We start from the raw sequence: 51,895 nt of genomic DNA, 5'->3' as shown, positions 1-51,895 counted from the left end.
TATTCTAACGGTGTTATTGAGGGGATAAATCGAAAAATAAAATTATTAAATCGCATGAGTTATGGGTTCAAATATTTTACATATTTACGAACTCGAGTATTTTTAGTGCAAGAAAAATTATTTAAACAATCTTAATATGGGCTGAAAAGTCTATCAAATCAGTATGCTTATTGTCAAGGCACGCTCACGCTATAAACCTTGACAACTGCATATCGATTCGAAAAGAAACAATTAGCCCTATTAAGAAAAAACAACTTAATATTTGCTGGAATTTTTACTTACCAACATAATTTGACGAAGAGCCTAGATAAAAAAGCCAGCACGATTTTTTAGTTTTTTCCCAGTTTTTGTTATTTAAAGATCTTTTTCAGTCCTAATTTATTGTGTATCCTAAATTTTTCTGGACAGAACGATGTATGTTTTTTGGCTATGACGGAATTGATGTGTTTGATACGCCTCTATATCATAAATAAGGTGTATTTTGATAAGTACGACAAAATCTCTTAACTCGTGACTAGGAAAAGTAGTTAATGCACTACTTAATCAAAATGTGTTATTTATTTTGTTTGAATAGCCTGCCTAATCGTATCTATAATGTGTTGTGTGTCAATATGATAGTACTGTTTCAAATAGTCTAATTTTCCTACTTGTCCAAATTGCTCTTGTACTCCCAAACGGATAAGTTTAGTAGGACAATGTTGGGAAAGTGTTTCAGCCACGGCACTTCCTAACCCACCGATAACATTGTGGTTTTCACAAGTTATGACCAAGTTAGTTTTTTGTGCGCTTGTTATAATCGTCTGGGTATCTAGCGGTTTCAAACGGTAGCAATCAATGACTTCAACGGAAATATTATCCTTAGTCAGCTCATCTGCAACTTGTAAAAGTGTGCTTAAACAAATGCCGTTGGCTATGCATGTGACATCTGTACCTTGACGTAGTACTTTAGAGCCATTTTCAAATGTGTCTTGTTCTGTATAAATGACATCAGCTTGTTTTCGCATAATACGTAAATAGTGAACACCTTTTGTTTTGTAGGCTTTTTTTAACAAATAAGCTAATTGGTATTCATCTGCTACATCATAAATATGTGCATGTGGAACCAATCTCATTAACCCTGTGTCTTCAAAACACATGTGTGTACCACCATTATGTTCAGCACTTACCCCAGCGTCTGATCCAACAATAACCACATGTTGTTTGGCATAAGCTAATGATACAAAAATTTGGTCGAAAGCTCGGCGTGTTGCAAATTGTCCGAATGTGTGAACAAAGCACACACCTCCTGCTACAGAAATTCCTGCGGCTACTCCCATCATATTAGCTTCCATAATCCCTAAGTTAATGTATTGATGTGCAAGTGTTTGTTTCAAAGATTGTGTCGCAATGGCATTACTCAAGTCAGCTTCCAAGACGAAAACATTAGGGTCTGCTTTAGCTATTTGTTCGATAGTTTGAGCATACATTTTACGCATTTCCATTGTTTAATTCCTCCTCTAATTGTGAAATAGCAATTTGAATAGCTGCACTATCTTCTTTATTTGGACGAATGTGATGATTATCCTCTTTTTGTTCTAAATAAGGGACTCCTTGAGCTTTTATGGTATCTAAAATGATAGCTGTAGGTTTATCTTGAGAGTAAGCCTCTTGAATAGCTAGATCAATTTGATTAACATCATTTCCTTTAATTCTTAGAGAGTGAAACCCAAAGGATTGCATTTTTTGAACGAAGTCAAAAGGATTGCAAATAGTAGATGTTGTTCCGTCCAATTGTTTTTTATTCTCATCAATAAAGACGATTAAATTTTTTAATTGATGATGTGCAATGAATTGAAAAGCTTCCCAACATTGTCCCTCGTTCAATTCTCCGTCACCTACAATACAAAATATTTTATTAGGTAAGTGATTAACATGATGATAATAAGCGATACCTGAAGCAACTGAAATGCCTTGTCCAAGAGAACCAGTTGTCATATCAACACCAGGTGTTAAATGGCAATCTGGGTGTGAGGGGAGATGTGTTCCATTTTGATTTAGTGTGTCTAACATATCTAAAGGAAAAAATCCTTTTAAAGCCAGTGTCGCATAGAGTGCAGGGCCGGCATGCCCTTTAGATAAAATAAAGTAATCTCTATTTGGATGTTTAGGATTTTCAGGATAGATAGTCATGTGTTTTCCATATAATACTGCCAAGGTTTCTACGATAGACAGTGATCCACCAAAGTGGCCAAATCCTAAATGCATTAGTGTTTTTAATAGTTCTAAACGAATACGTTTTGCAAAATTTTCCATAATAATAGCCTTTCTAAAGGTAATTGATGTATATAATGAGTTAGCTTACATAAGTGTATGATTTATTAGGGGAATAGATAAAGTGCATTGTTTAGGGTGTCTACTAGATAAAAAGAAAGCAGGCAAAAGTGTTAATGAAAAAGCGAGAAAAAACTTTCTCGCTAAATGTGTTTATTTAGTAGAGTCTTTCTTTTTGAAAGATACGGCAAACATTAATGCTAGAACGGCTAAAACACCGATAATTACCGCACCAGAACCACCTAAATTAGCAAGTTTGCCTAAGAAAATACCAGAAACACCAAAGTCTGCATCAGAGAAAGTAGATCCTGCAAACCCTAAATCGCCTAAAACAGGCATTAATAAAATTGGTAAGAAACTGATAACTAATCCATTTGTGAATGAACCAAGGATAGCTCCTTTGACTCCACCTGTAGCATTGCCGTAAACTCCTGCAGTTGCACCTGTAAAGAAATGTGGCACAACACCCGGAAGTACGATAATCGTACCAGCTGCTCCCATAATAAGCATGCTGACAAGTCCACCGACAAAACTTGCAAAAAAGCCAATAATTACGGCATTAGGTGCAAATGGGAATACGATAGGACAATCTAAAGCAGGTTTAGCATTAGGTACTAGTTTTGTAGAGATACCTTTAAATGCAGGGACAATTTCAGCTAGAACTAAACGAACACCAGCTAAAATGACAAAGACACCTGCGGCAAATGTTCCTGCTTTAATCAAGGCAAACACCATGAAATGTTGACCATCACTTAATTGAGATTGAATATAATCTTTGCCTGCAGCAAACGCTACAATAACATATAATATTGCCATAGTTAATGTAATACTTACTGTACTGTCACGTAGGAACCCTAAGCCTTTTGGAAAATTAATTTCTTCAGTAGATACTTTCTTTTTGCCCTTAACAGCTTTTCCAACGAGCGCACTTAGTGCATAACCAACTGCACTAAAATGTCCCAAAGCAACATTGTCATTACCGGTAACATCTTTCATAAAAGGTTGCAAAATTGCTGGAGATAAGGACATGATAATACCTAGAGCAAGTCCTCCAATTAAAACAAGTAATCCGTCATGTAACCCTGATACAGATAAGATAACAGCAACCATACATGCCATATATAAAGTATGATGACCTGTTAGAAAAATATATTTAAATCGTGTAAAGCGTGCGATTAAAATATTAAAGACCATTCCCGCCATCATAATAAAAGCCGTGGCTGATCCATATTTTGATAAAGCAAGTGCAACAATTGCTTCATTATTTGGCACAACACCAGAAACATTAAATCCATGTTGGAACATTTGAGCAAATGGATTTAATGCACTGACAAGTACATCGGCACCAGCGCCAATGACTAGAAAACCAACAAATGTTTTTATAGTCCCTTTAATAATATCTGGGCATGACTTTTTTTGTAGCAATAAACCAATAAGGGCAACTAATCCTAATAAAATTGCTGGTGAACTGAAGAAATCTTTTAAAAATTCTACCATGATAAAACCTCCTATAATTTACCAAAGCGTTGCATTGTGTCTTGCACTTTAGTACGTAATTCGTCCATATCGATAATGCTATCCAAAACAACCACATCACCTAAGTGAGTACCCCCCTCAGCAATATCTTTTGCTAAGAAAAAGACATCGGCACTTTGAGGTGTTGCTGAACTTAAATCAGAATGCTCTACTTCTACATCGTGAATATTTAATTCTTGTAAAATTTGTTGAATATTCATTTCTACCATAAAACTTGTTCCTAATCCGGAACCACAAACAGCTAATATTTTCATTTGTTTTCCTCCTGAGTATGATTAATAATATGTAAGACATCTTGTGTTGTTTTAGCTTGTTTTAATTGCTCTAATTTATGTGTATCCGACAATATTTTAGTGAGTTCGGAAAGCGCATTTAAGTGTGTTGTATTGTCAATTGCAGCTAGTGTAATGAACACATCAACAGTATGTTCAGCCATGTTATCTAATTGAACAGGTGTGTGCAATTTTAAAAGTGACATACCGATTTTTTTGACACCGTCTTCAGGTCTAGCATGTGGAATGGCTACACCTTTACCAATATGGATATACGGACCAAATGTTTTGACACGCTCAATAATAGCTTCAGCGTATTGTGGTGTGATATGGCCGTATGTTTCTAAAGGAGCACATGAGAGTTGAATAGCTTCTTGCCAAGATAGCGTATCCGTTGAAAAGTGAATGTACTCTGGGCGGATTAAATCTTTTAACATAGGGTTTTCTTTCCTTTCTATATAAGCATGTTGACGAATATAGCAATCAAGATCTTGCTCAAGATGTGCATAATCTAAAATTGTTGCATGCTTTTCAACAAGTGCAATAATATCTTGGCTTGTTGGCAATTTAGATGTAGTGACATTAAAATCTTTATTGACCACATCAATCAAATAATTTTTTTCATGAATAGATAAAATAGGTTTAGTGACATATACTGGAATAGGTGCTTTCATAAAAATTGTAGAAAAAATCATGTGAACATGTGTTAAATCATAATGCTCCATGTGTGCACTAACAGACCATTGGAACGTTGGAAAAAGTTGTTCCAGTTGTGTTTTTAACATATTTGAAGCACTAATGCCATTTGGACAAATGACAAGAGCATGTAGTGTGCTTTGAGTGGGAAAATTTTGTTTCAATTTTCCTCCAAAAAACATTGTTAAAAAAGCAACTTCATCTGCTGAAAAAGATTTATTTAACTCATGCTCTAATGGGATTAGTGAGCGTTTAACCATATCAAATAGAAATGGATAATCACTTATAATGAGCTCTGTTAAACTATTGTGAATGGGAATATCAAATAGAATACGATAGTATGTAGGCAATAGATGCAAACAGAGTCCTTTATATAAGTCAAGTTGTTTGTCAAAATGTACAACCATGTGACGTTCAATATAATCAATCATATAATGAATATGATGATGCAATTTTTGTGTATGCTCTAGCGTATTTCCCTCTACAACAGCTAGTAAATGTGCCGTTAAATAATACACTTCCATAGTATGATGAATATTTAAACGGTCTGCAATTCGCCGAGTAGTGTGCAATAATTCATGCTTAGTTAAGACGTGTAGTTGTTTGTCTGAAAAGCTGAGTGTTGAAGAGTCACGAATTAAAATGAGTTGATAAAAAAAGGTTAATAACTCTAGCCTTGACGGAGGAACACGCCAATTATCTTCTTTTAGACAAGACTTAATGGACTGACTAATATCATCTAAAAACGGATCAATTTGCCATGACTTAACCAGATGATAGATAATTTTTTTGCCAATAGAGTAGCTCAATAAATGATTTAAACAGATCATGGCAACATAACGTTTATCCATTTCTGTCCCATTTAAGTGATAACCTTTTTTTCTTGTGTATCCGAATTGAACATGATGTTTTAAACACATATTACGTACGTGTTTCATGTCGGATAGTACGGTATTTTTACTCACTTGCATCAACCATTGAAAGTGAAAATTACTGATAGTTTCTTGACGAATGAAGGTATATAAGTAAATTGTATAGATACGCATATCTTCTTCAAATAAAATATTTTTTTCGTTGTAAAAATCATCCTGTAACAAAAAATTTTCAAGTTGTTTATCATAGACAAAGACTTGATTTTCGATTGAAATAGGTGCTAAATGTAGTGTATGTAAATAATCATTTAGTTGTTTCAATTTTAATTGAAATTGTCTTTGGCTGAGATGATGAATATCCAAAAATGAGTGTACGGTTATTGTAGGGTTTTCCAATATATGTTTGAGTAGTGTCATTAAACTATTATCTAACATTATTTTTCCTCCACGTTTTTATCATATAAGAATACTGTCTAAGATGCTATACTTTTTCAGCACAAAGTCATGTTTGGGATAGGTTATATGATTGTGCCGAAAAGCAATAGAAGTAGAATTATCAGGGATTTTTGATATTCTATATTAGTGAATGATAACATATTTTATAGAAATATTGGGGGCTTATCTAGTAGATAGTTGACAAGATGAAATGGAAAATTCACAGAGAAATAATGTGTAAAAAAGAGAAAACAAGGGATGCAGTGTGAAGTGTTCAAAAGAATAGTAGATGTAGTAAATACTAATACAAGAGTTAAGATGTTTTTAAAGTCATCTATTTAGGAAAGGAAATTTATAGGATGTATTCGTTATATCTGAAAATATAATAATTAGTATTTACGGCTATTTTATAACTTTGCATATTTAACGAATTTTTATATTGTTATTAGATTTTTTTATTCTATTAGTCAAAAGGAATATAATGCTTTAAAAATATCCCCATGAAATAAAGCTGCATGCAAGTGTATAAACGGCATGCAGCGTATTCATTTAGAGTGAATTTGTGATAAGATGAGAAACATAGTGATATAATTCCAAACGGCTAAATAGGGTGGCATCAGGAGTATGATGACCAGTTATGTGTTTATGGTAAGGATTTAGCCATATTGCTTTCCATTCGGCTGATTTTGCACCAATAATATCATTTTGATAAGAATCACCAATATAGTAGGTGTGTTGTTTATTTAAATGCATTTTTTGTTCTAATATCGAAAAAATTTGTTTATCAGGTTTCATGACATTAACATCTTGAGAAATGATAATGTGATTAGGATCTATCCAGCGTGTGAGTTGAAGTTGATGCACTTTTTTCCACTGATGTTCACTAGGTCCATTTGAAATAATGCCTAATGGAATGTTATGTTGCTGACAAAGGTTGAGTAAATGTATAATATGTTCGTCTAAATGTAAATTTCCTTGTTGTGTAGCATAGTCATCTTGAATTGCTAAAGCAAGTTCATTTGAAATGATGTAATCATAGTCTAACAATGCTTGCTTTAATCTATAAATGTGCATATCTTGTATAGTCATTTGATTATGCTGCGTAGCTTCAAAAACAGAGTCACTATAGGCTCTATAGCTCAAAAATAAAGAAACGAGTTGATGAGATGGAAAAGAGAGATATTTATATAGTGCATTTTTAAAAGGAATCATTTGATCATAAACTGTGTCGTCAATGTCTAAAATAATAGCTATATTATTGTGTGTCATAGATGCACCTCCTTTGTTACTCAACTAAAAACTAGGAAATTTTTGATACGCACTTATGGTACAACAGACTATTCTGTAATACGAAAGGGGATTTTCCTAGTTTTCGAGTATTATTCAATGTCTAGTTTTCTATCTTCATTAATTAAAATATTTTCAATTTTACGTGCTTTTCCAGTAGTATCATCAAGTTCAAGGAAGCAAGCAGAAAATAGTTTACGTCCTGAATCGGTGACTTCATGTCGGGCAGGTAGTTGATTTTTAAATTTAGTAATAATGGCTTCTTTTCTAAATCCTAACACACTGTCATAGGCACCAGTCATGCCTACATCACTCATAAATGCAGTGCCTTGTGGTAAGATTCTAGCGTCATTTGTTTGGACGTGCGTATGTGTCCCTATAACAGCAGAAACTAAGCCATCCATTGACCAAGCAAATGCTTGTTTTTCGCTGGTTGTTTCAGCGTGAAAGTCAATAAAAATATGTGGCGTGATGTTCCGACATTCTTTAATTAACTGTTCGCCTACGGTAAAAGGGTCATCTAAATTTGCCATAAAGACACGTCCTTGTAAGTTGATAACAGCTAATTTTTGATGATTAACGTTGATGATAGTAAAGCCTTGTCCAGCAACACCTTTTGGAAAGTTTGCAGGCCTAACTAGTTTAGGAGCTTGGTGGATAAAATTAAAGATATCTTTATTATCCCAAGTGTGATTTCCCATTGTGATGACATCAATGCCTAGTGCCAATAGTTCTTTGTATATTTTTTCTGTTATCCCTTTTCCATGTGCTGAATTTTCAGCATTAGCAATTGTGATTTGTGGTTTATATTTGCGTTTTAATTTAGGTAATAATTCCCGTACACTTTCTCTCCCAATGCCTCCCACAATATCACCGATAAATAATATTCTCACGATTTTGCCTACTCTTCCTATTTTTAAACCCTATATAACTTTTGCACCAATGACATGTTCCAAGTGTTTCAAAGCATAGTGATGACCAACATCATCAAAACTTGCTACAGCAAGTTTATGAACAACTATATCGTATCCTAAATTGTATCCTTCTATTGCAGTATGTAGGACACAAATATCTGTACACACACCACATAAATGAATTTCTGTAATGCTCCGTTCTCTCAAGCGACTGTCTAAATCTGTTCCTGCAAAAGAAGAATAGCGGCGTTTGTCCATTTTATAAATATTGACATCTTGTGCTAAAACGTCTAGTTCTCCGTAGAAGTGTCTACCTGTTGTCCCTACGATATTATGTGGAGGGAATAATTTGTTTTCAGGATGATACTTGTCCTGTTTTTCGTGTTTATCTGTTGCAAAAACGATAAAATCTTGATTTGCTTGAAATTCTTTTACTAATGAGGCAATAGCGTGCTCAATATTTTGTCCAACCGTACCACACGTTAAAGCTCCATTTGTAGCGATAAAATCATTTGTATAGTCAATAACAATTAGTGCTTTCATGCTAAATTCTCCAATATTTCTAAAACCATTTTTGCTGAATTTTCTCCAGCTGTGACAATAAATTCATCAAATGACACAGGAGCTTTACCATCTGCATTATCAGAAATTGCTCGAACAATAACAAAAGGCACATTCAAGATATGACATGTTTGAGCAATAGAGGCACCTTCCATTTCAGTACAGAGTGCTTTAGGGAAATGAGTTTGGATAGTGTGTATTTTTTCTTGACTATCAATAAACGAATCAGAAGATACAATTTCCCCAATGTTCGCACGTAAATGACAAGATTGAACAGCTTTATATGCCAATTGTACTAAAGTATCATCTGCTTCATAGTAAAGTGGCATTTGAGGGACTTGACCGATTGCATACCCAAAAGCAGTCACATTGACATCATGATATGCCACTTGGTTAGAAATGACAACATCTCCAATGGATAACTGTGCCAAACTACCAGCAGAACCCGTATTAATGACATAATCAACTTTATAATGTGTAATTAGTAAAGTTGTTGCAATAGTTGAATTGACTTTTCCAATACCGGATTGAACAAGAACAACGTCATGACCATTTAGTGGGCCTAAAACAAACGTTAAATGATGTTTTTTTTCTTCAATACGGTACATCATACGACTTAATAATAATTCCGTTTCTTGTGCCATAGCACCGATAATACCTATTTTCATATAATCTCCTTACTTTTTAAATGCGATAAATAAAATGAGGGCAAGTAATATTAATTCAACGATAATGCCTATCGTTAAAAAGCGATTGATGCTTCCTTTACGAGTAGGACGATTAGGTTGTTGAAGTGTTTCTAAGGTTTGAAAATCTTGTGGAGATAAACGGATAGTTTCATCTTCGTAAGATACGTTTTGCTCCTCTACATATTCTGGATGATTTTTCTTTAATCGTGAATTCACAAGACACCCCTATCAACTAGCAAGTCCCAATACAAAATAGCATACAACGTTTTAGCATCGCTAATCAAGCCTATTTTTATATATTCTTCAACATCTTTTCGACTCAATTCTAAAACTTCAACGAATTCATCCTCATCTAAAGTTAAATGGGATAGCGTTGTTGGAAATAAACCTTTTGCCAAAAACAATGTAATTTCTTCTGATAAATAGCCAGGACTCATTGACATTGTGATGACTTTTTCCCATTCTCTTGCTTCATAACGTGTTTCTTCAATCAATTCTCTTTGAGCAGCTGCCAAAGGAAGTTCTCCCTTTTTATCTAGCATGCCTGCTGGAATTTCAATCAACATTTTTTCAACACCTTTTCGGTATTGTTTGACTAAGACCAATTTATTTTCTGGAGTAATAGCAATGATAGCAACAGCACCATTATGTAAAATAACATCTCTAAGAGCTGTTTTTCCATTTGGCAAAGTGACATGATGCTGTTCGACTGAAAAAATACGCCCAGTATATTTTAATTCTTTGCGAATTGTTGGTTCATTTAAGCACATAATATACCTCCTTAAAGACATAGTTTTTATGTAGTTATAGTATACCATATTTTTGACAGATAACATTGTTTTTTGTTATGATTTTATTAGGTATATGATACTAATAGATAGGAATATTTTATGGAAGATTTAACACAGAAAGCGGAAAAAGGAACATTATTAAGTATTGTCGTGTATATTATACTAGCAAGTTCAAAAATTATGATAGGCACACTTTGCTATTCAATGGCACTTGTAGCAGATGGTTGGAACAATTTTACAGATATTTTGTCTTCCATTGCCATTTTTATTGGGATGCGTTCTTCACGCATTCCAGCAGATGCAGAGCACCAGTATGGACATTGGAAAATAGAGAGTATCGCTGGTTTGATAAGTGCGTTTATTATGTTCATTATAGGTGCTCAAGTATTGTTTTCTGCCGTCCATGCTCTGTTGCTTCCTAACAGTCAAGAATTTGATAGTATCTTGGTTTGGACAGGATTGCTCTCAAGTGGAGCATTGGCTTTGACGTGTTTGTACAATTATCGTCTAGCAAGAATAACACGTTCAGCAGGGTTACGTGCAACAGCACAGAATAATCGTAGTGATGCTCTAGCAAGTTTGGTGACAGGAGTATCTTTATTCATTACTAAAATGACACAACTTGTTTGGATAGATAGCTTAATGGCAATTATCGTATCGCTCATTATTTTGCAAACGGCATATTCTATTTTCAAAGATAATGCTTTCATTTTGTCTGACGGTTTTGATAATGCTAGCTTGCAAGATTATCGTCAAGTCATTTTAGCACATTCTGAAGTTTTAGATATTCGTGCTTTAAAAGCGCGTCACTATGGAGCAAATATTTATGTAGATGTAACAGTTGTTATGCCGGCGAATCTTACTGTTAAAGAGAGCCATAGCGTGACAGAAGATATTGAAAGGGAATTGCAACAAAACTATCATGTATCATTTATAGATATTCATGTAGAACCAGATGAATAGAATGGGGTGGCTCATTCTGTTTTTGTCTAATAAAGAAAAAATATTTCCAATTCATGATTATTTAAGATAAAATAATCTTTTATAATGCTTATTGCACAATATTTGCAACGTTTTTTACAACTCAGCATAATAGAAATACATTTCAAATAGGAGGTTATCTATGCCAGCAACACAAGAAAAAGCTGTATTAATTACACTTTTTGGTGGGACAGGAGATTTAGCACAACGCAAATTATATCCTGCTTTATTTAGACTATTTAAAAAAGGGTATTTACGTCAACATTTTGCCGTTATTGGAACTGCTCGTCGTGAGTGGAGCGATGCTTATTACCGTGAAATTGTGATGCAATCTATTGCTTCATTAAGTGATGACGAAACTGAAAAAGAAGAATTTTCAAGTCATTTTTATTACTTATCACATAATGTTCAAAATACACAAGAATATCAACAATTAAAAGAATTGGCCAGTGAATTAGACAAAAAATATCAAACACAGCAAAATCGAGTATTTTATTTAGCTATGGCACCACAATTTTTTGGAACAATTACAGAGCATTTAAAAACACAACATTTATTAACTGAACAAGGATTTAATCGTTTGATTATTGAAAAACCATTTGGGCATAATTTAGAGTCTGCTATTGAGTTGAATGATCAGTTAGCACAAACTTTTGAGGAAACGCAAATTTATCGTATTGATCATTACCTAGGTAAAGAAATGGTACAAAATATTAATGCTATCCGTTTTTCAAATATCTTTTTTGAGCCATTATGGAATAATAAGTTCGTAGATAATGTTCAAATCACATTATCTGAAGAAGTTGGTGTTGGAACAAGAGCAGGTTATTATGATACTAGTGGTGGTGCTTTACTTGATATGGTACAAAACCATATTTTCCAAATATTATCACTACTTATTATGGAACCCCCTGTACAAATGGACGGAAATGATGTAAGACAAGAAAAAATTAAAGCACTGCGTTCGTTACGTGCATATTCTCCAGAAGATGTTAAGCAAAACTTTGTACGTGCTCAATACACTCAAAGTGAGGAGTTATTAGGATACTTACAAGAAGATGGTGTTGTTGAGCATTCGCGTACAGAAACTTATGTTGCCGGGAAACTAATGGTTGATAATTTCCGTTGGGCAGGTGTGCCTTTCTATATTCGTACTGGAAAAAGATTAGCCAATAAAAATACTGTTATTCATATCCAATTCAGATCAGTAGATGTGAATTTATTCCATTCTCCAACGCAAGTGGATATTTTACCAGATGTGTTAACTATTCATATTCAACCTAGTCAAGGCATGTCCTTTAATATAAATGTGAAACAAATGGGACTATCTAATGATATTGAACGTAAACCATTATTACATTACGTTTCTCCTGAACAAGAAAAGGATATTCCGGAAGCGTATGAGCGATTAATTTTAGAATGTTTGAATGGGAATAATGCTAACTTTGCGCATCGTCAAGAAGTCGAATTGTCTTGGAAATTCATAGATTTAGTGCGTTCAGCTTGGGATAATGATACCAGTTCTGATTTACCAACATATCCAGCAGGTAGTCATGGACCAAAAGAGGGAGATGACTTATTAGCTCGTGATGGATTTTCATGGCATTCATGTGACACAATCTATTGTCCTAACGAATAAATTTTGAATGTGATGACGTATAAAGGCAAACCGTTAGTAAAATAATTCTAAAGATGTTTATATCTGTTTGTCAGCAGAATTAACAGGCTTTAAATCAGATACTTTCAAATCTGATTTAAAGCCTGTTTTTTGATAGGGGAACAATAAAGGTTTTATAGGATTAAAAAATTGAATACGTTAACCTCAATATATTATAGTGTTTATATTTTTGCACTATATGGTGAGTGCCTCCTCGAAAGATAATTCTTTTAAGGAGACACTTATTTGGTACAAGTAACAATTGGTGTTTTATGAAGCGTGGGAGTGAACTATTTTGAGAAACTTAAAATGTTTCATTTGTTATATCATCTACTAATGAGTAGTGGGTGCTTTGGCGTATAGATAAACTATTGAATAAAAGTAAAATACTGATGAAAGCAATGCTGCTAAATACTGTTGGAAAAATAGGATACTGATTAGCGTAATATGTTTCTATAATAGGTGCAGATAATGTTACAATGACTGATAATATTATGGCAACTAGTAAAGACAAGCTGCCTGTTTTTAAGTTTTCTATGGATAACATGGTTCTAATTTGTTTATTTGTCATACCGACCGAACGTAACATAGAGAATTCACGACGACGTAGGCGAATATTAGATGACATTGTATTGAATAATGTTGTTAAACAAATAATAGAAACTAAAGAGATAAATCCATAGGCTATAATTTGGAACATAATCATTAGGTTGACTAAAGATTGACGATGAAGAATGCTACTATAAATGTTAACATTTGGATACAGTGTTTTTATCTGTTCTGAAATGATTTTTGCATTCTCTTTATTGTTTATATTCACAACTAATGTGTTTGTGATATATAACTTACCTGAATCTTTTACTAACGTGTCAAATAGTTCTTGAGAAACAATAATCGTATCAGGATGTTCTAATCCAAAGGATAACTCATCGCCATTAATATTGTTTGCCAAATTTATATATTGTGTAACAAGGTGATGGCTGTTTTCTTCTGATGTATTTGAGTTTGATTGTGTTTCATTTTCAATAGGTTGCCAAGACATTAATGGTAATGTGTAATTTTTTAATAGGTTACTTGGTAAAGCAGGTGTAATTCTTTGTTGATTGAATCGTTTATATTGAGATGAAACTAGTATACCCTTTTGACGAAATTCATCTGGTGTGACATTCGCTTTTTTTAATACCTCTGTTTCTTTATCTTTGGATAAAAGTGCTAAATAGATTGAAGATATAGTGTCTTTGTATTGACCAAGTGGCTCACTTGGTTGTTCAGACAGTAAAAAATTATCTCTGTGACTTTGGATAGAATATACAGATGTTACTCCGTCAATTTGTGATACTTTTTCTGAATCTACGTGGTCTTCTGGATGATAGAGGACGACAAGATCTCCTTTACTATACATTGAATTTTGGAACCCTCCCATAGCTGTAGCTGATGAAAGTTGATTTTGCATAGCAACAACCATATTCGTAATAACGTTAAACGTTAATAGGCTAATAGTCAATGTGACAAATACAGTCCGTGAGCGTGAATGATTATGATGCGTATAACGATTAGCTAAAAACGCAGGAATACCGAATAGAGAATAGAAAACCCCTGATTTTTTATGTTTTTTTTGTTTAATCTTATTAGGTAGATAAGACTTAAATGGGACTTGTTTAATATTGTCAATTGGAGATCGTTTGGCAGCACGAATACTTGGAATTAGGGCTGACAATAGAATAATTAATGCTGAAAATACAACAATACCTACTAGAGCTGGAGCATAAAGAACAGTTCTGAAAATTATTTGGAATGGCGTATCAAAAGACTTAGCTAATTCAGTAAAAATATTTAAAGAAATGACTGAGCCGATATATCCAATTATCATACCTAAGATAATGGATATACTACCTATCCAAAAGGCTTCTAATAACATCATTTTAGTAATTTGAATCCGTGTTGTTCCAACGCTTGATAATGCACCTAATTGTTTAATACGTTCTCCCAATGATAAGGAAAACGATGAATGAATAATTGTAACCGTAATAACTAGTGTGATAATTAGAATAAGTGAAAGTGTTCCACTTATTATGTCAAACGAAAAAAACAGAGGGATGTTTTCTTTGTCATAAATAAAAAATAGACCTAGTAATGCATTGTTGGTATAGAAGTTAACAGTTTGTTTAGTTTGTGTAGAATAGTGTTTTAATACGTCAAAAATTGATGCGTTCAAGTCTTTCATTTGAGCGTACATAATAGCGTGATTACTATTAAAATCATTGTTTAAGATATAAGCAATAGGTGTTGGAGAGTATGAGGACAATCCAACGATTGTATATGTTTTAGATATGCCATTAGCATGTAATGTGATGTGTTTTCCTATTAGTTCATTGTCCGATGTTTCAACGTTTGAGGAAAGAACAACTTCGTTTTCGTTTTTAGGAAGATGTCCTCTATAAGTTGTGACAGGAATGGATAAAGAACTTTGTTCTGGGCGGTATGTTTGTACACTAAAGGTATGTTGTTGATCATCTGTTGCATCAATTGCTGGTATAGTTAATGTGTTAGATATGAAATTAGCTGATGCAAGATCATTTGCTGCAGTTTGCGTGATGAGTTGTGTAGCAAAATGCCAGTTTCCTCTAGTATGCGTCATACCATCGTACATGACTAGCCATGCACTTGATAAAAAGATAACAATGGCAGTAAGTAGTGCAACTACTGTTGTGATAGACAATCCGGTTAAAAAAGTTCTTTTTTTATTTTCTTTTAAATGAGCAAGTGTTAATTTGTTTAAAATACTCATACTCTAATCACCTCATCTTTCACAATTTTTCCGTCTTTTAATGTAATCACACGATTAGCTTGCATGGCAATGTCTAAATCATGCGTAATCATAATAATGGTTTGGTTATATTTTTGATTAGATAATTTTAGTAGGGAAATAATCTCTTTAGAATTGTCACTATCTAAATTTCCTGTAGGTTCATCAGCCAGAAAAATAGCAGGTTTGCTAATTAAAGCTCTCCCTATTGACACTCTTTGTTGCTGCCCACCTGATAGCTGATGTGGCAAATGTTTTTTTCGTGTTGTCAATTGTAGAGTATGTAAAATCTCATCTAAATAGTCTTGAGGAATCTTTTGAGCATCTAATTCAATTGGTAAAGTGATATTATCCACAACATTTAATACCGAAATTAAGTTGTAAAATTGATAAACTAATCCCACTTGTCTACGTCTGAAAATAGCTAGATTATCTGGAGATAAACTATAAATATCTGTTCCGTTGATAGTGACAGTTCCTTGAGTGGGATAATCTACGCCGCCTAATAAGTGAAGAAGTGTTGATTTTCCAGAACCACTTGAACCAACTATAGCAATAAAATCTCCTTCATTAACACTTAAATTAATATTGTCTAAGGCAACCACACGATTATCGCCTTGTCCATAAATTTTTGATAAATTTTTAACTTCTAAAATAGTCATATATATGCCTCCGTTCATTTATTTATTTTTAGTATAGTGCCTAAAAGTGACAATAAAGTGACAAAACTAAAAAAGTTTTAGCAGTATGTTGACATGAGTGCTAAAACGTGGTAGACTATGTTTAGCACTAAAGGATAAAGAGTGCTAAACATAGTCGTGGCGATGGGAAGAGGTGAAGAGATGTTAACCGATCGTCAGTTAAAAATATTACAACTTATTATTAGATTATATCATGAACAGCAAGAACCTATAGGCTCAAAAACGTTGTTACAAGAAACAGATTTACCGTTCAGTTCGGCAACTATTCGTAACGAAATGATGAGATTGGAAGAATTAGGATTTTTGGAAAAAATGCATTCTTCTTCAGGGCGTGTGCCGTCATCTTTAGGATATCGTTTTTATGTAGACAATATGCTTCCAGAGTTAGTACATAATGCGATTAAAAAACAAGATATTCAGGATATGCAGGCTGCTTTAAGGCATCGTTATCACGAAATTAGCGAAATTGTTGATATGTCTGCACGTATGTTGTCTAGTTTGACGAATTATACAACAATTGTTTTAGGTCCAGAGAAAAAACAAAGCAAATTAACAGGTTTTCGGTTAGTGTCTTTGAGCGACACACAAGTTATGGCGATTTTAGTAACAGATAAAGGATATGTTGAAAACCAAATTTTCAATGTATCGCAAACTTTACCGCAAGCCGATCTTGAAAAAATGGTTAATATTTTAAATGATGAACTAGTTGGCTTGACTCTTTCCGAAGTATTTGTCAAATTACAACAGGATATTCCAAATGTTATTCGACAACATATTTCTGCACGATTTGATATTCTCCCTATTTTATATGCGTTAATTCGTCGTATGGAGGCAGAAAATGTTGTTATAGCAGGCAAAAATAATTTAATAGATTATTTTCAAGAAGAAACCAATCGAGAAAATATTAAACAAGTGTATAATATCATTGAAAATACAGATGATTTATACGAATTGATGATGCCAACGCATAGTGGAATAGACATTAAATTTGGTTCGGAGTTAAAACATGCTTCATTGAAAGATTTAAGTTTTGTTACGACCACTTACCAAACTAAAAATGGAACAGGTGTAATTGCTTTGATTGGACCAACAAATATGCAATATTCACGTGTTGTTGGATTGATGAATGCAATGAGTGAGGAACTTACAGATTGTATTAATCAGTATTTTGAAGACTTATGACAAAAAATGTTAAGAAAAGAGGGTTTGATGTGACGCAAGAACAACAAGAGCATGAAACGTTTGTTGAAAACGATAAAGAGCATGTACAAGATACACAAGAAACATTGGAGCATGCTGAAGAACAAGAAAAAACAGAGCAAGAGTTAGAAATTGAACGTCTAAGTGCTGAAAATGATGCTCTAGCAGATAAGGCGTTGAGAGCACAAGCAGAATTACAAAATATTCAAAAAAGACAAGCTAAAGAGCGACAAGATTTATTAAAATACCGTTCTCAATCATTGGCTAATACATTGCTTCCAGTATTAGATAGCTTGGAACAAGCACTTACTGTTGAAGTTAGTGATGAACAAGGCATTGCACTGAAAAAAGGTATTGAAATGGCATATACAAACTTTGTTAGTGCTTTAGCTAGTGAAGGCATTGAAAAAATTGAATCATTAAATCAGCCGTTTGATCCAACTGTACATCAAGCGATTCAACAAATTCCTGCTCAAGACGGGCAAGAAGCAGATTATGTTGTGCAAGTTTTCCAAGACGGTTACAAACTACACGATAGAGTGATTCGACCAGCTATGGTTGTTATTTCTCAATAGAAACATTTATTTAACTATACATATTCATCGTAAAGACAAGGTGCGGGTGTTTACGACAAGAGATAGCACCAAATAAAAATAACAAAAAAAGAGGTAAAACATTATGGCAAAAATTATTGGTATTGACTTAGGAACAACAAACTCAGCAGTGGCAGTTTTAGAAGGAACTGAATCAAAAATTATTCCAAATCCAGAGGGAAATCGTACAACTCCATCTGTTGTGGCGTTTAAAAATGGCGAAATTCAAGTAGGTGAAGTGGCTAAGCGTCAAGCTGTAACTAACCCAAATACAGTTATTTCTATTAAATCAAAAATGGGTGAAGCAGGTTATAAAGTAAATGTGGAAGGTAAAGAGTATACTCCACAAGAAATTTCAGCGATGATTTTACAATATTTAAAAGGATATGCTGAAGATTACCTAGGCGAAAAAGTTGAAAAAGCAGTTATTACAGTGCCAGCTTATTTCAATGATGCACAACGTCAAGCAACAAAAGATGCTGGTAAGATTGCCGGTTTAGAAGTTGAGCGTATTGTTAATGAGCCAACAGCAGCAGCGTTAGCTTATGGATTAGACAAAACAGATAAAGATGAAAAAATCTTAGTATTTGACTTGGGTGGGGGAACATTTGACGTATCTATTCTTGAGTTAGGCGATGGTGTATTTGATGTTTTAGCAACTGCAGGGGACAATAAACTAGGTGGAGATGATTTCGACCAAAAAATTATTGATTTCTTAGTGGCTGAATTTAAAAAAGAAAACGGCATTGATTTATCTCAAGATAAAATGGCTTTACAACGTTTGAAAGATGCTGCTGAAAAAGCGAAAAAAGATTTATCAGGAGTAACGTCTACACAAATTAGTTTACCATTTATTACTGCTGGAGCAGCAGGTCCATTACACTTAGAACAAACATTAACACGTGCTAAGTTCGATGAATTGACACACGATTTAGTAGAACGTACAAAAGTACCAGTACGTCAAGCCTTAAAAGACGCAAATCTTTCAACAAGTGATATTGACGAAGTTATTTTAGTTGGTGGGTCAACACGTATTCCATCAGTTGTTGAAGCAGTGCGTAAAGAAACTGGCAAAGAACCTAATAAATCTGTTAACCCAGATGAAGTTGTTGCTATGGGTGCAGCAATCCAAGGTGGTGTTATTACTGGAGATGTAAAAGACGTTGTCTTATTGGACGTTACACCATTATCATTAGGGATTGAAACAATGGGTGGAGTATTTACAAAATTAATTGATCGTAATACAACTATTCCAACAAGTAAATCACAAGTGTTCTCAACAGCAGCAGATAATCAACCAGCCGTGGATATTCATGTTTTACAAGGTGAACGTCCAATGGCAGCAGATAATAAAACATTAGGTCGTTTCCAATTAACAGATATTCCACCAGCACGTCGCGGTGTTCCACAAATTGAAGTAACATTTGATATTGATAAAAATGGTATTGTAAGTGTTCGTGCTAAAGACTTAGGCACACAAAAAGAACAACAAATTACAATCAAATCAAATTCAGGTTTATCTGATGAAGAAATTGAACGTATGGTTAAAGATGCAGAAGCTAATGCAGAAGCAGATAAAGCACGTAAAGAAGAAGCAGATTTACGTAATGAAGTAGATCAACTATTGTTCCAAGTGGATAATACTTTAAGCGAACTAGATGGAAAAATTGAAGCAGAAGATGTGAAAAAAGCTGAAGATGCTAGAGATGCATTAAAAGCAGCTGTTGAAGCAAATGATTTAGAAGACATGAAAGTTAAACGTGATGCATTGAGTGAGGTTGTCCAAAATTTAACTGTTAAATTATATGAGCAAGCAGCAGCTCAAGCTCAAGCAGCTCAAGGTGAAACGACATCAGATTCAAGTGCAAGTGATGATAATATCGTTGATGGCGATTTTGAAGAAGTAAAATAATCATAGATAAGAACTGGAAAAAGGATAGAGTATATGTTGTTGCAGTATATCATAATTTTTTAAATATTATGTTACTAACATTGCACTTTTTCCAGTTTTTCTATGAGTGTTGTGAGATAAAGAAAAATAAGTTTTGAATAGTTTAAAACAGGAATAGTATTATAATTGCTATTATGATATTTAAGATAGGAGGTAACAATGGCAAAACGTGATTATTATGAAGTGCTTGGTATTTCAAAAACAGCAAGTGAGGACGAAATAAAAAAAGCCTATCGTAAATTATCAAAAAAATATCATCCAGACATTAATAAAGAAGATGGAGCCGATGAGAAATTTAAGGAAATTTCTGAAGCGTATGAAATGTTGAGTGATCCTCAAAAACGAGCAGCTTACGACCAATATGGACATGCTGCAAATGATCCAAACTTTGGTGCCGGTAGCAGTGGTTTTGGAGGATTTGGTGGATTTTCTGGTGGTTTCGAAGATATTTTTGAAAGTTTCTTTGGCGGTGCTGGTGGTTTTGGTGGTGCTGGACGCTCAAGAGCAAATATGCCAAGACAAGGCGAAAACTTGCAACAGCGTGTGCATTTAAGTTTTGAAGAAGCTATTTTCGGTAAAAAAGAAACAATTTCTTATCCAAGAGAATCCGAGTGTCATACTTGTCATGGGAGTGGAGCCAAAGAAGGTTCTCAACCAGTAACTTGTCATAAATGCCACGGTAGTGGGACAATTAATATTGAGCAAAATTCAATTTTTGGACGAGTGATGACGCAAGCAACTTGTGATGTTTGCCGTGGAACAGGAAAAGAAATTAAAGAAAAATGTACCACTTGTCATGGAAATGGGCGAATTAGAGAAACGCATAAAGTAAGTTTTACGGTACCAGAAGGTGTTGAAGAAGGGCAACAAATGCGTTTAACTGGACAAGGAGAAGCTGGATATAATGGTGGGCCGTATGGCGATTTGTATATCATTTTTACTGTAGGTCAAAGTAATCAATTTACACGGAATGGTTCAGAAATTTATTATGAACAGCCTATTTCATTTGTTCAAGCAGCTTTAGGAGATGAGGTAGAAGTGCCTACTGTACACGGAAAAGTCAAGTTAAAAATTCCTGCAGGAACACAAACAGGAACGACTTTACGCTTAAAAGGAAAAGGTGCTCCTCGATTGAGAAGTTCTGTTGTTGGAGATCAACACGTTAAAATACGTGTACAAACACCAAGAAACCTTTCAGAAAAACAAAAAGAATTATTAAGAGAATTTGCTCAACTATCTGGAGAAGAAACAGTAGAGGACGATGGAAATTTCTTTGATAAATTATTTAATCATAAAGATAAAAAGAAAAAATAATCCAGAAAAAACACGCAAAAAATTCAAATTTTTCAAAAGATGATAAATATATCAAAAGGCTTTAAATGCAGATTTTATAGTCCGATTTAGCACGTACAATAAATCGTGTTGGTGAACAAAAAGAGTTTGCCAATACGATTATTTTTATATAATTAAGTGAAGTAAATGTGTTTACCAACATAATGTGATGAACTTCCTGTGATTAAAAGTCTTTAAAGTTTATTTCGTTTTTTGTAGAATTACAACTAAAGACCTATATCAATCGTATGTAATTTGTTCTATACTAGTTATACCTTATAGAGAGGATAATAAGATGAATATTTTATAAAGAAGGTGATGAGGTGAAAATTGATTTTTTAGAAACAGCAGATAATCCTTTTGGGCTAACATTTACCTTTTGGCAGAACAACCATCAATTGCAGCGTTGCAAAGCCAAAGAAATCCCAGTTGTTATTCGATCTATTGATTACGAACAACCGGTTACTTTAATTATTGCACCGGTAAAAATAATTCAGTGGTGCTATCCACTATTGTTACTAGTGTCTTTTTTATTCGAAGATATACTTGAACCATTTATCATACAGCAACTAACATTTATGCCACAAAACACTATCCAAGTGGATTATCAAATAAGTTCAAGCAGAAGAGTTTCACTTTCCAATATTCCTGTGTTGGCAGACGTTTGCTATATACGAAAATTTGAGTTTGTGTTATGGGGAATAGTCATTGGAATGATTAATTTATTGATGATTTTCGCTAGCTTTACGTTATTGTTTAGTCAATTATGGTATGTTGGATTATTTCTATCTGTTTTAACAAGTGCAGTTCTGTATGTTTTTATTAAAAAAGGTAGACAATTGTACCAATATACCCAACGAGCATAGCGTATTCATAGTATGAAAGTATATGCATCTATTTTAAATTGATGTAACAATTGTTGCATGTAATTGTACTATGTCAATTTTTTTGTAAATTAGATATAAAAAATAAGGATTTAGTACGCAATAGTAATTTAGAGATATATTGTACTAATTGTGGAGTTTTTTGTTTAAATTGTAAAGTTATCAGTTTTAAAGAGGATTTGAAAAATAATCAGTACATATTATTAAAAGAGCAGTATCCGTAGATTTATCGCTTTAATGACTAGTGTGAAAGAATTAGAGAAAGGAATTTCTTATGAAATTGACAATTACTGATGTTCCGATAACATCTAAAATTAAAATTTATCAAAATGACTACTTATTAGAATGGTTTAGAGGTGGCGATATAAATAGGATTATCAAGCATGTGGATATAACGAAACCGATTAGAATTGAAGTGGAAAGTTCGCTAATAAAGCGAGTGTTTCATCCTGTTTTACTCCCATTAATGTATTTGATATTTGATTATAGTGAGGAGATAGCACCTTATCATAGTGTTTATCGTATAACCATGATGCCACAGGAAATTGTCGTTTTAAGATTAAATCGAAAAACTGCTAAATTTGATACAAAAGATAATTTAGTGTTGTTACAAAATGATTGCTACTTGAAAAAGTTAGATTTTTTGATGTGTATAGCACTATTTGCTGCGATAGATATGACAATAATCTATATATGTCATGCCATATTAGCCAATCAACACGTAAATTCTTGGGTAATAAAAGGTGTTTTGTTAGTTTTTTTACTCGTTTCTATAGGCACACAATATCAAGATTTAAAACAATTGTATCGTCTTTATCAATACGGTAAGGAGAATAAATAAGGACATCTAATTTGTCAAATGTATAGCCTGTTACATTTAAAATATAGAAGTAATATATAGGATGAGTATGTATTTGGAATTTTTCATTGATAAGCCTATTAATAAGATACCAATAGTTTGCAGAGTATAATAAAATTTGGGAGAACTGATAGTAAAAGTAGGTACATTACGGTCATGTTTTGTCAACATATTTTTGTTTTAGTGGATAGGACGATTTATATAGTTAAGTTAAAAATACATGTTTTCGTACATCGTTGTGTAAAAAGAGCAGGTTCAATACAAATAGATGTTTTTTTTAATATGTACAATACGAGTAGAGAGATATTTGAAAAAATGTAACAGTTAAGGGACTGGAAAACCACCAAGCATTGTTTGAAGTAATATTTTTAAAATTGCGAGGAATCAGCGTCTATAAACGAAGATTTCCCGCATTTTTTGATATTTGGAAACTTTTTCTAGTCCTTTAACGGCATTAGAAAAGGCTAATTTATAGTATTTCTAATTAAAAGAGTATGGTGAGAAAGTAGTCACACGAGTAGAATTGAGGTATAAATTCTGTTATACTAATGGACAAAATAGCATAAAAATGCTACTTTGATTAGTTAGTAGTAGAGAGTGAGGGGAAAGATGAACCATTTGTTAAATGGCATGAATACTAAGCAAAAAGAGGCAATTCAATGTACACAAGGTCCTCTCTTAATTATGGCTGGTGCAGGAAGTGGAAAAACACGTGTATTGACGCATCGTATTGCTTATCTTATTGAAGAAAAGAATGTTAATCCGTGGAATATTTTAGCTATTACTTTCACGAATAAGGCAGCACGTGAAATGAAAGAGCGTTTGGAAGGGCTGATAGGACAAATTAGCCGAGATATGTGGGTATCTACATTTCATTCAATGTGCGTACGTATTTTAAGACGTGAAGCAGAATTGATTGGATATTCAAGACAATTCAATATTATTGATACTGCTGAGCAGAAATTGTTAATGAAACGTATTTTAAAAGACTTGGATTATGATGCAAATAAGTTTAGTGATAAGATGATTTTAGGGGTTATTAGTGATGCGAAAAATCGTTTAGTCAGCGCTAAGATGATGAGAAAAAGTGCCGGTAATTATTTAGAAGAAGTATTGGCAAGTTGTTATGAAGAGTATGAAAAAAGATTACAAAAAAATCAATTATTTGATTTTGATGATTTAATAATGAAGACAGTTCAATTATTTAAACAACGTCCAGATGTTTTAGAACAGTATCAGCATAAATTTCAATATATCCATGTTGATGAGTACCAAGATACAAATAAAGCACAGTATGAACTCGTTCTACAGTTAAGTCATTATTTTAAAAATATTTGTGTTGTAGGAGATGCTGACCAAAGTATTTATGGTTGGCGTGGTGCCGATATGCAAAATATTTTGAATTTTGAAAAAGATTTTCCGACTGCACAGACGATTTTGTTAGAGCAAAATTATCGTTCTACACAACATATTTTACACGCCGCTAATAGTGTCATTATAAAGAATCAAGAGCGTATTCCTAAAAAATTATGGACAGACAATGAAAAAGGAGAACACATTATCTCTTATTGTGCATTTTCTGAAAAAGATGAAGCAAGTTTTGTTTCACAAACTATAAAACGATGCTTACAAGATGCACAATCAATGTATGGTTATCAAGATGTAGCTGTTTTATATCGGACTAATGCACAATCACGTGTCATTGAAGAATCTTTAGTGACTTATAATATTCCTTATAAAATCGTTGGTGGACTAAGATTTTATGATCGTAAAGAAATTAAAGATTTAGTGGCTTATTTGCGTTTAATTGCAAACCCTGATGATGATTTATGCTTTGAAAGAGTAGTCAATGAACCGAAACGGAATGTTGGGAAAGCAAGTATTGAAAAACTTCAGCAATTTGCGACAATGCATGATATATCTTTATTTAAAGCAGCTCAAAATGTATTAGCTACAGATGTATCGACTAAAGCACAAAAAGGGATATTATCTTTCGTACGTGTCATTGAAACATGTCAATCTTTAGTTGAAGAATTGAGTTTAACGCAACTCGTTGATAAAGTGATGCTACTTTCAGGGTACAGGGATGCATTGAATAATGAAAAAACTTTAGAGTCGCAAGCTAGACTACAAAATATTGAAGAGTTTAAATCGATTACGAAAACATTTGATGATGCTTATGAACCGGAGTTAACGGAAAGTCAATTACACTCTAATGTTGAAGACCAACATATAAGCCAAGAAAGTGATACCATAAATCAACTATTAGATAGCCTCTATTCAACAGAGTTATCAGTAGACTCTAAAAATGACGAGTCAATTCATCATAGTGGAGAAGACGTACCATTAGAGCAAACGTTTAATGAAAAATTTTTAGAAGAGGATATGATAAAATTACAGAAATTGGCGCAATTTTTATCAGATTTTTCGTTAGATGGCACTGTTCAAGAGGACAATCAGCAAGGTGTGACATTAATGACCTTACATGCAGCTAAAGGATTAGAGTTTCCACTCGTTTTTATTGTTGGATTAGAAGAAACTATTTTTCCAACGTCACGAAGTATTTCTGAAGGAGACTTGGAAGAGGAACGGCGATTGATGTATGTCGGTATTACAAGAGCAGAGAAAAAACTGTTCTTAACGCATGCCTCATCTCGCTTATTTTATGGCAAAAATCAACGCAATACCCCGTCACGTTTTTTAGATGAAATTGATGAGAATATTGTAGAGCGTACCGATTCGACTATGTATGGTAGAAAAAGTCATGTTGGACAAATACAGTATAGTAGTGCGTTTAATGTTCACAAAGAAAAAGTCTCCATTGTACAAAAGCAAGCGATTGTATCTAATCAAAAAGATGAACAAATTTCTTGGTCTGTAGGGCAACAAGTTAATCATAAAAAATGGGGAATAGGGCGAATTGTACGTATTAGTGGACAAGGAGAGGATACAATGTTAGATATTGCCTTTGATGGTCAAGGGATAAAAACATTGCTTGCCAGTTTCGCACCGATTACCAAAGCGTAAGTTAGGACTAGAAAAACAGATAGATATAGTAAAAACGCAAAATAAATGTGTTAAACTGTGCTGATTAAGAAGCTGGGAGTATGGACAAATATTGTGATATTGGAAATAAACAAGACAATGTGTTGATGTGATAACCAGTTTTGCAAACTGGTTATCACTGTTCTCCTTGTAACATAGGACTAGTATAGTTTAATGTGGATTATTACGCATTGTGTTGTGTTTAAGCTGATTGAATACATAAGTAATGTTGGAGAAGTTTTTTCTGGTTATAGTAAAAAATCATACCAATATGAATGGTGTTTCATGGGATTAAATGTTACTTAGGTAACATTTAATCCCAGATAAACAATTGGAAATTATATAAAAGCAAGTAGTATATACTAAAAATGACATTAGTATGTTTACTTTATAGCAAGTTTTATATTGTCATACGTGACAATGTCAATCAAAAATGATAAGAGCGAAAAGGTGAAGCATGGAAAATAAACAAAAGAAAATATCAAGGCAACGAAGAAAAGAGTTACTAAAACGTCTTGATAGTTATGTACGTCCAAATAGGCATAAATTATATATGATGTCTATATTATCATGGATTCAATTTTTAACGAGAATTATTTCATTTTATTATTTGGCAAAATTATTTGAGCAATTATACTTCAACCAATCAGTTGATTTATTTTGGTATAGCGTAGGGCTTCTAGTGCTAAATGCTATTGGATTTGTGTGCGCATGGTTAGGAAAAACATATCAAGGATATATTTCTCAATATGCCAGAAATCAGATGAAAGCAGAATTTTTTGAGGCGTTTACGCAACAAACACAAATGGAAGAAGCAACAACAAGCGATATTTTAACGATTGCTTCTAATGGGATAGATACTTTGGATACGTATTATGGAGTGTACATTAATCAAAAAATAAGAGCTTATTTAAATTGTGCAACGGTATTACTGATTGTCACATGGTTATTTCCTTTAGGAAGTGTCGTCTTTTTATTTAGTTTACCGTTAATTCCAGTATCTATTATTTTAGTACAAAAACGCTCAAAACAAATTATGCAACATTATTGGGCAACGTATATGGATGTGGGAAATTTATTTATAGACAATTTAAAAGGATTAAACACCTTGTATACATATCAAGCAGATGAACGTTACGAAAAAACGTTTAATGAAAAAGCGGAGAATTTTAGACAGTCCACTATGGAATTGTTATCTTTTCAGCTACAATCTGTTGGGTATATGGACGGTGTGATGTACATGGGTGTAGCCTTATCCGGAATGCTTGCAACAGTAGCGTTTGCTCAAGGCAATTTATCATTATTTGCACTTGTTTTCTTTGTATTTATTGCAAGTGAGTTTTTCATGCCGATACGTGAAGCAGGATATGGTATGCATTTAGTGATGATGAATACAAAAATGGCAGATCGTATTTTTACATTTTTAGATGCTATGGAACCCACAGAAAAAGACTATCAACAGGATATAGATAGTATGCCGATTCAAACTATCCAATTTAACAATATTAGCTATGGTTTTTCTCATCAAACATTAGTCGATCATGCAACTTTTACGGTGAAAAAAGGTGAATTGTTTTCAATTTGTGGGGTGAGTGGTCGTGGAAAATCAACACTAGCTAAAATGTTATTAAAACAACATTCCTTAATTGCAGGCGATATTTTGTTAAACGGACGTTCATTAGAACAGTGGAATAAACAGGCATTAATGAAACAAGTTGTCTATGTTTCACCGGATAATTATGTGTTTAATGATAGTATTTATCATAATTTGATATTAGCCTTACCAGGCGATAAACGCATCGATCCAGAAGAATTGATACAATGGTTAGATACGCAAGGCTTATTACCATTTATTAAAAAACTCCCTCAAGGACTTCATACTGTTATAGGAGAAAATGCACAATTGCTTTCTCCAGGGCAACGTCAACAGATTTTAATTGTTAGAGCGATGTTAGGGGATTTTTCAGTTTATATTTTTGATGAAATGACATCAAGTGTGGATAAAGATAATGAACAGATTTTATTTAATCTTATGGCACGTTTGGCTAAAGATAATATTGTTTTGTTTATTTCACACAAAATGAAGCAAATTATGCAAACAAAACAGGTTTTATTCATTGGGCATGATGCAGTGTACACAGGTACGCCAGAAGAATTGCTAAATACTCAAGATGAATTTAACACATTATGGCAGACACAATGTGAATTGGAGGCTATTTTAGATGAACATTAAACGCTATACATTACTAAAAAAACTTATTCACCTTATGGCACCACTTCATGTGAAGCTATATTTAGCTGTGAGTTGTGCAGTGTTAGGATTTTTAACAAGTGTCCTTATCCCATTTTTTATCGTGACACAAACGTTTCTTATATTATCACATCAAGCAATTGATTGGGCTATTTACATACCTTTGATGCTTAGTTTAGGTGTTTTACGAGGAATATTTAGATACGGCGAACATTATTTTGGGCATTATATTGCCTTTAGAGTGCTAGCCAATTTTAGAAATATGATCTTCCACAAATTAAGACGGTTAGCTCCTACAAAGTTGGACGATAAAAAGAGTGGAGTATTATTGAAAATGATTGGAGAAGATATTGAGGCAATCGAGGTCTTTTTTGCTCACACTCTACCACCTATTTCAACAGCTAGTATTGTCAGTGTTTTATTAGCAATCTATTACATGCATGTATCTGTTTGGGTAACTTTAGTTGCCTTGTTAACGTATGCGATTTTAGCGATTTACCTTCCAATACGTTTTGCTAAGGTATTACACCCTTTAATTAAACAGCAATCACAAATTAGGAAACAGTATATGGCAGCCTTTTTAGAAAGTTTGCGTGGTATGGCAGACTTGGTTCAGTTTAAAAAAGAGCAGGTACGCTTCAAACAGTTAGAAAAGAGCAGTCAACATGTTATAGAAAAAGAAAGACAAGTGTATCAAGGACAAGCACAACAAACAATGGTTACGTTTCTTGTGGTCGGTATATCTATTTTCGTTATGGCAATACTGGTAAGTTATTTATATCTTCAACACACTATTACGTTACAAACAGCAGTTGGGTGTACGATAGTGTTTAGTACATCGTTTGCACCGTATTTAGAATTAAGCCGATTACCATTCGGATTAAAAAAAGCACTTAAAGCGGCTGAAGATGTTTTTAATTTGTTAGACGAACCTGAGGAACAGACTAGTGGAGAAAAGAGCATTCAACATATTGGTGACATTTCTCTAGACAATATGAGTTTCACTTATCCTAAAACAGAGCAAGTTATTTTTAATCAGCAGACGATACATTTTCCAAAACATAAATTAATCGGTCTTGTTGGGGAGAGTGGGAGTGGAAAAAGTACATTAATGAAATTAATTATGAAATGGTATGCTACAACACAAGGGACTATTCATATTCACGATACAGATATTTCTCAGATTAATCGTCATGATTTGCAATCGAAAATAGCGTATATTCCACAAATACCACAACTTTTTTCACAGACTATCCGTGAAAATTTGACATTAGGAAAAGATATTCCAGATGACATTATTTTAAAAACTGCTGAAAAATGCTATATGAAAGAGCGAATTTTAGCAGCTCCTAAAGGTTTAGATACGTTAGTCAATAGTCAAAGTCATTTGTTTTCGTCTGGTGAAAAACAAAGATTGGAATTAATTAGAGCATTGTTATCCGGAGCAGAGTGCTATGTATTTGATGAACCGACAAGTTTTTTAGATTCATTAAATGAAGCCGCATTTTTAAATGTTGTGAAACAACACTGTAAAGGCAGCGTGTTTTTAATTTCGCATCGAGATAGTACCGTATCGTGTGCGGATATTGTGTATAAAGTTGAAAATCAACAATTAATAAAATTAAGAGAAAGAGGATAACTTATGAATTTACGTGTAAAAGATTTAATGACAACAGGTATGTATGCTGCATTATATTTTGTGCATGTTGCGATAGGGACATTGATAGCTGTTATTTTATTGCATAGCGGCAATATGTTATATGCTCCAGCCTTTAGTGCCTTAATTTCAGGAACAGTATATTTTATTTTAATAGATAAGGTTAAAAAATTTGGTGCAATTACGTTAGTTGGAATAACAATGGCACTGTTCTTCCTATTATCAGGGCATTTTGCACTATCTTTTTTACCATTTTTAATCTGTGGTATCGTTGCAGATTATATGGCAAAACTCGGGAAATATAAACAAAAATTGACGAACATGGTATCGTATATTATCTTTTCATTTGGAAATTTTGGACCTATTTTATTTATGTGGTTAGCAAAAGATGCTTATGTTCAACGTTTAGTAGAAAAAGGAAAAGATATGGCATATATTCAAAATGTTATGGTTGAATTTGATGTTTGGCATATTGCACTTTTAGTTGTATGTAGTGTCATTGGTGGGCTTATTGGACAATATATGCTAGAAAAGCATTTTAGAAAAGCAGGCTTATTATCATGATTTTAGATGTCCGCATGAAATTTTGTTTAATTTTTATTGCGAATTATTTATTGTTAAAGCGTGTTGAGGGGATTATGGAATGTGTGTTTATCGTATGTTTAGCCAGTTTATTTATATTGGCAAAAAAAATGAAAAAAGCAGTTATTTATACAGTAATGTTTATACTACTTTACAGCTTACATGATGTGATATTAGATCAAACACAAGGCTCTATTTACTCCTTTTTATCTATGTTGACGGTCGGGGGACGTATGATGTTACCTTGTATCATGGCAGGAGATTATTTATTTCACACCTCAAGAATAAGTCAGCTTATAAACGCTTTACGTATGTGGAGAGTTCCTGAACCGATTGTGTTGACTTTTGCCGTGATGTTTCGCTTTTTTCCAGTGATTAGGCAGGATATTCGGACAATTCAACAATCTTTAAAAGTGCGAGGCATATTTATGAGCCGAAAAGATATGCTATGCTCTCCCCTAAAATATGGAGAATATGTTCTCATTCCATTGGTAATGTCATCTAGTCGGACAGCCCAAGACTTGACCATTGCCACTATGACAAAATCTATTGCAGGAAAAGCAAAATCAATGTATCATCAGCCTAAATATACATGGTTTGATGGAGCAGTCTTTTTGAGTATGTGTGCATATATTTTAATAATAGAGTGGAGAAGTTAATGATTACGATTAAAGAACTAACATTTCAGTACAGTACAAATCAAGATATGACGTTTTCCATAAGTGATGTAGAAATAAAGCAAGGTGAATGCGTAGTACTTTGTGGGAAGAGTGGGAGTGGAAAAAGCACATTTTTGCGATTAATTAATGGGTTAATTCCTGAATACTACGAGGGAACATTGCAAGCACAAGCATGGATAAATCATCAGCCTCTAGGACACATTAGTATTGAGGATAGTACGTATTCAGTAGGATCGGTATTTCAAAATCCATCCACACAATTTTTTCATGATATTATTGAGGACGAACTTGTTTTTCCGTGTGAAAACCAAGGGTTGCCGGTAGATGTCATTCAGTGTAGGTTACATCAAATTGTCAAAAAATTTCAGTTAGATCATCTTCTTCATCATAGTTTGTATCATATTTCAGGTGGACAACGGCAAAAGGTAGCTATTGCTACGGCACTTATGCAACAACCTTATATGATTGTAATGGACGAACCTACAGCCAATTTAGATAAACATGGTGTAGATATTATTAAAGAAACTATTGAACAATTAAAACGAGCAGGTATTACGATTATTATTGCTGAACAACGTTTAGCTTATTTACGAGATGTTGCAGATAAATATTTATATTTTGAACGAGGCACATTAGTACAACAATGGGATAAGCAGACAATATTGACATTGTCTAATGATTTTTTTCATCACCAAGGACTACGCTCGCCACTTTTGGATAGTGTCTACGCTTGTCTTGATGAAAAAAAACACCTTTTTCAAGAAGTTCAACATAAGAAAGTGCCGTCTTTATGTTTAAAAGATATTCAATTAAAATATGGGCAAACAGTTATCAAACATTTTCCAGCTATTCAATTTCCACTTGGACAAATTATTGGAATAGTTGGGGCAAATGGGGTTGGCAAGACAACCTTAATTAAAGCTATAGCCGGACTGTTACACAGTAAAGGAACGTTTTTATGGAACGGAAAATCTTTATCTGAGCAGGAACGCTTGAAGCAGACAAGTTTTGTTTTGCAAGAGGTACGTATGCAACTATTTTCAGATACAGTGAATAAAGAAATTGAATTAGGTGCGGATAAGAATTTAGTTCGGCTACATAAAGAAACGGTCTGTCAAACGCTGGGATTGATGCATGTGTTAGATAAACACCCTATGACCTTATCAGGTGGGCAACAGCAACGTGTGATGATGGCAAATGCGTTATTATCACAGAAAAAAGTTTTTATTTTTGATGAAGTGACAAGTGGACTATGTTATGAAAATATGCAAAATGTGGCTAATTTGATTAAAACATTAAAAAAATCAGATAGCGTTGTTTTCCTAGTATCGCATGATGAGGAATTTTTATCGTATGCAGCCGATATGATCTTTGATATGGAACAAGAACATTGGGCAAAAATAGATGATGACAGGGTGTAAATCTATACAAAAATAAACATTTTCTAGACTGATATATTGACATTGCGAGAAACCTTCATTTATAAACGAAGATTTCTCGCAATTTTTTGGTGCATAGTAAACCGTGTTGGTGAACAAAAAGTTTGTTGACATGATTTTGATTTGTAAATTTCTCAAAATCAAAGGCACATACGATTTACAAATTTGACTGGGCACTCTGCGTTTTATGTGCTATACTTTCATTAAGTATTATTAGATTTTTTGAAAGAAAGAGATACCGATGTATATTTAATTTTAGTTATAAACCTGCTTTTTATTATTTATTTTACCAAGGAGTAAATGTTTATGAATAAGAAATTAAAAAAATATGTGATTAGTGGTTTAGTTGGTTTATCGTTTAGTGGAATTGTTATAATGGGAGAATAAATTTCTAATGAACTATAAAAAAATATTTATAACAACGTTTATTTTCTGCCTATTTAGTTTTTTAGGAGCACTTTTGTTTAATAAAGAGTTCATTTGGTATGTTAAAGTTCCGGCGATTTTTTTAGGTGTTACTGTAATGTATGGTTTGTTTGATAAAAAATGAAGGTAATTATCAATTTATTAGACTTTTGATTTGGTTAAACATGTTATTTTTTCTTATCTTGATGTATTTGTATTTACTTTATAATGAGAAAAATAAAAAAGGTAGATTTTATGTTAAAAAACAATTTCTCTGTATAATGTTTTATGTGGTGTATTTAGTTTTGTTGGAGATGTTTATAACATAGGCAGAGTTATTATGAAACTCGGATAATAGTAGATTTTACCTCCATTCATCTTATAGATGAATTTTTTTGCATGAAATCTTAGGTGAAAAATGGTAAAATGAGTAAGATTTTAAAGAGGATAAATCAGCAAGGAGTAAAATATGCCACAACAAATAAAGCAACGGATACATGAATTAAAAGAACTTTTACAAAACTATAATTATGCCTATTATGTATTGGATAATCCGAGTGTGCCTGATGAAACTTATGATCGTCTATACCGTGAATTAGAACAGTTGGAGCAAGACTATCCACATTATTTAACACTTGATTCCCCTACGCAAAAAGTAGGAGGTCAAGTATTAGAGAGTTTTACAAAAGTACAGCATGATAGTCCGATGTTAAGTTTAGGAAATGCTTTTTCTTATGAAGAATTACAAGAATTTGATAAACGCATGAAAGAACTCTGTCAAGAAGATATACGCTATACGTGTGAATTAAAAATTGATGGATTGGCAGTATCTTTAAAATATCAAGACGGTATTTTAGTGCAAGGAGCAACACGTGGAGATGGAATAACAGGAGAGGATATTACACATAATATTAAAACAATTTCCTCTATCCCATTAAGATTGCAGACACCTTTAACATTGGAAGCACGTGGAGAGTGCTTCATGCCTAAGCAGGCATTTTTAGATTTGAATGGACAAAGAGAAGAACAAGGAGAAGCTGTTTTTGCAAATCCTAGAAATGCAGCAGCTGGGAGTTTACGTCAGTTAGATAGTAAGATTGCAGCATCACGTCAATTAGATATGTTTTTGTATGCTGGTCAAATGGATAATGTGACATCTCAAGTCGAATTATTAAATGCATTAAAACAAGCAGGTTTAAAAACAAATCAGGAAACTAAATTGTGTCAAAATATTGATGAAGTTTGGAACTTTATCGAAGATATGATGCAGAAACGTTCTAATTTAGCGTATGATATTGACGGAGTTGTCGTTAAAGTGAACGACTTTAACCAAAGAGAGCGTATTGGTTTTACCAATAAAGCACCTAAATGGGCTATTGCATACAAATTTCCGGCTGAAGAGGCTACAACGGTAGTTCTTGATATTGAGTGGACACTTGGGCGAACAGGAGTAGTTACGCCAACGGCTATAATGGAACCTGTATTTATTGCAGGGTCAACTGTACAACGAGCAAGTTTACATAACGTAGATTTAATTTTAGAAAAAGATATTCGTATTGGAGACACCGTTATTATTCATAAGGCAGGGGATATTATTCCAGAAGTTAAACTGGTTGATTTGAATAAGCGTCCAACCGATAGCCAACCTTATTCTATTCCAACGCATTGTCCAGAATGTCACAGTCACTTAGTTCACTTACAAGATGAAGTTGCTCTAAGATGTATCAATCCACATTGTTCTGCACAAATTCGTGCTAGTTTAGCACACTTTGTATCAAGACAAGCCATGAATATTACAGGTTTGGGCGATAAAGTCAGTGCTAAGTTGTTTGATGCCCAACTTGTTCAAGATGTGGCTGATTTATATACATTGACGTATGATGATTTAATTGGATTAGATAAAATAAAAGACAAATCAGCAAATAAACTATTAGAATCTATTCATGCTAGCAAGAAAAATTCTTTAGAAAGGTTGCTATTTGGATTAGGTATTCGTCATGTTGGTGTTAAGCAAGCTAGTGAATTAGCAAAACATTTTGAACAACTTGAACATCTAGTGAGTGCCACTCAAGAAGAATTAGCAAAAATTGAAGGTGTTGGTGTGGTTGTTGCTGAAAGTATTCAAAACTATTTTGATTTACCAGAAGTTAAACGATTATTAGACAAATTAAAACAGGCACAAGTCAACTTTACATATTTAGGATTGAGTAAAGAAAACCTAGATCAAAAGCAAACTGTTTTTTCGGGCAAAACGATTGTGTTAACAGGGAAACTAGAGTATCTTAATCGAGATCAAGCCATTGAATACATTACTAATCTAGGGGGGAAAGTGACTAATAGTGTATCTTCTAAAACAGATTTAGTGATTGCAGGTGAACAAGCAGGAAGTAAACTAGAAAAAGCACAACGTTTAAATATTGACATTTGGGACGAGGCTAAATTGAAAGAGATACTAGAACAAAATAATATGTAAATGACTTTCTTAGAAGTTAAAAAACATTTTTAAGAAGTGACTTTAAAACTGTGTAGCTTCGGCATGTAAAGTGGAGTTTACAAGAAATCGTGTTGGTGGACAAAAAGTGTTCGCTAACACGATTATTTTATATCATTAAGTTGTTTACCAATATAATTTGACGACAAGTTATAATGTGCAGATACTATACAGCTTTCATTGATTTTCAATTTTTTCCGTTCGTTTTTTCATCATTATTTTTTTGGAATGCTATAGAAGATATGATATAATACATAAGAAATGGAAATGTACAGGAAGTTAGGAGATTGAATGTGAGAATGATTAAAAAAAGTGTATTATTTTTGTGTACGATAGCACTTTTGAGTGCGTGTACACAAAAAAATACTAGTGAAGTAACACGTGATAAAAAACAAACAGATGCAGTAACATCAACGATAGCTAATCAATCAGGGGATTATCGTATGCTGTTTATTGATGGAAAATACCGTACGTCATCAACACGAGGATATACGTTGGAACTAGCTACAGTTGAAAATATTTCTGCATTTGAAATAGGGTTAATGAATTTATCAAAATCAGAGTTCAATCCATCTCAATTTTATTTTATTGAAGGTCAATTTATTACGAATGAAGAGATTAATCATTGGTTAGCCGTAAAAAGTCAAGAAAATCCTAATGGGTTAAATAGTAAGCAAGAAAATAATATGTTGATTAGTACAATTTTAGAGCAAGACTACATGATTTTAAATAATGGCAATTATGAGTTTTCTGGAGTAAGTATTGGACTAGCGTTAAACCCTAAAACAACAGCAAGTGCGACTTTAACAGATGAGGAATTGCTGGCAAAAGGAAAAGAAATAGTTAACCAATTATTGCCGCTCTTACGTGCCAAAGAAGGATTTGATTCTATTCCAATTATGTTTGGACTATTTAAGCAATCTGTTGATAATGGGTTATCTCATGGAACTTATTTTGCTACAGCTACATCAAATAGTGGAACAAGTGTATCTAAATGGAGCAATACAAAGTTACAAAAACGGGTTTTTCCGCTTGAAACAGATAAAACTGAAGAATCTAGTGTATTTATAGCATTTAAACGTAATGTAGAAAAATTTTTCCCAAACTTAAATGGGATTGTTGGGAATGCAACATTTACTGACGGCGCTATGAGTGAGCTAGATATTAAAATTACTACGCAATTTTATGGACAAGCTGAAATGATTGCATTTGAACAGTTTTTAGTTGAACAAGCAGGTATGACTTATTCTGCTAGCGAATTATCTGTGAAAATTCGAGTAGAAACGGTTCGAGGTACAGAATTAGTTGTCTATAAAAGAGCAGGAGAAAATACATACCATTCAATTGTTTTAAATTAATGATATGTACATCATGTTGAGTAAAATTTAAAATAGCACGAAATCATGTGAACAGCATTGGTTTCATGCTATTTCACTAAAAAAGTTTAATACGTTCAATGTAGATAAAGAAAAAAACAAGGAATTCATACGATATATTGAATAGTTTTAAAAATAACACACAATATATTGTGTGTTTTTCTTGAAAAACATGTTTAGGGTTGCTATAATGTTTTAAGAGTAATGGAGGTGTGACAACATGAAAATTGTATATATGTCTATGACAGGGCAAACAAGAAAATTTGTTAAAAAATTAGGCATGGATAGTCTTGAAATCACATTAGACAATGCTTTTCAAGAAATTTATGAACCTTATGTGATTGTAGCACCGACCTATGAAAAAGAAGCAACAAGTATTTTAAATGATTTTATTGAAACAGGGCATAATCAATCTTATTTAAAAGGTGTTGCAGGTGGAGGGAATCGAAATTTTAACACATTATTTTGCTTTACTGCAAAAGACTTGGCACAAGACTATCATGTGCCTTTGTTGCATCTGTTTGAGTTTCAAGGATCAGACTATGATGTGAAATTTTTTAAGGAAAAGGTGAATGAACTTGGATAAACCAAAAGTTGTTAATCAAATGCATGAAGTCACTTACTTCAAATTAAATAATGAATTAAATCGTCCTGTAGACGGAAAAATTCCTATGCATAAAGATAAAGAAGCTGCACGTGCATACTTTTTAGAGCATGTTAATCCAAATACTGTATTTTTCTATACATTAGATGAAAAATTAGATTATTTAATTGATCACGACTATTTAGAGAAAGACTTTTTAGACAAATACAGTCGAGAATTTGTTAAAGAGTTGATGACAGTAACATATCGGAAAAAATTCAGATTTAAATCATTTATGGCAGCATTTAAGTTTTATACACAATATGCGATGAAAACAAATGATGGTAAACGTTATTTGGAGCGTTATGAAGATAGAATTGTATTTTGTGCGTTATATTTAGCTAATGGGGACGAAAAATTAGCTAGTCAGTTGGCTACTGAAATGATTCATCAACGCTATCAACCAGCAACACCCACATTTTTAAATGCAGGACGTAAAAGACGTGGAGAATTGGTGTCATGTTTCCTTATTCAAGTGACAGATGATATGAATAGTATTGGTAGAGCAATCAATAGTGCCTTACAACTTTCCCGTATCGGTGGAGGCGTAGGGGTTTCGTTAAGCAATATTCGTGCAGCAGGAGATCCAATTAAAAAAATTGAAAATGCTTCAAGTGGTATTGTTCCGGTCATGAAATTATTAGAAGATAGCTTTAGTTACTCTAATCAATTGGGACAGCGTAATGGAGCAGGTGCTGTTTACTTAAACGTATTTCACCCGGATATTGTGTCCTTTTTATCAACTAAAAAAGAAAATGCTGATGAAAAAATACGTGTTAAAACACTTTCTCTTGGCTTAGTTGTACCAGACAAGTTTTATGAATTAGTGGCAAAAGACAGTATTATGTATTTATTTAGTCCTTATGATGTTGAACGTGAGTATGGTAGACCATTTTCTTATGTGGATATTACAAAAGAATATGATAATTTAGTGAATAACCCTCGCATAAAAAAATCAAAAATTCAAGCACGTGAATTAGAAAATGAAATTAGTAAATTGCAACAGGAATCAGGGTATCCTTACATTGTGAATATTGATACGGCAAATCGCTCTAATCCTATTGACGGGAAAATTATTATGAGTAACTTATGCTCTGAAATTTTGCAAGTACAACAATATTCTGTTATCAATGATGCACAAGAATATGAAGTTATGGGAACTGATATTAGTTGTAATCTTGGTTCTACCAATATTCCTAATTTAATGGCCTCATCAGATTTTGGCTTATCTGTGGAAACAATGGTACGTGCTTTAACCTATGTAACGGATTCTTCTAGTATTGTATCTGTTCCAACTGTAAAAAATGGGAATGATAAAGCTCATACAATTGGTTTGGGTGCTATGAATCTACATGGGATGTTTGCCTTAAACCAAATGGAATATGGTAGCCCAGAATCTATTGAGTTTACTGATGCGTATTTCTTAGCACTGAATTATTATACACTTAAGGCAAGTAATACCATTGCAAAAGAACGTGGAGAAAGTTTCTATAATTTTGAACGTTCTAAATATTATACGGGCGAATATTTTGATACGTATACGCAAGGCGAGTTTGTATTCCAATTTGATAAAGTGAAGAAATTATTTGAACATGTTGGCATACCAACCATTAAAGACTGGGAACAATTAAAAGCGGATATTCATGAGCATGGTTTATATCACCAAAATAGATTAGCGATTGCACCAACAGGATCAATTAGTTATGTAAACGAAGCGACAGCGAGTCTACATCCTATTACACGTCTTATTGAAGAACGTCAAGAAAAGAAAACAGGAAAAACTTATTATCCTGCACCTTATTTATCTAATGATACACTGCCGTATTATAAATCAGCTTATGACATTGACATGCGTAAAGTAATTGATGTGTATGCTGTGGCACAAAAACATATTGATCAAGGCATGAGTTTAACGCTATTTATGCGATCAGATATTCCAGAAGGCATGTATGAATGGAAAAAAGGACGCACATCTAAGATGACAACTAGAGATTTGAATATTTTGCGTTATTATGCATGGAAAAAAGGTGTGAAATCTATTTATTATGTACGTACATTTACTGAAAATTCAGAAGAAATTGGAAGTAATAACTGTGAAAGTTGTACAATTTAACCAAATAGATACATCGTGCTAGTGAATTAAACATGAGCTATCTTATATGATAACAAAAAAGTGAGGAAGAATCTCTTTCTTACTCAGAGTGTTGACAATATAATAGAAAAAATCACATCACATTTTTAAAATAGAGAAAAATGTGATGTGACTTTATATTAAGCCTATACAGAGAAGAAAAAATGCTGTTTGAAAAAAACAATATCTTTTATGTAGTGTTGTTTTTAGCTTTTATAAAGTATGAAAGCATCATTAAAATTCAAGTGAAAAGGACTAGGAAAATGACAAAACATATCGTATTAATCCATGGTACATGGTGCAATGGGAACACGTGGGGAGAATTTGCAAGAAAATTAGAAGACTATCATTTAACGGTACATACACCAAGTTTAAGGTATCATGATTTGTCTTATGAGGAATGTTTTGAAAAAGTGGGAACAGTAAGCTTGACAGATTATGTGAATGATTTAGTAGACTACATTGGACAATTAGATGATGAACCCATCATATTAGGACATTCTTTAGGGTGTTTGATTGCACAACTAGTTGCTGCTCGCACGAGAGTAAAAGGAATGATTTTAATGGGGCCTGCTCCAACTCCAGATATATTTGCATTTTATCCAAGCATGGTAAAAAGTTTTATTAAACATTTTTTACGTTGGGGATTTTGGAAAAAGCCCATGCCACCTTATAAGAAACCATTTTTTACATACTGTATGAACGAGCAAGAGTATGAAGCGAAAGAAAAAATTTTTTCAACTCTCGTTCCAGAATCAGGGCTAGTATATACGCAAATGGCACTGCCGTTTTTTGATAAGGAAAAAGCAGCCTACGTTGATTATACTAAAATCACATGTCCAGTTTTAATTATAACTGGTTCAAACGATAAAATGACAGTCTCAGCTATTGCTAGAAAAACGGCTATAAACTATCCTAAATCACTTTTAGTATCTATTACAGGTGCAGACCACATGTATTGTTTTGGAAAATATATGCCTAAAACATTAAGTATTATTGAACATTGGATAGGGCAGATTAATAGATAGTATACATTATCTAGCACAACATTTTAGGTATTTAAAAGCCACATGCTAAAGAGGTTATGCGAATAAATGCGTAACCTCTTTAGCATAACTTAAAATTAGTGAATAAATAAGTAAAGATAAATATAAAAATTTAACTAAATTGTTTGAATAGCATAAAAAAAATAAAATAAATATGATAAAATGTATTGACAGAAAGAATGGACAGTAGTATGTTGTCTTTGGATATACCTAATTAAAGTGATTAAACAAATTAAAGTAATCAAGAGATGGATTATGAAAAAATTATATATGTTGTTTATATTAATAAGTGTTGTTTTATCAGGGGTATGCTCCAAACAGGTGTCTGACGTAAATGAGAATGCGTTTAAGAATGGTAAGCTTGAAAGTGTTGATAAAAACACAACTATCCAAAGTATTACATTTGAAGAAGATAAAGTAGTTGTCAGTTTAGATATTAAGAAAATAGTTCGCTTAGAAACAGTTAGTAAATACTTATCTTCTAGATATGACTTGTATTGACTTTTAGATGAAAATGCACTAGACTTTTATAAAGAAGATGCTGAAAAAGGGCAAGTGACTTTAAGAGGATTTAAACAAGGTGTTCCGAGCTATCAGGCAAGATACGGGTAAGTATATATAGTGTTTTATAATCCTACCATTGAAGCATCTAATGCTACGCATAGTACTTGGTAAGTAAAAATGGAATGGAATAAAGAAAAAGGAAAATATCTTGAGAAAGATAATATGCAAGCAGAAGATTTATTTTTATTTACAGTCAACAATCAGCATGGGATTATTGATCAATTTGGTGGCAAATATAAGGCTATTAAATAGTTGGAGTAGTGTATATTGTTTTAATAGTGAGTAAAAAAATGTGTCGGTAAATATCAACACGTTTTTTCTAACCCCGATTTATTCATTTTTTAAATATGAAATAAAATCTATAATTTTTGATTATACAAAAAATAGCTATTAGTTATGGAACTTTATCAAATGATGCGGATAAGAAACAGAGTTATTTCACTTAATCATATAAAAATAATCATGTTGGTGAACAGATAATTTACCAACATGATTTATTTGCATTGTTTAAGCGTATTAAAAAGATTAGTCATACGTTAGAGTGTTAATAATTTCGGCATGGTTAGGATAGAGTGCATAAAGTTGCTCTTTTGTAAATAGTTCAAAGTCTGCGTATTCAAATGCAGGTGTAACACTACAACTTACAATAGCAAAATCGTCTGGATTTGTACTATTGACGGTGGAACCAAAGATAGTTCCTTTAGGCACTTTATATTGTAGGTGGTGATCTAAGCCAAGTATGACTTGTTGATAGGTGCCGTTTGGGTGTAACAAATGAATAGTAAGAGGATGACCATGATGATAGTACCATATTTCATCAGATTTTAATCTGTGAAAATGAGATGGGTTACTAGAAGTTAATAGAAATAGAATGGAACTTGATAAAAAACGAAGTCTACCGTCACTTAATTGAGTTGTTTCTAAAGATTTATAGGTTTGTTTAAAATAGCCACCTTCTGGATGAGGTTCTAAGTGTAGTCTGTTTATCCAGTCATTAATGTGCATGTGTTGTCCTCCTAACAATAAAAAGGAGAGGTTTCTCTCCTTTTGGGATTATTTATCTAATGAAATTTCAATAAAATCATTACAATGAATAAATTCTAAACGTGAATCATTCCTGTCTGTTTTGAATAATTTTGAAAGAACGAAATCAATTTCAGCAGTTTTAATACTTCTTTTTTTATTCAGAATAATCAAATTACTATGTGTTTTTGCATCAGTATAAATAACTGTTGTACGTCCTAGAGAATATAATTCTACTAGATGTGCATCTGTGTGTGCAAGTTGCTCTTTGACTAGCTGGGGATTACTATTGGTAATATTGATTAATTTCATAAAATCACTTCTTTCGGTGGAATCACTATACTTATTATAGTATATTTTTGAAAAATAATAAAGATTTATTTTTCAGAATAGACATTTTACTGTAAAAAATGCTAAGATACTGTATGAAAGCCAAAAAATTATCCATATTTTATGCACTTTACATCAGGGTGCATCTTTTGATGAGTAACTACTGTTTGAACATAATCAATTAAGTAGAATACACAACACATGAATTGGCTTGTTGTAAGGAGTATATAAATTTTTAATGAGGAGTAGTAAACGTGAATTTGCAGACAGAAATTAATAAGCGTCGAACTTTTGCTATCATTTCCCACCCAGACGCAGGGAAGACAACTATTACAGAACAATTGCTATTATATGGGGGAGCTATTCGCCAAGCTGGAACGGTTAAAGGGAAAAAAACAGGAAAATTTGCTAAATCAGACTGGATGGAGATTGAAAAACAACGTGGTATTTCCGTAACGAGTTCGGTTATGCAAGTTGATTATGATAATAAGCGGATTAATATTTTGGATACACCAGGACATGAGGATTTTTCAGAAGACACGTATAGGACATTAATGGCAGTGGATAGTGCCGTCATGGTTATTGATAGTGCCAAAGGGATTGAGCCTCAGACAAAGAAATTGTTTGAAGTATGTAGTATGCGTGGAATTCCTATTTTTACATTTATTAATAAACTTGATCGTGATGGACGTGAGCCGTTAGAATTAATTGCTGAATTAGAGGAAGTTTTAGGTATTGAGGCTTACCCAATGAATTGGCCAATGGGTATGGGAAAAGGCTTTTTAGGATTGTATGATCGATACAATAAACGTGTTGAATTAACACGCCCTCAAGAAAATGGAGATAATGATTACTTGCCATTGAATGACAATGGAGAAGTGGACGGTGATTATGCGTTTAAACAGTCTTCTTTATACACGCAAACATTAGAGGACATCATGCTATTAGATGAAGCAGGAAATACGTTTTCTCCCGAGGCGATTGCTGATGGGAAGCTGACACCAGTTTTTTTTGGATCAGCTTTGACGGGGTTTGGTGTACAAACATTTTTAGATGCTTATGTTGATTTTGCACCAAAACCTAAAGCCACTAAAACAGCAGATGGACAATTGGTAAATCCAGATGAGCCAGAATTTACAGGATTTATCTTTAAAATTCAAGCCAATATGAATCCAGCTCATCGTGATAGAATTGCATTTGTTCGCATTTGTTCAGGTGAATTTACTCCGGGAATGGATGTAACAGTTGGGCGAACAAATAAAAAAATGAAATTATCGCATACGACACAATTTATGGCAGATAGTCGTGAAAGTGTGGAAACAGCTGTAGCAGGAGATATTATTGGTCTTTATGATACAGGAAATTTCCAAATAGGAGATACTATTTATTCTGGTAAAAAAGCCGTTCAATTTGAGGCATTGCCGCAATTTACTCCAGAAATTTTTATGAAAGTAACGGCTAAAAATGTCATGAAACAAAAATCATTCCATAAAGGTGTAGAGCAGTTAGTTCAAGAAGGTGCCATTCAATTATATAAAACGTACCATACAGAAGATTATATTTTAGGTGCAGTTGGGCAATTACAATTTGAAGTATTTCAGTATCGTTTATTGAATGAGTATAATTCAGAAGTTGTGATGAGTCCAATGGGAAATAAAATTGCACGTTGGATTAAAGAGGAAGATTTAGATCCAAACATGAGTTCTAGCCGTAATTTGTTAGCACGGGATCGTTTTGGAAATCCAGTATTTTTGTTTGAAAATAGTTTTGCTGAACGTTGGTTTGCCGATAAGTATCCAGATATTGAATTAATGAGCTTATTATAATAGTTTGTTTTTATAGACACATGACAATATGAATGATGTATATGTCAAAAAATTTTATGGTTGATAGATTAAATCACTTAGTCATATCAAGTCAATCGTGTTGGGGAATGATTTTCGTTCATCAACACGATTTAGCGTATACTCTTTAAATTAAGAAAAACTATTCAATTTGTTTTTTATAAAGAAAAAACAAATTGAATAGTTATTTATTAAGATGATGCCGTAAGTTTTTTTACTGGTTAACTCTCTACATAGATTAATTATTTTTAATAGTCTAATGACTAGATATTAAAAATGGGTATATTTAAGTAAAGAGGAAGTTGTCTAATTTTTTGGAATGCTTTTATAAGTTGTTTTTATACTAATTAGAAAGCACTAGTTATATTGTGAAGGATAGAGTGAGCATGATTGCACGGCTTATTTTGTGAATATAAAGGGAAAGTTGGTAAAAGATGCGTGGAATAGATGGAGATTAAGGCTAGATATCCAATGTGTGATATGCTAAAATAAGACTGTAAGTATAAGTTTAGAGTATATAAGATGATTAGAGGAGACTATTATGACAACTGTAATGGAAAAATTTGATGCGCTATTTGCTGAAAAAAAAGTGCCTGTCCAGAAAGTAATGATTTCAGATGAATTGGTGTTGTATCATGTTGATTTTACATTGAGTCCGACACATATTTTACGTATGGAAATGATTTTTCAAGCATACGTTGATAAAACGGATATTCAATTAACTTATCGCTATGCTAGCTTTGTTAAAGATTATCAAAGACGTGCTGAGGTTCTTGAATTAATTAATCAGTTAAACGAAAGTCATACAGGATATTATCGTTTATTTTTAGCAGGAGATGGGGAAGTGTATTTGAAAACTTTAATGCGTGTACATGATGATATTTTACCTGCTTATGAATCTTTAATTCAAGGTCCACCAATCGTTCGTGGTCTTTTACCTGATTTAGAAGCAATTAATGGCCCAATGAACATGGAAGAATTCAAATAATGTCTAATGTAAAGATGATTGTACAATCTGAAACGGAATTGAGAGCGTGGGCAAGTAAGTTGGCAAAAGAGTTAAAAATGGGCATGGTTATTCTTTTGCATGGTGAACTTGGTGCAGGGAAAACAACATTTACAAAAGGGTTAGCGCAAGGATTAGGTGTGAGTCAAACGATAAAAAGTCCGACGTATACACTAATTAAAGAGTATGATACAGGTGTGTTGACTTTATACCACATGGATATGTATCGTTTAGAGGATATAGGCGGCGAAGGATTAGGATTGATAGAGTATTTTGAAGGAGACGGTGTTTCTGTTGTAGAATGGAGCGAGTTTATCCAAGATGATTTACCAACTGAACATTTAGATATATATATAGAACGTGTTTTTGAACATGATACCTACCGTCAATTAACCATTACGGCAACTGGAAAGAAATATCAAGAACTGTTAAATCATTTGAATATTTCATGAAATAGTGCTATACTACAATTGAATAAAGCCTCTTTTTAGAGGTTTTTTATAGTGGTGAAAAAAGAGAGAAGAGGAGAAAATTATGGACGTCCTTGAACAAGAGAAGTTATGGTATGTATTGCATACTTATTCAGGCTATGAAAATAAAGTTAAAGCAAACTTAGAATCACGTATTCAAAGTATGGGAATGGAAGATTATATTTTCCGTGTTGTTGTGCCTGAAGAAGAAGTTGTTGAAATGAAAAATGGAAAAGAAAAAGTTGTCATGGATAAAACGTTTCCTGGGTATGTATTATTGGAAATGATTATGTCTGATCAAGCATGGTATGTAGTGCGTAATACTCCTGGAGTAACAGGATTTATCGGTTCTCATGGAGCAGGAAGTAAACCTACACCTTTATTGCCAGAAGAAGTTGAAACAGTATTGCATCGTATGGGAATTAGTTTACGTCAACATAATGACTTTAAAGTCGGAGAAATCGTTATGATTTTAGACGGTGCGTTTAATGGCATGACAGGTAAAATTGAAGAAATTGATAGTGAAAAATTAAAATTGAAAGTTATGGTAGAAATGTTTGGTCGCCAAACTATAGCTGAAGTAGATTTTGACCATGTAGATAAGGTGTCCTAATGATGAAAGATATATTTGATTACGAAATAGAGCATGCTCCACAAAACCAATGTATTTGTCCGAAATATGAAAAAATTATTAATATTTTAGGGAAACGTTGGAATGGATTGATTATTGAAGTGCTTCATCAAAAAGATTGCCGCTTTTCAGAACTCGCAAGAGAAATTGAGGGTGTAAGTGATCGTATGTTAACGGAAAGACTAAGAGAATTAGAGCATGAGCAGATTATTGAGAAAAATGTGATGCATGAGGGTAAAATAATATCCACATATCGTTTAACTGAAAAAGGAAAAGCCCTAGGCTTAGCTATGCAACCTTTGAAATCTTGGGCTGGTCAGTGGATTGGTATAGACGAATAATAAAGAAAAACAATGATGAGAGTCATTAACAATAAGGTATAGTACAGAGAGATTTGCATAGCTGAAAGCAAATTCTATATAGTTGTTATGTTTCACTCTTGGAGTTGCACTTGGGATAAATAAATTATTGAAAAAGTGATCGGTAGCCACCGTTATTGGTTTGAGAATAGGCAAATGTTTTGCTTGTTGAATAAAGGTGGTACCACGGTAAAACGTCCTTTAATAGAGAATTCTATTGAAGGACGTTTTTTGTATATATGCTAAATAAACTATTTAATAGAAAAGGAGAAGACAATGAGTTTAATAAAAACATTAGAAACGATGCAAGGCAAAATAGTTGAAAGAATACAACAGATTAATGCTTTAGAACCAGAAGAACGCATGAAAGCAGTTAATGAATTGAAAAGTGAATTGCTTGGAAAACGTGGAGAAATTGTGCAAGCACGTCAACAATTAAAAGATGCTTTACCAGAAGACAAGCCAATTTTAGGGCAGTTGATTAATAAAATCATAACAGCTATTAATGAGGCTATAGAGGAAACTAAGCAATATGTTGAAACGTGTCAATTAGAAGAACGCTTAAAAAAAGAAACAATAGATATTAGTTTACCCGGCAGAGAAGTGAGAATGGGAACGAAACATATTTTAACGCGTGTCTTAGAAGACTTGGAAGATTTGTTTATTAGTATGGGGTATCAAGTTGTTGAAGGACCAGAAGTTGAAGTTGATTTATATAATTTTGGAAAAATGAATTTACCAAAAGAACATCCTGCACGTGATATGCAAGATACGTTTTATATTTCTAGTGAAGTGTTATTGCGTACACAAACATCTCCAGTTCAAGCAAGAACAATGGAGAAACATGATTTTTCAAAAGGACCTTTAAAAATGATTAGTCCTGGAAAAGTTTATCGTCGTGATGATGATGATGCAACACATTCACATCAATTTCAACAAATTGAAGGATTGGTGATTGATAAACACATTACAATGGGAGATTTGAAAGGTACTTTAGAAGTGATTGCAAAATATATGTTTGGAGAGGAGCGTTCTATTCGATTAAGACCTAGTTATTTCCCATTTACAGAACCGTCTGTTGAAGTTGATGTGAGCTGTTTTAAATGTTCTGGACAAGGTTGCTCAGTATGTAAAAAAACTGGCTGGATTGAAGTGTTAGGTGCCGGCATGGTGCATCCAAATGTATTAGAAATGTCGGGCGTGGATTCCACACAGTATAGTGGCTTTGCTTTTGGATTAGGATTAGAACGTTTTACAATGCTAAAATATGGAGTAGATGATATTCGTCATTTTTATCAAAATGATGTCCGATTTTTAAATCAATTTAAAACATTATTGGAAGGAGAAGCATAATATGTATATTTCATATCAGTGGTTACAAGAGTATTTAACATTGTCTGTTTCAGCTTTGGAATTGGCAGATAAAATGTCAGTAACAGGCATTGAAATTGAGTCGGTAAAATCTATTGGGCAAGGATTAAAAAAACTTGTTGTTGGTGAAACCTTAAGTGTTATTAATCATCCAGACTCTGATCATTTGCATATTTGCCAAGTAAATGTAGGAACAGAGCATTCAGAAAATGGAACACTACAAATTGTATGTGGTGCTCCGAATGTTGAGCCACATCAAAAAGTTATTGTCGCCTTACCAGGTGCTCGTATTAAAGACAATATTAAAATTAAAAAAGGAAAAATACGAGGGCAAGAGTCACATGGTATGCTTTGTTCTTTGGAAGAATTAGGTTTTTCAAGTCAAGTTATTCCTAAAGAGTGTGCTAATGGGATTTATATTTTGCCAGATGATGCTCCAATAGGAGAAGATATTATCCGATACTTATGTTTAGATGATACGGTGTTAGAATTGTCTATTACACCTAATCGTGCAGATGCTCTTAGTGTCTATGGAACAGCATACGAAGTAGGTGCTATCTATAATCAGCAGCCACAAATTCCGCTGAAATCTGCACATAAAATAGAAGATTGTGCTAGTCAGTATATTCAAGTTGATGTAGAAAATAGCAAGAATTGTTCAGCATATTATATGAGTATCATTAAAGATGTTACCGTTCAACCTAGCCCATTGTGGCTACAAATGAAATTAATGTCTGTTGGTGTACGTCCAATCAATAATGTAGTAGACGTTACAAATTATATGTTGATGTTATATGGACAACCACTACATGCGTTTGATTATCATACTTTACCTAATAAACATGTTGTTGTCAGAGATGCTAAACCTCAAGAAACTATTGTGACCTTAGATGCAGTTTCTCGTGAGTTAGATGTAGAAGACATCGTGATTACATCAGCAGATAAACCTATTGCTTTAGCAGGGATTATGGGTGGATTAGACACAGAAATTACAGAAAATACAACGATTGTTGCTTTAGAGGCAGCTGTGTTTAACGCAAAACAGATTAGAGCAACGTCTAAACGTTTGAATTTGAGAAGTGAGGCAAGTGTACGTTTTGAAAAAGGGATAAATTTATCTTTAATTCAACATGTTCTTGAGCAAGCAAGTGCAATGATTGCAGAGTTGTCTAATGGAAAAGTGGTAACAGGTATTCAAGGTGTAAATCATACTAATCTTAGTCCAATACAAGTTAAGACGTCATTATCTAAAATGAATCGTGTGTTGGGAACTAAGCTAACAGATGACGAAGTAACAGATATTTTTTCTCGCTTAGGGTTTGATGTTAATTCTATTAATGGAGAATATGAAGTGTCTGTTCCACCAAGACGTTGGGATATTAGTATAGAAGCCGATTTGATTGAGGAAGTGGCACGGATTTATGGATATGATAATCTTCCATCAACGTTACCAACTACTCCATCAATTAGTGGTGGTTTAAGTCCGTTAAGACACTTTTTACGCTTGTCTAATCGCCTTTTGGAAAGTTTTGGGTATACGCAAACTATTGGATATTCTTTAACATCTTTACAAAAGTCAGGGATATTGGCGATTGAAAACCGAGGAGAAACAACATTAGCTTTACCAATGAGTGAGGAGAGAAGTGTACTTAGACGTAGTTTAGTCACAGGTTTACTTGATATTGCTGCATACAATATAGCAAGAAATTGTACAAATTTAGCTTTATATGAAACTGGTCGTGTATTTTATGCAACTCATGATAATGAGCAACCATACGAAGAAGAACATATTGCGTTATTATTAACAGGAAATCGTCAACAAAAATCATGGTATGGAAAAGATGAACGAGTAGATTATTATGATATTAAAGGAACTTTAGATGCCTATTTTAAAGGTATTGGAGTATATGACAAAATCAGTTATCAAGCTGTTCAGAAAGAACAGATGCATCCAGGACGTACAGCTCATATTGTATTGGATAATCATATTGTTGGATATGTTGGACAAATTCATCCGCATTTGGCTAAACAATATGATTTACCAGATACTTATGTAGCAGAATTGAGTATTGATCCAATTCAGATGCTGGAAAAAGCTAAATTAGTTCAAACAACTGTACCGAAATATCCAAGTATGACAAGAGATATTGCTTTACTAGTCAATGAAAAAGTTGAACATCAAGATATTGTGCGTATATTGACTCAAGCATCAGGCAAATATTTAAGTGATATACAATTATTTGATTCTTACAGTGGTATTGGGATTGAACCAGGAAAAAAATCTTTAGCGTATAGATTAACATTCTTAAATGTAGAGGCAACATTAGTTGAAGAAGATATTAATCGTGCAATGACAAATGTGACAGACGCTTTAACTTCTCAATTAGACGTGGTTATTCGTTAGAATGATAAGTATATAAGTCTAGGCTAATACTGATGAACAAAAATGCAAAATAGGAGTAATGATGATTTATGTGATTTTTTGTGTATAGTATTAGACGTTAATAGGGGGAATAGTTGGACAATATTGTCTAACTATTCCCCCTATTTATTGTAGTCCTAGTCTAAAATAGAGAAGAATATGGGTGTACAATAAATCGTGTTGGTGAACAAAAAAGTTCGCCAACACGATTATTTTTTTATAGAAAAAAGTGAAGCAAACCAGTAAACTATAAGTTGAGACAAAATAGTAAAGAGGTGCTTCACATGGATAAGAATACCAGAAAATTATTGAAATTGGAAGAAGAATTTGAATTTCCAGAAAATTGGCTAACTCAAGACGTACAACATCATATTAAATATCATATTATTCATGCCAGCTGGGAAAGAGAAATAGAAAAATGTCATCATTGTGGGCATAATCAACTGATTCGTTATGGGAGTTATTTAAGAAAAATAAAATTATTACCTATTTATGAAAATCCCACTAAATTACATTTAAAAATGAGACGTTATCAATGTACTTGTTGTCATAAAACGATGACCTGTGAAACACCTATTGTTAAAAAATATTGTCATATTGCTACAGCTGTCTATCAAAAAGCTTTGTTACTATTATCAAAATCTGTGACGAAAAAACACATTGCTCAAGAATTATCTGTGTCTGACGCTTCCGTTCACCGTGTAATGCAACAGGCAGTGATCAGTTGTAAACAAACTTATAGCTATTTACCTAAAGTACTGTGTATTGATGAGTTTAAAGCTTTAAAAACAAGTTATTCAAA

The 51,895-nt window shown here is 33.2% G+C and carries 45 protein-coding genes; 30 read left to right on the top strand and 15 right to left on the bottom strand.

The annotated features are described in order from the left end of the window. Positions 1-135, top strand: a 135-nt coding sequence (locus tag E4T68_RS02175) for a transposase (RefSeq protein WP_167753761.1), incomplete at its 5' end; no start/stop codon positions are given. 422 nt (positions 136-557) lie between these two features. Here E4T68_RS02175 and E4T68_RS02170 read toward each other — a convergent pair. The 11 genes from E4T68_RS02170 to E4T68_RS02120 all read right to left on the bottom strand — a co-directional run bounded on the left by E4T68_RS02170 (position 558) and on the right by E4T68_RS02120 (position 10,342). After that, positions 558-1,481, bottom strand: a complete 924-nt coding sequence (locus E4T68_RS02170) for a transketolase family protein (RefSeq protein WP_135123675.1) — start codon at positions 1,479-1,481, stop codon at positions 558-560. Beyond that, positions 1,468-2,292 carry a transketolase gene (locus E4T68_RS02165; protein ID WP_135123673.1) on the bottom strand — a complete coding sequence of 275 codons (825 nt, stop codon included), beginning with the start codon at positions 2,290-2,292 and terminating at the stop codon, positions 1,468-1,470. Before E4T68_RS02165 ends, E4T68_RS02170 begins: the two co-directional genes overlap by 14 nt. A 171-nt stretch (positions 2,293-2,463) precedes the next feature. Beyond that, complete coding sequence (locus tag E4T68_RS02160; RefSeq protein WP_135123671.1) at positions 2,464-3,807, bottom strand: PTS ascorbate transporter subunit IIC; 1,344 nt, start codon at positions 3,805-3,807, stop codon at positions 2,464-2,466. Positions 3,808-3,818: 11 nt separating this feature from the next. Next, positions 3,819-4,100: a PTS sugar transporter subunit IIB gene (locus tag E4T68_RS02155; RefSeq protein WP_135123669.1), complete on the bottom strand. Its 282-nt coding sequence runs from the start codon at positions 4,098-4,100 to the stop codon at positions 3,819-3,821. Then, positions 4,097-6,121, bottom strand: a complete 2,025-nt coding sequence (locus tag E4T68_RS02150; protein ID WP_135123667.1) for a BglG family transcription antiterminator — start codon at positions 6,119-6,121, stop codon at positions 4,097-4,099. Before E4T68_RS02150 ends, E4T68_RS02155 begins: the two co-directional genes overlap by 4 nt. Before the next feature lie 549 nt (positions 6,122-6,670). Continuing rightward, positions 6,671-7,390, bottom strand: coding sequence for an HAD family hydrolase (locus E4T68_RS02145; RefSeq protein WP_135123665.1), 720 nt, complete (start codon positions 7,388-7,390; stop codon positions 6,671-6,673). A 110-nt stretch (positions 7,391-7,500) separates the two neighbouring features. Beyond that, positions 7,501-8,301 carry a TIGR00282 family metallophosphoesterase gene (locus E4T68_RS02140; RefSeq protein ID WP_135123663.1) on the bottom strand — a complete coding sequence of 267 codons (801 nt, stop codon included), beginning with the start codon at positions 8,299-8,301 and terminating at the stop codon, positions 7,501-7,503. A 30-nt stretch (positions 8,302-8,331) separates the two neighbouring features. After that, positions 8,332-8,865, bottom strand: a complete 534-nt coding sequence (locus E4T68_RS02135) for a cysteine hydrolase family protein (protein ID WP_135123661.1) — start codon at positions 8,863-8,865, stop codon at positions 8,332-8,334. Next, entirely contained in the window at positions 8,862-9,551 is a 690-nt protein-coding gene (locus E4T68_RS02130; RefSeq protein ID WP_135123659.1) for a 5'-methylthioadenosine/adenosylhomocysteine nucleosidase, read from the bottom strand. The genes E4T68_RS02135 and E4T68_RS02130 overlap by 4 nt, the downstream gene beginning before the upstream one ends. Positions 9,552-9,560: 9 nt before the next feature. After that, a complete protein-coding gene (locus tag E4T68_RS02125) occupies positions 9,561-9,788 on the bottom strand; it encodes a hypothetical protein (protein WP_135123657.1) in 228 nt (75 codons plus the stop codon). Further along, the gene (locus tag E4T68_RS02120; protein ID WP_135123655.1) at positions 9,785-10,342 is read right to left on the bottom strand and encodes an NUDIX hydrolase; all 558 of its coding nucleotides are present in this window, start codon (positions 10,340-10,342) and stop codon (positions 9,785-9,787) included. The genes E4T68_RS02125 and E4T68_RS02120 overlap by 4 nt, the downstream gene beginning before the upstream one ends. A 120-nt stretch (positions 10,343-10,462) precedes the next feature. Here E4T68_RS02120 and E4T68_RS02115 point away from each other — a divergent pair, with 120 nt between their 5' ends. Both E4T68_RS02115 and zwf read left to right on the top strand, forming a co-directional pair. Further along, entirely contained in the window at positions 10,463-11,326 is an 864-nt protein-coding gene (locus E4T68_RS02115) for a cation diffusion facilitator family transporter (protein ID WP_135123653.1), read from the top strand. 160 nt (positions 11,327-11,486) lie between these two features. Beyond that, positions 11,487-12,983 carry a glucose-6-phosphate dehydrogenase gene (zwf, locus tag E4T68_RS02110; protein ID WP_135123651.1) on the top strand — a complete coding sequence of 499 codons (1,497 nt, stop codon included), beginning with the start codon at positions 11,487-11,489 and terminating at the stop codon, positions 12,981-12,983. 322 nt (positions 12,984-13,305) lie between these two features. On the opposite strand, the gene E4T68_RS02105 is transcribed toward zwf, so the two are convergent. Continuing rightward, a complete protein-coding gene (locus E4T68_RS02105; RefSeq protein WP_135123649.1) occupies positions 13,306-15,789 on the bottom strand; it encodes an ABC transporter permease in 2,484 nt (827 codons plus the stop codon). After that, positions 15,786-16,469: an ABC transporter ATP-binding protein gene (locus tag E4T68_RS02100; RefSeq protein ID WP_135123647.1), complete on the bottom strand. Its 684-nt coding sequence runs from the start codon at positions 16,467-16,469 to the stop codon at positions 15,786-15,788. The genes E4T68_RS02105 and E4T68_RS02100 overlap by 4 nt, the downstream gene beginning before the upstream one ends. Before the next feature lie 162 nt (positions 16,470-16,631). Here E4T68_RS02100 and hrcA point away from each other — a divergent pair, with 162 nt between their 5' ends. The 19 genes from hrcA to E4T68_RS09900 all read left to right on the top strand — a co-directional run bounded on the left by hrcA (position 16,632) and on the right by E4T68_RS09900 (position 41,889). Then, a complete protein-coding gene (gene hrcA / locus E4T68_RS02095; RefSeq protein ID WP_135123645.1) occupies positions 16,632-17,690 on the top strand; it encodes a heat-inducible transcriptional repressor HrcA in 1,059 nt (352 codons plus the stop codon). Beyond that, entirely contained in the window at positions 17,687-18,283 is a 597-nt protein-coding gene (grpE, locus tag E4T68_RS02090; RefSeq protein WP_135123643.1) for a nucleotide exchange factor GrpE, read from the top strand. The genes hrcA and grpE overlap by 4 nt, the downstream gene beginning before the upstream one ends. Positions 18,284-18,386: 103 nt before the next feature. Then, entirely contained in the window at positions 18,387-20,213 is a 1,827-nt protein-coding gene (gene dnaK / locus E4T68_RS02085) for a molecular chaperone DnaK (RefSeq protein WP_135123641.1), read from the top strand. 198 nt (positions 20,214-20,411) lie between these two features. Beyond that, complete coding sequence (gene dnaJ / locus E4T68_RS02080) at positions 20,412-21,566, top strand: molecular chaperone DnaJ (RefSeq protein WP_135123639.1); 1,155 nt, start codon at positions 20,412-20,414, stop codon at positions 21,564-21,566. Between the two features lie 341 nt (positions 21,567-21,907). Continuing rightward, entirely contained in the window at positions 21,908-22,450 is a 543-nt protein-coding gene (locus tag E4T68_RS02075) for a hypothetical protein (protein ID WP_135123637.1), read from the top strand. 292 nt (positions 22,451-22,742) lie between these two features. Next, the gene (locus tag E4T68_RS02070) at positions 22,743-23,309 is read left to right on the top strand and encodes a hypothetical protein (RefSeq protein WP_135123635.1); all 567 of its coding nucleotides are present in this window, start codon (positions 22,743-22,745) and stop codon (positions 23,307-23,309) included. A gap of 627 nt (positions 23,310-23,936) precedes the next feature. Further along, on the top strand, positions 23,937-26,354 hold the full coding sequence (locus tag E4T68_RS02065) for a UvrD-helicase domain-containing protein (RefSeq protein WP_135123633.1): 2,418 nt from the start codon (positions 23,937-23,939) through the stop codon (positions 26,352-26,354). Between the two features lie 475 nt (positions 26,355-26,829). Next, positions 26,830-28,605, top strand: coding sequence for an ABC transporter ATP-binding protein/permease (locus E4T68_RS02060; protein ID WP_135123631.1), 1,776 nt, complete (start codon positions 26,830-26,832; stop codon positions 28,603-28,605). Further along, complete coding sequence (locus E4T68_RS02055) at positions 28,595-30,262, top strand: ABC transporter ATP-binding protein (protein ID WP_135123629.1); 1,668 nt, start codon at positions 28,595-28,597, stop codon at positions 30,260-30,262. Before E4T68_RS02060 ends, E4T68_RS02055 begins: the two co-directional genes overlap by 11 nt. 3 nt (positions 30,263-30,265) lie before the next feature. After that, positions 30,266-30,844: an MptD family putative ECF transporter S component gene (locus tag E4T68_RS02050; protein WP_135123627.1), complete on the top strand. Its 579-nt coding sequence runs from the start codon at positions 30,266-30,268 to the stop codon at positions 30,842-30,844. Beyond that, positions 30,841-31,521: an energy-coupling factor transporter transmembrane component T gene (locus E4T68_RS02045; RefSeq protein WP_135123625.1), complete on the top strand. Its 681-nt coding sequence runs from the start codon at positions 30,841-30,843 to the stop codon at positions 31,519-31,521. Before E4T68_RS02050 ends, E4T68_RS02045 begins: the two co-directional genes overlap by 4 nt. Next, positions 31,521-32,963 carry an ABC transporter ATP-binding protein gene (locus tag E4T68_RS02040; protein ID WP_135123623.1) on the top strand — a complete coding sequence of 481 codons (1,443 nt, stop codon included), beginning with the start codon at positions 31,521-31,523 and terminating at the stop codon, positions 32,961-32,963. The genes E4T68_RS02045 and E4T68_RS02040 overlap by 1 nt, the downstream gene beginning before the upstream one ends. 892 nt (positions 32,964-33,855) lie before the next feature. Further along, complete coding sequence (ligA, locus tag E4T68_RS02035; protein ID WP_135123621.1) at positions 33,856-35,859, top strand: NAD-dependent DNA ligase LigA; 2,004 nt, start codon at positions 33,856-33,858, stop codon at positions 35,857-35,859. A 317-nt stretch (positions 35,860-36,176) separates the two neighbouring features. Further along, positions 36,177-37,235: a CamS family sex pheromone protein gene (locus tag E4T68_RS02030; RefSeq protein WP_228099218.1), complete on the top strand. Its 1,059-nt coding sequence runs from the start codon at positions 36,177-36,179 to the stop codon at positions 37,233-37,235. Positions 37,236-37,473: 238 nt separating this feature from the next. Continuing rightward, a complete protein-coding gene (nrdI, locus tag E4T68_RS02025) occupies positions 37,474-37,839 on the top strand; it encodes a class Ib ribonucleoside-diphosphate reductase assembly flavoprotein NrdI (RefSeq protein ID WP_135123617.1) in 366 nt (121 codons plus the stop codon). Continuing rightward, entirely contained in the window at positions 37,826-40,009 is a 2,184-nt protein-coding gene (nrdE, locus tag E4T68_RS02020) for a class 1b ribonucleoside-diphosphate reductase subunit alpha (RefSeq protein WP_135123615.1), read from the top strand. Before nrdI ends, nrdE begins: the two co-directional genes overlap by 14 nt. Before the next feature lie 281 nt (positions 40,010-40,290). Further along, positions 40,291-41,055 (top strand): alpha/beta fold hydrolase, encoded by a 765-nt coding sequence (locus tag E4T68_RS02015; RefSeq protein WP_135123613.1) that lies wholly within the window; start codon positions 40,291-40,293, stop codon positions 41,053-41,055. 273 nt (positions 41,056-41,328) lie between these two features. Further along, positions 41,329-41,574 carry a hypothetical protein gene (locus E4T68_RS02010; protein ID WP_135123612.1) on the top strand — a complete coding sequence of 82 codons (246 nt, stop codon included), beginning with the start codon at positions 41,329-41,331 and terminating at the stop codon, positions 41,572-41,574. A 180-nt stretch (positions 41,575-41,754) separates the two neighbouring features. Next, positions 41,755-41,889, top strand: a complete 135-nt coding sequence (locus tag E4T68_RS09900) for a hypothetical protein (RefSeq protein WP_255518857.1) — start codon at positions 41,755-41,757, stop codon at positions 41,887-41,889. A 273-nt stretch (positions 41,890-42,162) separates the two neighbouring features. On the opposite strand, the gene E4T68_RS02005 is transcribed toward E4T68_RS09900, so the two are convergent. Together E4T68_RS02005 and E4T68_RS02000 are read right to left on the bottom strand one after the other, a co-directional pair. Further along, positions 42,163-42,642, bottom strand: a complete 480-nt coding sequence (locus E4T68_RS02005) for a cupin domain-containing protein (protein ID WP_135123610.1) — start codon at positions 42,640-42,642, stop codon at positions 42,163-42,165. Between the two features lie 48 nt (positions 42,643-42,690). Then, positions 42,691-42,972: a DUF1827 family protein gene (locus E4T68_RS02000; RefSeq protein ID WP_135123608.1), complete on the bottom strand. Its 282-nt coding sequence runs from the start codon at positions 42,970-42,972 to the stop codon at positions 42,691-42,693. Between the two features lie 272 nt (positions 42,973-43,244). Between E4T68_RS02000 and E4T68_RS01995 the strand changes: the two genes are divergently transcribed. From E4T68_RS01995 to E4T68_RS01960, 8 genes are all read left to right on the top strand, one after another. Next, on the top strand, positions 43,245-44,816 hold the full coding sequence (locus E4T68_RS01995; protein WP_135123607.1) for a peptide chain release factor 3: 1,572 nt from the start codon (positions 43,245-43,247) through the stop codon (positions 44,814-44,816). Positions 44,817-45,375: 559 nt separating this feature from the next. Further along, a complete protein-coding gene (locus E4T68_RS01990) occupies positions 45,376-45,822 on the top strand; it encodes a hypothetical protein (RefSeq protein ID WP_135123606.1) in 447 nt (148 codons plus the stop codon). After that, positions 45,822-46,292: a tRNA (adenosine(37)-N6)-threonylcarbamoyltransferase complex ATPase subunit type 1 TsaE gene (tsaE, locus tag E4T68_RS01985; RefSeq protein WP_135123605.1), complete on the top strand. Its 471-nt coding sequence runs from the start codon at positions 45,822-45,824 to the stop codon at positions 46,290-46,292. Before E4T68_RS01990 ends, tsaE begins: the two co-directional genes overlap by 1 nt. An 82-nt stretch (positions 46,293-46,374) precedes the next feature. Then, entirely contained in the window at positions 46,375-46,923 is a 549-nt protein-coding gene (gene nusG / locus E4T68_RS01980; RefSeq protein ID WP_135123604.1) for a transcription termination/antitermination protein NusG, read from the top strand. Beyond that, positions 46,923-47,282 carry a helix-turn-helix domain-containing protein gene (locus tag E4T68_RS01975; RefSeq protein WP_245175679.1) on the top strand — a complete coding sequence of 120 codons (360 nt, stop codon included), beginning with the start codon at positions 46,923-46,925 and terminating at the stop codon, positions 47,280-47,282. The genes nusG and E4T68_RS01975 overlap by 1 nt, the downstream gene beginning before the upstream one ends. Positions 47,283-47,576: 294 nt before the next feature. Continuing rightward, complete coding sequence (pheS, locus tag E4T68_RS01970) at positions 47,577-48,653, top strand: phenylalanine--tRNA ligase subunit alpha (RefSeq protein WP_167753774.1); 1,077 nt, start codon at positions 47,577-47,579, stop codon at positions 48,651-48,653. Between the two features lies 1 nt (position 48,654). Continuing rightward, positions 48,655-51,075 (top strand): phenylalanine--tRNA ligase subunit beta, encoded by a 2,421-nt coding sequence (gene pheT / locus E4T68_RS01965; protein ID WP_135123602.1) that lies wholly within the window; start codon positions 48,655-48,657, stop codon positions 51,073-51,075. A 302-nt stretch (positions 51,076-51,377) separates the two neighbouring features. Then, positions 51,378-51,895, top strand: a 518-nt coding sequence (locus E4T68_RS01960) for a transposase family protein (RefSeq protein WP_135123601.1), incomplete at its 3' end; no start/stop codon positions are given.

Origin of the sequence: Granulicatella sp. WM01, from assembly GCF_004570605.1 — a bacterium.
GTDB lineage: Bacteria > Bacillota > Bacilli > Lactobacillales > Aerococcaceae > WM01.
This window is presented reverse-complemented; position numbering and strand designations above follow the sequence as displayed.

Coding starts and splice junctions, on each gene's coding strand:
- pheT (WP_135123602.1), top strand. CDS start 48,655: ATGTATATTTCATATCAGTGGTTACAAGAGTATTTAACATTGTCTGTT.
- E4T68_RS02120 (WP_135123655.1), bottom strand. CDS start 10,342: ATGTGCTTAAATGAACCAACAATTCGCAAAGAATTAAAATATACTGGG.
- E4T68_RS02030 (WP_228099218.1), top strand. CDS start 36,177: ATGATTAAAAAAAGTGTATTATTTTTGTGTACGATAGCACTTTTGAGT.
- dnaK (WP_135123641.1), top strand. CDS start 18,387: ATGGCAAAAATTATTGGTATTGACTTAGGAACAACAAACTCAGCAGTG.
- E4T68_RS02155 (WP_135123669.1), bottom strand. CDS start 4,100: ATGAAAATATTAGCTGTTTGTGGTTCCGGATTAGGAACAAGTTTTATG.
- E4T68_RS02135 (WP_135123661.1), bottom strand. CDS start 8,865: ATGAAAGCACTAATTGTTATTGACTATACAAATGATTTTATCGCTACA.
- E4T68_RS02145 (WP_135123665.1), bottom strand. CDS start 7,390: ATGACACACAATAATATAGCTATTATTTTAGACATTGACGACACAGTT.
- E4T68_RS02010 (WP_135123612.1), top strand. CDS start 41,329: ATGAAAAAATTATATATGTTGTTTATATTAATAAGTGTTGTTTTATCA.
- E4T68_RS02160 (WP_135123671.1), bottom strand. CDS start 3,807: ATGGTAGAATTTTTAAAAGATTTCTTCAGTTCACCAGCAATTTTATTA.
- pheS (WP_167753774.1), top strand. CDS start 47,577: ATGAGTTTAATAAAAACATTAGAAACGATGCAAGGCAAAATAGTTGAA.
- E4T68_RS02005 (WP_135123610.1), bottom strand. CDS start 42,642: ATGCACATTAATGACTGGATAAACAGACTACACTTAGAACCTCATCCA.
- E4T68_RS02100 (WP_135123647.1), bottom strand. CDS start 16,469: ATGACTATTTTAGAAGTTAAAAATTTATCAAAAATTTATGGACAAGGC.
- nrdI (WP_135123617.1), top strand. CDS start 37,474: ATGAAAATTGTATATATGTCTATGACAGGGCAAACAAGAAAATTTGTT.
- E4T68_RS02015 (WP_135123613.1), top strand. CDS start 40,291: ATGACAAAACATATCGTATTAATCCATGGTACATGGTGCAATGGGAAC.
- E4T68_RS02040 (WP_135123623.1), top strand. CDS start 31,521: ATGATTACGATTAAAGAACTAACATTTCAGTACAGTACAAATCAAGAT.
- E4T68_RS02150 (WP_135123667.1), bottom strand. CDS start 6,121: ATGTTAGATAATAGTTTAATGACACTACTCAAACATATATTGGAAAAC.
- dnaJ (WP_135123639.1), top strand. CDS start 20,412: ATGGCAAAACGTGATTATTATGAAGTGCTTGGTATTTCAAAAACAGCA.
- E4T68_RS02000 (WP_135123608.1), bottom strand. CDS start 42,972: ATGAAATTAATCAATATTACCAATAGTAATCCCCAGCTAGTCAAAGAG.
- E4T68_RS02060 (WP_135123631.1), top strand. CDS start 26,830: ATGGAAAATAAACAAAAGAAAATATCAAGGCAACGAAGAAAAGAGTTA.
- zwf (WP_135123651.1), top strand. CDS start 11,487: ATGCCAGCAACACAAGAAAAAGCTGTATTAATTACACTTTTTGGTGGG.
- E4T68_RS02070 (WP_135123635.1), top strand. CDS start 22,743: ATGAAATTGACAATTACTGATGTTCCGATAACATCTAAAATTAAAATT.
- E4T68_RS01990 (WP_135123606.1), top strand. CDS start 45,376: ATGACAACTGTAATGGAAAAATTTGATGCGCTATTTGCTGAAAAAAAA.
- nrdE (WP_135123615.1), top strand. CDS start 37,826: ATGAACTTGGATAAACCAAAAGTTGTTAATCAAATGCATGAAGTCACT.
- E4T68_RS02065 (WP_135123633.1), top strand. CDS start 23,937: ATGAACCATTTGTTAAATGGCATGAATACTAAGCAAAAAGAGGCAATT.
- E4T68_RS02165 (WP_135123673.1), bottom strand. CDS start 2,292: ATGGAAAATTTTGCAAAACGTATTCGTTTAGAACTATTAAAAACACTA.
- E4T68_RS02130 (WP_135123659.1), bottom strand. CDS start 9,551: ATGAAAATAGGTATTATCGGTGCTATGGCACAAGAAACGGAATTATTA.
- nusG (WP_135123604.1), top strand. CDS start 46,375: ATGGACGTCCTTGAACAAGAGAAGTTATGGTATGTATTGCATACTTAT.
- hrcA (WP_135123645.1), top strand. CDS start 16,632: ATGGGAAGAGGTGAAGAGATGTTAACCGATCGTCAGTTAAAAATATTA.
- E4T68_RS02045 (WP_135123625.1), top strand. CDS start 30,841: ATGATTTTAGATGTCCGCATGAAATTTTGTTTAATTTTTATTGCGAAT.
- E4T68_RS01975 (WP_245175679.1), top strand. CDS start 46,923: ATGATGAAAGATATATTTGATTACGAAATAGAGCATGCTCCACAAAAC.
- E4T68_RS02055 (WP_135123629.1), top strand. CDS start 28,595: ATGAACATTAAACGCTATACATTACTAAAAAAACTTATTCACCTTATG.
- ligA (WP_135123621.1), top strand. CDS start 33,856: ATGCCACAACAAATAAAGCAACGGATACATGAATTAAAAGAACTTTTA.
- E4T68_RS02170 (WP_135123675.1), bottom strand. CDS start 1,481: ATGGAAATGCGTAAAATGTATGCTCAAACTATCGAACAAATAGCTAAA.
- E4T68_RS02115 (WP_135123653.1), top strand. CDS start 10,463: ATGGAAGATTTAACACAGAAAGCGGAAAAAGGAACATTATTAAGTATT.
- E4T68_RS09900 (WP_255518857.1), top strand. CDS start 41,755: ATGGAATGGAATAAAGAAAAAGGAAAATATCTTGAGAAAGATAATATG.
- E4T68_RS02050 (WP_135123627.1), top strand. CDS start 30,266: ATGAATTTACGTGTAAAAGATTTAATGACAACAGGTATGTATGCTGCA.
- tsaE (WP_135123605.1), top strand. CDS start 45,822: ATGTCTAATGTAAAGATGATTGTACAATCTGAAACGGAATTGAGAGCG.
- grpE (WP_135123643.1), top strand. CDS start 17,687: ATGACAAAAAATGTTAAGAAAAGAGGGTTTGATGTGACGCAAGAACAA.
- E4T68_RS02105 (WP_135123649.1), bottom strand. CDS start 15,789: ATGAGTATTTTAAACAAATTAACACTTGCTCATTTAAAAGAAAATAAA.